Origin of the sequence: Streptomyces sp. NPDC096136 (assembly GCF_044763325.1) — a bacterium.
GTDB lineage: Bacteria > Actinomycetota > Actinomycetes > Streptomycetales > Streptomycetaceae > Streptomyces.
On the sequence record NZ_JBIWFZ010000008.1, the window covers coordinates 113,700 to 170,433 of the forward strand.

A 56,734-nucleotide genomic window follows, 5' to 3' on the forward strand; every position below is an offset into this window, starting at 1 on the left:
GGCCGGTAGCCGCGGCCGCCGCGCACGGTCGGGAAACCCTGGGGACCGTGAGGTGACATCGGTGCACTCATCCTGGAAGCGCCTCTCTCGCGGGGATTCCCGTCAAGGATGCGTCATTTGAGGCCAGAAGCCTGAATGGCCGGGCCGGGACCCCCTTCGGAGGGGTCCCGGCCCGGCCATTCATCCGATCGGCGGACCGCTCAGAGCAGTCCGTCCCACATCTGCTCCAGCAGCACCGACCACCAGCTCTCCGGTGACGCCAGCGCCGCACTGTCGAGCCCCGCCAGGTTCGCCTGGAAGTCGACGGTCCAGTGTCCCGCCTGCTCCGGCGTCAGATGCTGGCGCAGACGCCACATGTGACCCAGCATCGCCAGCGACCGCGCGAACTGCGGCAGGCTCGAATTCACGAACTGCGGCGGCACCGGCGCCCCGCCGGGACCGCCCTCCACCGGCACCGCGACGATGTGCGCCGTCCCGTACTGCACGCACAGCGCCTTGCCGAAGTCACTGCCGATGACCAGGTACGAGCCCGCGTCCGACGCCGGCTGCACCTGCCGCTGCGCGGCCAGCTCGGCCAGCGTCGGCACCGGCTGCCCGGGCACGGCCTGCGCCCAGAAGAACGGCCCGAAATCGACGGGCAGACCGGCCCACATCAGCGTCTGCGCCACGATCTCCGGCACGCCCTGTCGCGATACCGCCCGCTGGTCGAAGCGGAAGATCCCCTGCGGCCCGAAGGCCCCCGCCAGCTCCTGCGCGATCGCGTCCATCGGGATCGCCGGCTGGAGCGGGACCTGCGGCAGCGGCGCCCGGACCGGCGCCGGACGCGCCGGGCCGTCCGCCACCTGGTGCAGCTCACCCTGATGGGTGAGCAGGTGCCGCATGCCCTGCTGACGTCCCGCGTGGTCGGTCCCGTACGGGGCCACGCTCGTGATCCGCACCTGCGGCCAGGTCTCCCGGATCATCCGGGCGCAGTAACCGCCGGGCAGCTCGCAGGAGGCCAGCTCGGTGTGCAGCTCCAGCACCTGCTGCGGCGGCACGTTCATCGCGCGGAGCTCGTACAGGATCTGCCACTCGGGGTGCGGGGTACCGGGCGCCGAGCGGCGGATGAGCTGCTGCTCGGAGCCGTCGGGCGCGCGGTAGCGGAGCACGGCCTGGTAGCCGGGGCCGACCGTGGGCACGCCGGACGGGGCCGGCGGCTGCCCCGCCGGACCGCCGGGCGGCGCGGAGGGCGGACCGGGCGGACCGGGCGGCGGAACGGTGCCCGGACCGGCCAGCATCGTCGCGGCGTGCTGCATCCCGCCCCCGGGCGCACCGGGAGCCCCGGGAGCCCCGGGCGCACCAGGAGCACCGGGCGGCCCCGGAGGCGCGGGCGGCTGCACGACGGCCGGACCGGCCAACATGGTCGCGGCGTGGTCGAGCCCGCCCCCGAGGGAGCCACCGGGCGCACCGGGGGGCGCCGGCGGGGCCGGCGGCGCACCGGGAGGCCCGGGCGGCGCCGGAGGACCGGGCGGGTTGGGCGCCTGCACGACCGCGGGACCGGCCAGCATCGTGGCCGCGTGGTCGAACCCGCCCCCGAGGGAACCGGAACCAGGAGCGGCGGGCGGCGCCGGAGGCGGCGTCGGCGCACCGGGCGGCCCGGGCGGCGGAACCGTACCCGGCCCGGCCAGCATCGTCGCGGCGTACGCCCCGCCCCCAGGCGCACCGGGAGCACCGGGCGCCGAAGGCATCCCGGCAGGCGCAGGCGGAACAGGCGGCGCAGACGGCATCGACGCCCCAGGAGCCCCCGGCACACCGGGAGCCCCGGGACCACCAGGCACACCAGGAGCCGAAGGCATCCCGGCAGGCGCAGGCGGAACAGGCGGCATGGACGCCCCAGGAGCCCCGGGAGCACCAGGCATCCCAGGAGCCCCGGAAGCCTCAGGAGCACCGGGCATACCGGGAGCCGCAGGCATCCCGGGCGCACCCGGCACAGCAGTCCCAGGCATACCAGCAGCCCCAGGCGCGCCCGGCGCCCCAGGCCCCGCAGCCGGAACCCCCGGCACCGGGCCGACGCCCTGCGGCGCCCCGCCCGCCGCGCCGGCGCCGCCCGCGGCCTCCGCCTGGAGCGCCAGCGCCGGAGCGATCGCGGTCCTCGGCAGCTGGCTGCCCCCGGCCATCAGCGTGGTCTTGGCCTCCGCACCCGCCCCGGAGGGAGCCGGCGCGTCGTCCAGGTCGGAACCCGACAGCGCCGGCGCGAACACCGTCGCGGGCAGCGGCACGGAACCGTCACCCTCACCGGCCCCCGGGTTCACATCGGTACCGGCCCACGACCCGGACCCGCCCGGCACCGCGTCCGGCACGCCCGCACCCGCGGAACCGGCGGAACCAGAAGGCCCGGCAGACCCGGAACCGGAACCAGAACCGGCCGACCCCGACCCCGACCCCGAAGACCCCGACCCCGCACCCACCACCGGCGGGATCCCCGCCCGGTCCGCGGCCTCCTGGAGCCACTCCGGCGGGCTCAGCATGAACGACGTCTGCTCCGAGTCGATCCGCGGCGGCGGCACCGAAGCCTCCGAAGCCGCCGTCGCAGCAGCCCCGTACTCCTCCTCGTACCGCCGGATCACCTCACCCACCGGCAACCCGGGCCACAGCGTCACCTCGCCGCTGTCCCGCGCGATGACCAGCCGCTGACGGCCGCCACCCGACACCGGACCCCCGGCCCGGTCCTCCGCCCACACCACGAAGCCCAGCCCGAACTCCCGCACCCGCACCTCGCGGTGCTGGTACCCGGGCACGTCCCCGTTGATCCACTCCTCGGCGCGCTCCTGCGCCTGCGCGAACGTCACCACGACGCGCTCACCCCTCACCCATGCCGGTGTCAGCCACCGGAACCGAACGCGCGAAACCGCCGTCCACCATCAGACCGGCCACCGTCTCCAGCTCCGGCGGATTCCCCGCCACACGCTCCAGGAAGGCATCGAAATCGGCACCGCACGGCAGCAACAGCCGCTCCACGCGCTCCTGCACCGACCAGCCGTCCCGGTCGCGCGCGTCGTCGTACGGGGAGAACCAGACGGAACCGACCCCCTCGCCCCGCACCTTCACCGCGAGCAGCCCGCCCTGCACGAAGGCCACGCACAGGTAGTCCTTCGTCAGGTGGTCCCGCAGACACTTGTTGATGTACACGAGGTCGTTGACCGCCGCCTCCTCACGCACCGTGAAGAACGGCTGGTCCACCAGCATCCCCAGCTCCACGAACAGCCCCGCGCCCACCGGCGCGCACCCGCCCGCCGCCTTCAGGAACGACCGGTACGCCTCCGGAAGCCGGTACCCCAGGTCCTCCTCGACCCCCTGCACCTGCGACTCCGACACCGACACCAGCGACTTCGGCAGCCCCAGATGGACCGGCCGGACCTCCTGGAGCGGCCGCCCACCACGCTTCTCGTGGTCCACCGGAGCCGTCGCCAGACCCGCGTGGTGCCGCAGCAGCGCCTTCACCTCGACCGGGACCAGCTCCATCCGCCGCGAACCCGCCACGTGGTGCCAGGTCCAGCCGTGCGGCGTCGCCACCGGCCCCACCGTGTCCCACAGCGGATGACCCGCCTCGTGCATCGCCGCGTTGGCGGACACGCAGTCCGTCAGCCGCAGCTCGTCCGCGCCGAAACCCTCCGGGGGCTCGGCGATCTCCACGGCCGCACGCGCGTACCGCGAGAAGTCGGGATGACCGTCCCCGTCCATCCGCACGCCATGGGGATGCCGAGCGGCCCGGACCGGGTCCGGGAAATGCACGACCTGCCCCGAGTACGCGGCGTTGGGTGGCACGGCCTGCTGCCCGAGCCGACCTGTCGTCATGGTGGTGGCTCCCTGCTGGATCTGGACGGTTCACCACAGCCTAAGTGCTCCGGCAAGACCCTCACCCGCCCCCGTCCTCGGCAGGGGCGCACAGGGCGGGAACATCCGAATTGATACGAATATTCGACCCCGCTTCCACGTGACAGCGGACATTTGACAGGCTGTCCCCGCAGCACGGGGGCGTGCGCCACAGCGGCCACCACCGCCGCACGGGAGGGAAGAGGCACCATGCAGACAGCGACCACACACACCGCGGGCACGCACAACACGGCACCCCGCGCGGACCGCGGACAGAACACCGAACCCGGCCCCGCCGGCGACCCGCGCCTGCGCTGGAGCACCGCGGCCGGACCCAACACCCCGCCCGTACTCCGCTTCCGCCGCGACGGCATCCTGCCCACCGTCGCCGCCGCCCTCTCCGTCCGCGGCGAAACCCTCACCGGCACCGCCGGCAAGGGCGACCAGCCACCCGCCCTGCACCCCCTCGTCCAGGACTTCCTCGACACCCTCACCAGCGGCCAGCGGGAGCGCTTCACCGGCCGCTGCCCCGAAGCCATACTCCTCTCCCGCCACCTCACCACCGTCGAAGGCGCCCGCAGCAGACGCGCCTCCCGCAAACCCCTCACCGCGAGCGAAGCCCGCCGCGCCCTGAAACACGCCAAGATCACCGCCCGCCGCATCCGCGAGGACGGCGACCCGCTCCACGGCAGCTACGCACCCCCCTGCCGCTCCTGCGACGCGCTCCTCAACCACTTCGGCGTACGCCCCGTCGACCTCACCCAGCCCGAGTAGCCACCATGACCGCCTCCTCAGCCTCTTCGGCCTCCGCCACCCCTTCGGCCGCCCCGGCCTCCTACGGCCGCTCCTCCGCCAACCGCTTCCCCGTCGGCGTCGACGCCGCCCTGCGCGCAGCAGGCTGGGAACCCGGCCGCTGGGACATCAAACAGGCCGAATACTGGGCCGACGCCCTCCGCGACCACACCACCCCCGCCGGCCACCGCCACACCGTCTTCCCCGCCGCCGTCGAAGCCTGGGCCGAATTCGGCGGCCTCACCATCACCGCCCCCGGCCCCGGCCGCCAGATAGCCCCCACCCCGGTCCGCCTCGACCCGCTCACCGGACTCCACCTCGCCCGCACCTTCGCCGACCTCGGCCGGGCCCTCTCCACCCAGCTCTGCCCCCTTGGCTCCGACACCGCCGGCGGCGCCCACCTCGCCATCGACCGCGAGAACCGCACCTACCTCGTCGACCACACCGGCGACTGGTACCTCGGCACGAGCCCCGACGAAGCCCTCACCCTCCTCCTCACCGGCCTCCAGCCCGCCCGGCTCACCACCGCCACCCCCTGACACCCCGGGGGCGGGACTACCCGAACGGCAGCACCGCCGACACCCGGAACCCGCCCCCGTCCGTCGGCCCCGACACGAACACCCCGCCCAGCCCCAGCACCCGCTCCCGCATCCCCACCAGCCCGTTGCCCCCACTGGGCAGATCGGCACCCCGCGCCTCCCCCTCGCACGGCCCGTTCTCCACCTGCATCGCCACCTCCCCCTCCCGGTGCGCCAGCCGTACGACGACCCGCGCCCCCGGAGCGTGCTTGTGGCAGTTCGTCAGCGCCTCCTGCACCACCCGGTACGCCGTCTGCTCCACCTCCCCCGGATACACGCCCCGCTCCCCCTGCACCACCATCTCCACACTCATCCCCGCCGCCCGCGACTGCCCCACCAGCACCTCCAGCTCCGCCAGCGAAGGCCCCTCCTCCCCCACCTGCACCGACGCCGGCGCCGCGGCCACCGCCACCGGCGCCACCACCCTGGCCGGCTTCTCCGACGCCCGCAGAACCCCCAACATCTCCCGCAACTCCGTCAACGCCTGCCGCCCCATGTCCCCCACCAGCACCGCGTTGCGCACCGCCTTCTCCGGATCCTTCCCCGCCACCGCCTGCAACGCCGCCGCGTGCACCACCATCAGCGACACCCGGTGCGCCACCACGTCGTGCATCTCCCGCGCGATCCGCGTCCGCTCCTCCTGCCGCGCCCACTCCGCCCGCTCCTCCGCCCGGTCGGCCAGCAGCGACAGCTCCCGCTCCAGCGAGTCCGCCCGCTCCTGCAGGCTCTCCATCAGCCGCCGCCGCGCCCCCACGTACAGCCCGAGCAGCACCGGCGGCACGGTCAGCGCCACCGCCATGAACGCGGACAGCACGAAGACGAGCGCGCCCTCCCCCTCGACGTCCCCCCGGGTCCTCAAATAGGTCACCGCGAACGTCCCGGCCAGCGACATCGCGGCCAGCGTGGCGGTGACCCTCCGGGGCACCTCGCAGGCGGCCAGCGTGTACAGCCCCACCACCCCGAGCAGGAACCCCATCGCCGCCGGCGTGACGGCGATCCCCACCAGCACCACGGCGACCGGCCACCGCCGCCGCAGCACCAGCACCGCCCCCACCAGGACCCCGAACAGCACCCCGAGCCCCACCGGCAGCCCGGCCTCGTGCGCGAACGGAATCCCCTCGAAGGCGCACTCGACGGCGGACACCACCCCCAGCCCCACATCGAGCACGGCCCCCCGCCGCCGCTCCCACCACCAGGGCCCGTCCCGCCCGGCCCCTTCGCGTTCATCCCCCGTACTGGTCATGCCGACCAGCGTACGCAGCGCCCCCAGCACGGGCGCGAACGGAATTCCGGCAGACCCGGGGTCATCGCACGTACGACTGAATCATCCGGAATCCGAGACCTGAATCCCACATTCCGGACGACAGTGGCGACATGAGCGAAATCCGACGTCGCCCCGGCGACGGCACCGGCGGCCTCCGCAGCGGGGCCACGACCTTCGAAGCCCTCCGGGAACCGGCCGTCGCCCTCCGCCGCGAGGGCCTCAGCCGCCGCCAGATCCGCGACCGGCTGCACGTCCACAACAACGACATCCTCAACCGCCTCCTGGAGGGCGAGCCCGCACCGGAATGGACGAAGCGCCCCAACGCGAAGGACGACCTCCGCGACCGGGCCAGGGAACTCCGCCTCCAGGGCATGACCTACGACCAGATACAGGTCGAGCTGGGCTGCTCGAAGAGCTCGATCTCCCTCTGGGTCCGCGACCTGCCGAAGCCGGAGCGGCGGCGCACCACCGCCGAAGCCTCCGAGATCGCGCGACACGGCTGGGAGCGGACGCTCCAGGTGCGCGACGACGAACGACGCCGCACCAAGGAGTCGGCGACCGCCGAGATCGGCACGCTCTCAGACCGTGAGCTCTTCCTCTTGGGCGTCGGCCTCTACTGGTCGGAGGGGAGCAAGGACAAGTCCTACGACCGCCGCGAGAAGGTGATCTTCGTGAACAGCGACCCCGGCATGGTGCGCGTCCACCTCGCCTGGCTCCGCCTGCTCGGCGTCGACAACGAGCTGATTCGCTTCAGCGTCATGATCCACGAATCGGCCGACATCGCAGCGGCGGAGGAGTTCTGGGCAGGCCTCGTCGGTGTCGAAGTGGCACAGTTCCAGAAAACCACCCTCAAGCGGCACAACCCCAGGACCAATCGCAAGAACACCGGGGACACCTACTACGGCTGCCTCGCGGTCCGCGCTCTCCAAAGCGCCGATCTGTACCGTCGCATCGAAGGGTGGTGGTGCGGCATAGTAGGGGCTGCATCCGAATCCGATCAACGAAGTCGGACATAGGTGACGAACCATCCCGGATCGTCTAAGGGCAGGACAAATGGTTTTGGTCCATTGAATGAGGGTTCGAATCCTTCTCCGGGAGCACGACCAAAGCACGTTCAAGTTCGGGTCCTGACCTCACGGTCGGGACCCGGCCTCGTTTCCGACCTGTGACCCCCCGCTATCCTTCACGGGTCCACCCCCGAAGCCGAAGGGCACACCCGTGAGCGCAACCCGCCCGGCAGCCGTCGTCGTACTCGCAGCGGGTGAGGGCACCCGCATGAAGTCGGCCACTCCCAAGGTCCTGCACGAGATCTGCGGGCGCTCGCTCGTCGGTCACGTGGTCGCCGCCTCCCGCGAGCTCGACCCGACCCACCTCGTCGTCGTCGTGGGCCACGCCCGCGAGCAGGTGACCGCGCACCTCGCCGGCGTCGACGCCGGCGTCCGCACCGCCGTCCAGCACGAGCAGAACGGCACCGGCCACGCCGTCCGGATGGCCCTCGAAGAGCTCGGCGGCACGGTCGACGGGACCGTCATCGTCGTCTGCGGCGACACCCCGCTGCTCACCGGCGAGACCCTGCGCGCCCTCGCGGCCACCCACGAGGCCGACGGCAACGCCGTCACCGTCCTCACCGCCGAGGTCCCCGACTCCACCGGCTACGGCCGCATCGTCCGCGACCCCGCCACCGGCGCCGTCACGGCCATCGTCGAGCACAAGGACGCCACCGACGCGCAGCGCGCGATCCGGGAGATCAACTCCGGGGTCTTCGCCTTCGACGGCGCCCTGCTCGCCGACGCGCTCGGCAAGGTCCGCACCGACAACAGCCAGGGCGAGGAGTACCTCACCGACGTGCTGGGGATCCTGCGCGAGGCGGGGCACCGCGTCGGGGCTGCGGTCGGCAGCGACCACCGCCAGATCCTCGGGATCAACAACCGGGTGCAGCTGGCCGAGGCCCGCGCCCTGATGAACGCGCGCCTGCTGGAGCGGGCCATGCTCGCGGGCGTGACGGTCGTGGACCCGGGCAGCGTGTTCGTGGACGTGACGGTGACCTTCGGGCAGGACGCGCTCGTCCACCCCGGGACCCAGCTGCTGGGCGACACGCACGTCGGCGAGGGGGCCGAGGTCGGCCCGAACACCCGCCTGAAGGACACCCGCGTGGGCGCGGGGGCGCGCGTGGACAACACGGTGGCGGACGGGGCGGTCGTCGGCGACCAGGCCACGGTCGGCCCGTTCGCGTACCTGCGTCCGGGGACGGACCTCGGCGCGAAGGCGAAGGCCGGCACGTACGTCGAGATGAAGAACGCGACGATCGGCGAGGGGACGAAGGTCCCGCACCTGTCGTACGTGGGCGACGCGACGATCGGCGAGTACACGAACATCGGCGCCGCGAGCGTCTTCGTGAACTACGACGGGGAGCACAAGCACCACACCACCGTCGGCTCACATTGCAAGACGGGTTCGGACAACATGTTTGTGGCTCCCGTCACGATCGGGGACGGCGCCTACACGGCCGCCGGATCGGTGATCACGAAGGACGTTCCGGCGGGCGCGCTTGCCGTGGCACGCGGCCAGCAGCGGAATATCGAGGGTTGGGTGGCCCGCAAGCGGCCCGGCAGTGCGGCCGCGACGGCTGCGCAGTCCTCGTCCGAGAAGGACTCCGGCCACCACTGAGGTGAACTGACCGGAAACGAGTACGCCGGGGACGGCGTACCGTGATAGGTGCACGCAATTCGGCTGGCTCACCGTGTGCGGGACGGACGTACACGGGGGCGAGCAGCTTTTCACACGTCTGAGGAGACAGTGCTGTGACCGGGATCAAGACGACCGGCGAGAAGAAGCTGATGCTCTTCTCCGGCCGCGCCCACCCCGAGCTGGCCGAGGAGGTCGCGCACCAGCTGGGGGTCAGCCTGGTGCCGACCAAGGCTTTCGACTTCGCGAACGGTGAGATCTACGTCCGCTTCCAGGAGTCGGCGCGTGGCGCGGACTGCTTCCTGATCCAGAGCCACACGGCTCCGATCAACAAGTGGATCATGGAGCAGCTGATCATGATCGACGCGCTGAAGCGCGCGTCGGCTCGTTCCATCACGGTGATCATCCCGTCGTACGGGTACGCCCGTCAGGACAAGAAGCACAAGGGTCGCGAGCCGATCTCGGCGCGTCTGGTCGCGGACCTGCTGAAGACCTCGGGTGCGGACCGCATCCTGACGGTCGACCTGCACACGGACCAGATCCAGGGCTTCTTCGACGGCCCGGTGGACCACCTGTCGGCGCTGAACGTCCTCGCGGACTACGTGGGCGCCAAGGTGGACCGCACGAAGCTGACGGTGGTGTCCCCGGACGCCGGCCGTGTGCGGGTGGCCGACCGCTGGTGCGACCGTCTGGACGCGCCGCTGGCGATCGTGCACAAGCGCCGCGACAAGGACGTCGCCAACCAGGTGACGGTCCACGAGGTCGTCGGTGAGGTCAAGGGCCGCGTCTGCGTGCTGGTCGACGACATGATCGACACGGGTGGCACGATCTGCGCCGCGGCCGACGCGCTGTTCGCCCACGGTGCGGAGGACGTCATCGTGACGGCGACGCACGGCATCCTGTCGGGTCCGGCGGCGGACCGCCTGAAGAACTCGAAGGTCAGCGAGTTCGTCTTCACGAACACGCTGCCCGACCCGTCCGACCTGGAGCTCGACAAGATCACGGTCCTGTCGATCGCCCCGATGATCGCCCGTGCGGTGCGCGAGGTGTTCGAGGACGGTTCGGTGACGAGCCTGTTCGAGGAGCAGCAGTAAGGGCCTGAGGGTCCTGCGCTAGATCCTTTTGGGCGCGGCCTCCCCGCCGGGTACACTCGACGAGTTGCTCGGCGAGGGAGGCCGTACCTGTTTTCCGGTACGGGCGCTCCGTTATCGACGCGCTCTTCGTAGCAGGCCGTTTCGGCCGGGTGACTTCTGTCCGTTTTCGTCACCCCACGAGGAGTGAACATGTCCGAGATCAAGCTTTCCGCGAAGCTCCGTGAGTCCTTCGGCAAGGGCTCGGCCCGTCAGGCTCGCCGCGAGGCCCTGACCCCGGGTGTCATCTACGGTCACGGCACGACCCCGAAGCACGTCGGTGTCGAGGCCCACGCCCTGATGATGGCCCTGAAGACCCCGAACGCGCTGCTCTCCCTGGACATCGCGGGCGACGGCACCGAGCTGGTCATCCCGAAGGCCATCCAGCGCCACCCGCTGAAGCGCAACATCCTGCACGTCGACTTCCTGATCGTCCAGAAGGGCGAGAAGGTCACGGTCGAGGTTCCGGTCGTGACCGAGGGCGACCTGGCCGCCGGCGGCAACCTGCTGGAGACCCTCCTCGCCACCGTCTCCGTCGAGGCCGAGGCCACCCACATCCCGACCGAGGTCACCGTCTCCATCGCGGGCCTGGAGGCCGGTGCCACCGTGCACGCCTCCGACCTGGTCCTGCCGGCCGGCACCACGCTGGCCATCGACGGCGAGACCGCCGTCCTGCAGGTCGTCGCCCCGCAGGCCGAGGAGCCGGCCGCCGAGGCGGCCGAGGGCGACGAGGCCTGAGCCTCGCCCTTCCTCCTCAGCAGTTGCTGACCGACCGCCGTCCGGCTCCACTGGAGCGGGACGGCGGTCGTCTTTCGTTCATGGCAAGGCAGAGCAAGGCAAGGCCTTAAGGAGCTTTTGATGTCGGACGACGCGGCACCCTGGCTGATCGTCGGTCTCGGGAACCCGGGAGCGGAGTACGCCGGCAACCGCCACAACATCGGCTTCATGGTGGCCGACCTGCTGGCCGAGCGGATCGGCGGCAAGTTCAAGGCGCACAAGGCGCGGGCCCAGGTGCTGGAGGGCCGGATCGGTGCTCCGGGGCCGGCGAACCGGCGGGTGGTGATCGCGAAGCCGATGTCGTTCATGAACCTGTCGGGCGGTCCGGTGACGGCGCTGCGCGATTTCTACAAGGTGCCGCTGGAGCGGATCGTGGCGGTCCATGACGAGCTGGACATCGACTACGCGACGCTGCGGCTGAAGCTGGGCGGCGGGGACAACGGCCACAACGGGCTGAAGTCGATGACGAAGGCGATGGGTGCGGACTACCACCGGGTGCGGTGCGGGATCGGCCGTCCGCCGGGGCGGATGCAGGTGGCGGACTTCGTGCTGAAGGACTTCTCGTCGACGGAGCGCAAGGAGCTGGACTGGTTCGTGGACCGGTCGGCGGATGCGGTGGAGTGCCTGGTCCAGGAGGGTCTGGAGCGGGCGCAGTCCGTGTACAACTCGTAGGGCGGTACACGGTGGAGCCCCCCGCGCCGGATGGTGCGGGGGGCTCCGTCGTGTGCGGGCGGGGTCAGCCGGTGTTGCGCAGGCCGGCGGCGACGCCGTTGACGGTCAGGAGCAGGGCGCGGGCCAGGAGCGGGTCGGGGGTTTCGCCGCGGGAGGCGGCGGCGCGCTGGCGGGCCAGGAGGGAGACCTGGAGGTAGGAGATGGGGTCCAGGTAGGCGTCGCGGACGGCGAAGGTCTGCTGGAGGACGGGCTGGGAGTCGAGGAGCTCCTCGCCGCCGGTGATGCGCAGGACCTCGCGGACGGTGAGCTCGTGTTCGGCCTCGATGCGGGCGAAGACGTGCTTGAGGTTCTCGGGGACCAGGGTGTCGACGTAGTGGCGGGCGATGCGCAGGTCGGTCTTGGCGAGGGTCATCTCGACGTTGGAGAGGAAGTTGCGGAAGAAGTGCCACTTCTCGCCCATCTCGCCGAGGGCGTCGTCCTGGCCGGCTTCGCGCAGGGCCTTGAGGCCTGAGCCGACGCCGTACCAGCCGGGGACGATCTGGCGGGACTGGGTCCAGCCGAAGACCCAGGGGATGGCGCGCAGTCCGTCGAGGCCGGCTCCGGAGTCGGGGCGGCGGGAGGGCCGGGAGCCGAGGTGGAGGTCGGCGAGCTGGTCGACGGGGGTGGCGGCGAAGAAGTAGGCGGGCAGGTCGGGGTCCTCGACGAGCTCGCGGTAGGCGGAGTGGGCGGCGTCGGACACGATGTCCATGGCCGCGTCCCAGCGGGTGAGGGCGTCGGGGGACTGCCGGGGGGCGGTGTGCAGGGCGGAGGCCTGGAGGGTGGCCGCGACGGTCAGTTCGAGGTTCTCGCGGGCGAGGGAGGGGACGAGGTACTTGTCGGAGATGACCTCGCCCTGTTCGGTGACCTTGATCTCGCCTTCGAGGGTGCCCCAGGGCTGGGCGAGGATCGCGTCGTGGGAGGGGCCGCCGCCGCGGCCGACGGTGCCGCCGCGGCCGTGGAAGAGGCGCAGGCGCACGCCGTGGCGGTGGGCGACGTCGCGCAGGCGGCGCTGGGCGCGGTGGATCTCCCACTGGCTGGTGGTGATGCCGCCGAACTTGCTGGAGTCGGAGTAGCCGAGCATGACCTCCTGGACGTCGCCGCGCAGGGAGACGAGGCGGCGGTAGGAGGGGTCGGCGAGCATCTCGTCGAGGATGACGTCGGCGGCGCGGAGCTCGTCGGTGGTCTCCAGGAGGGGGACGATGCCGATCTTGGCCCAGCCGGCGTGGAGGTCGAGGAGGCCGGCTTCGCGGGCGAGGACGGCGGCGGCGAAGACGTCGTCGGCGCCCTGGCACATCGAGATGATGTAGGACTCGATGACTTCGGGGCCGAACTTCTCGAAGGCGTCCTTGATGGCGGAGAAGACGCCGAGGGTCTTCTGGCCGGCGGGGTCGAGGGGTGCGGGGGTGGGTGCGAGGGGGCGGCGGGAGCGGAGTTCCTTGGCGAGGAGCTTCTGCCGGTAGTCGCGGGGCATGTCGCTGTAGCGCCAGGACTCTTCGCCGAGGCGGTCGAAGAGCTGGCCGAGGGCGTGGTGGTGGGCGTCGGCGTGCTCGCGTACGTCCATGGTGGCGAGCTGGAGGCCGAAGGCGGCCAGGGTGCGGATGGTGCGGTCCATGCGGCCGTCGGCGAAGAGGGCGCCGCGGTGTTCGCGCAGGGAGGTCTGGATGAGGGTGAGGTCGGTGAGGAGCTCGGCGGTGCCGAGGTAGTCGCGGCCTTCCTCGTGGGGGGTGCCCTTGGCGAGGCGTTCGCGGGTGTTGAGGAGCTTCTGGCGGATGCAGGTGGCCTTGAGGCGGTAGGGCTCTTCGGCGTTGAGGCGCTTGTAGCGGGGGCTGATCTCGGGGAGGCGTTCGAGGTCGGCCTGGAGGGAGGTGAGGAGTTCCTCGGTGGCGCCGGTGTAGCGGATGGAGTTGGAGAGCAGTCCGCGCAGGAAGTCGATGAGTTCGAGGGCGTCGGTGATGCCGTGTTCGTGCTGGAGGATCAGCACGTCGCGGGTGACGTCGGGGGTGACGTTGGGGTTGCCGTCGCGGTCGCCGCCGATCCAGGTGCCGAAGGTGAGGGGGCGGGTGCCGGCGGGGAGTTCGACGCCGACGCGCTGGAGTTCGGCGGCGAGGTCCTCGAGGACGTCGCCGACGGCGTCGGCGTGGAGCTCGTCGAGGTAGTAGATGGCGTTGCGGGCCTCGTCGGTGGGTTCGGGGCGGACGACGCGCAGTTCGTCGGTCTGCCAGACGAGGTCGATGTTCTCGGCGAGGCGCAGGTCGTGGCGGCGGCGGTCGCCGGCTCCGGTGACGGGCTCTTCGAGGAGGGCGGCGATGCGGCGGAGCTTGTTGAGGACGCTGCGGCGGGCGGCTTCGGTGGGGTGTGCGGTGAAGACGGGGCGGACGTTGAGGTTCTTGACCGTCTCGCGCAGGTGTTCGGGGTCGGCGTCCTTGAGCATGTCGGCGGTGCGGGCGAGGAGCCCGCCCTCGGCGGCGCGGTGGGCGCGCAGCTCCTTGCCGCGGTGGACCTGCTCGGTGATGTTGGCGAGGTGGAAGTAGGTGGAGAAGGCGCGGACGAGCTTGGCGGCGGTCTCCAGGTCGGTGTCGCCCAGCAGTGCGGCGGCGGCCTCGCCGTCGGTGCGGGTCAGTGCGCGGACGCGCTCGACGAGGTCGAGGAGGTCCTGGCCCTCCTGGCGTACGAGGGTCTCCCCGAGGAGGTCGCCGAGGCGGCGGATGTCCGCGCGCAGCTCCGCGTTGGCCGTCTGTGCGGCGTCCTTGCGGTCGGACGGGGCGGCGGGCTGGGTGACGGGGGCCTGGGGGGCCTGGTCAGCACTGCTCACAGGTGCGGCTCCTTGCAGTGTTCGAGCGCTACTGGGCTGTGGGCTCCCGGGGGTGCGCGTCCGGCGGTGCCGACGGTGGTGCGCAGCCCGGGCTGCCCGTGCGGACCGCGCTGTCCGACGACACCAGGATAGGTGGAGCGCCCCTGTGCCCCGGCAGAGCGGGCCCGTGCGTGGCGGGGCGGCGTGGTGCGGGGCGGTGCGGCGGCGTGGCGCGGGGGTGGTCCGGGGGTGTGGTGGGGGGCGGCTCGGGGGTGTGGTGTGCGCGGGGGCCTTGCCGGGCGGGGCGGTTTTGCCATACTTACGTTGCCGTAGGTTACGGGTCCGTAGGTCTGTGGGGCCGTGACCGGGGCACCTGCCGGCTTCTCACCCCCCAGGGGATCCCCGATGACCCTCAGTCCCGACCTGGTGGAGGGCGCTGCGGCGCCGTCCGATATCTCGGCGCCGTCCGCGACCCGCGGCGGTGAGCAGAAGCGCTCCGTGGAGCAGGTCGCGCTGCTGCTCTTCATCACCGTGCCGTTCCTGGCGCTGCTGGCGGCGGTGCCGCTGGTGTGGGGCTGGGGGGTGAGCTGGCTGGACCTGGGCCTGATGGCGTTCATGTACTTCCTGGCGTGCCACGGCATCACGATCGGCTTCCACCGCTATTTCACGCACGGTTCCTTCAAGGCGAAGCGGCCGCTGCGGATCGCGCTGGCGGTGATGGGCTCGCTGGCGGTGGAGGGTCCGCTGGTGCGCTGGGTGGCGGACCACCGCAAGCACCACAAGTACTCGGACCACGAGGGCGACCCGCATTCGCCGTGGCGGTTCGGGGAGACGGTGCCGGCGCTGCTGAAGGGCCTGTGGTGGGCGCACATCGGCTGGCTGTTCGACGAGGAGCAGACGGACCAGCAGAAGTACGCGCCGGACCTGGTCAAGGATCCGGCGATCCGGCGGATCAGCCGTGACTTCGTCTACTGGACGGTGGTGTCGCTGGCGGTGCCGCCGCTGGTGGGCGGTCTGGTGACGATGTCGTGGTGGGGGGCGTTCACGGCGTTCTTCTGGGGGTCGCTGGTGCGGGTGGCGCTGCTGCACCATGTGACGTGGTCGATCAATTCGATCTGTCACGCGGTGGGCAAGCGGCCGTTCCGGTCGCGGGACCGCAGCGGCAACGTGTGGTGGCTGGCGGTGCTGTCGTGCGGGGAGTCCTGGCACAACCTGCACCACGCGGATCCGACGTCGGCGCGCCACGGCGTGCTGCGCGGGCAGGTCGATTCGAGTGCGCGGCTGATCCGCTGGTTCGAGCTGGCGGGCTGGGCCTGGGACGTGCGGTGGCCGTCGGGGGCGCGGATCGACGCCCGGCGCAAGGAAAGGGCCTCGAACGCGGCATGATGGGGGACGTGGCGATCGACGGCAGCAGCACCAGCAGCGACAAGCCCAGGCGAGGACGCCGGGTCCGGATGACGGGCGCCGAGCGGCGCCAGCAACTGCTGGACATCGGCCGCACCCTGTTCGCCGAGAAGGGGTTCGAGGGCACGTCGGTGGAGGAGATCGCGGCGAAGGCCGGGGTGTCCAAGCCGGTGGTGTACGAGCACTTCGGCGGCAAGGAGGGCCTGTACGCGGTGGTGGTGGACCGCGAGATGCGCCAGCTGCTGGACGGGGTGACGGGCGCGCTGACGGCCGGGCACCCGCGGGAGCTGCTGGAGCAGGCGGCCTTCGCCCTGCTGGACTACATCGAGAACTACACGGACGGCTTCCGGATCCTGGTGCGGGATTCTCCCGTGGCGCAGTCGACGGGTACGTTCGCGTCGCTGATCAGTGACATCGCCACGCAGGTGGAGGACATCCTGGGCCTGGAGTTCAAGGCGCGGGGGTTCGATCCGAAGCTGGCTCCGCTGTACGCGCAGGCGCTGGTGGGGATGGTGGCGCTGACGGGGCAGTGGTGGCTGGAGACTCGGCGGCCGAAGAAGGCGGAGGTGGCGGCGCACCTGGTGAACCTGGCCTGGCACGGGCTGGAGCACCTGGAGGCGCGGCCGCGGCTGGTGGGCCACCGCAAGAGCTGAGGGCCCGCCGTACGGACGCGGGCGGGCGGCGCCCCGTCACCGGGATCGCGGTGGCGGGGCGCCGTCGTGCGTGCGGGGCCGCCGCCGGGGGCGGCGGCCGTGTTCAGTGGCCGGCGAGGGGTTCCAGGAACTCCAGCCGGTTGCCGACGGGGTCGTGCGAGTAGAAGCGCCGGTGGCCCGGCAGGTTGTCGTCCCAGACGACGTCGGCTCCGCGCTCGCGGAGTCTGCCGGCGTACTCCTCGATGCCGCTCACGCGCAGTCCGGGGTGTGCCTTGCGGGCGGGCCGGAAGTCCTCTTCCACTCCCAGGTGCAGCTGTACCGCGCCCGCGGCGAACCAGCAGCCCCCGCGCGCGGCGAGGACGGGGGGTTTGGAGATCTCCGTCATGCCCAGGACGCCTTGGTAGTAGGAGCGGAGCCTGTCCTCCGATCCGGGCGGTGCGGCGAGCTGCACGTGGTCGACGGCGGTCAGCACGGTCATGCCTCCTTGCGGGCGATGGCGAAGATGCGGCGGAAGGGGAAGACGGTGCCCCGGGGGCCGCTGGGGTAGGCGAGGCGGAGGGCTTCGCGGTATTCGGCGAGGAAGCGTTCGGCGGAGTCGCGGTCGTCGCCGAGGACGGTGAGCACGGGGCGCAGGGCGGTTCCCTTGACCCAGTCGAGGACGGGGTCGGGGCCCTGGAGCATCTGGTAGTAGGTGGTCTCCCACACGTCGACGGCGCAGCCGAGCTCGGTGAAGCGGGCGAGGTACTCGGCGGGTTCGAGGATGTGGATGTAGCGGGCGCCGTGTCCGCCGAGGCGTTCGCGCCAGCGCGGGGTGTCGCAGAGCTCGGCGAGGAGCCGGTGGCTGGGGGCGGTGAAGTTGCCGGGGATCTGGAAGGCGAAGGTTCCGCCGGGCCGCAGGCCGTTGATCCAGGCGGCGAAGGAGCCGGGGTGGCTGGGCACCCACTGGAGGGCGGCGTTGGAGACGATCAGGTCGTAGGTCTCCTCGGGCATCCAGTCGGCGATGTCGCCGGGGCGGAAGTCGAGGCGGCCGCCGCCGGGGGTGGGTCCGGCGTGCTCGGCGTCGGCGAGGCGGAGCATCTCGGGGGAGAGGTCGAAGCCGGTGATGTGGGCCTCGGGCCAGCGGTCGGCGAGGAGGGCGGTGACGTTGCCGGGGCCGCAGCCGAGGTCGGCGATGCGCGCGGGCCGGGTGGGGAGCTCCGGTATGCGCGTCAGCAGGTCGAGGAAGGGGCGGGTCCGGTGGCCGGCGTGCCGCAGGTACTGGTGGGGATCCCAGACGGGTGCGGAGGGGGTGGAGCCGTCCATGGCGCGGGGGCGCATGGCCGACGCGGTGTCGGAATGCATGTTCGAGCCTCCCTACTGGTGGGGCGGTCGGAAGCGGAAGCTGTTCCGGCCCCCTCCATGCCCCATGCTCGTCCAGAGTATATCTCGATGTCAAGATTCTCGGTTTCAAGAGACTTCATGTCGACAGACCCCGTACACTGATCCGCATGGAGGACGAGGTCGACCGACTGGTCGCGGCATGGCGGCGAGAGCGCCCTGACCTCGACGTGGAACCGCTCGAAGTGCTCAGCCGCGTCAGCCGGCTCGCACGCCACCTCGACCGCGCCCGCAGGCTGGCCTTCTCCGAGCACGGCCTCGAACCGTGGGAGTTCGACGTCCTGACCTCGCTGCGGCGCGCGGGGGCCCCGTACCAGCTCTCCCCCGGACAGCTCCTGACCCAGACGCTCGTCACCTCCGGCACGATGACCAACCGGATCGACCGGCTCGCCAAGAAGGGCCTCGTCGAACGGCTGCCGGACCCCAACGACCGGCGCGGGGTGCTGGTACGGCTGACCCCCGAGGGCCGCGACCGCGCCGACCAGTCCCTGGCGGGGCTGCTGGCCCAGGAACGGGCGATCCTGGCCCAGCTCTCCGCGGCCCAGCGCGTCGACCTCGCGGGCCTGCTACGCCAGTTGACCGCTCCGTTCGACAACATCCCCGGCTAGCTCCGCCGGCCGCACGCCGGCCCGCCGGGCCAGGGCCACGGCCGCCAGGGTGGAGTGCACCCCGAGCTTGCCCAGCACGTTCTGCATGTGGGTGCGGACGGTGTGCGGGGAGAGGAACAGCCGCGCCGCCACGTCCTTGCGGCCCAGCCCCGCCACCATGCACCGCAGCACCTCGTGCTCGCGCGGGGTGAGGGACTCCACGAGCCGCTCGCTGTCGGTGCGGTGCTTGCGGGCGGCCGTCAGCTCCCGCAGCACGCCCGTCAGCAGGGCCGGCGCCAGATGGGTCTCCTCGCGCAGCACCCCCCGGATCACGGCGAGCAGCCGCGACAGCGAGCAGTCCTTCGCCACCCACCCGCAGGCCCCGGCCTGGAGCGCGAGGGCCGCCCGGCGGGGGTCGTCCCGCTCGGCGAGGACCACCGTGCGCACCCTGGGGTGGGCGGTGCGCACCCCGGCGACCAGGGCGATCCCGTCCGGCGGCGGCGCCTGGGCGCCCGGCGCGCGCTGGCCGGGTACGGGCAGGACCGCACCCGCACCGGCGGGCGTGCCCGGTGCGGCCTGCGCCCCCGGTGCGGCGGGCGTGCCCGGTGCGGCCTGCGTGCCCGCCGTGCCCGGCGCGGCGGCCGCGCCGAGGTCGGCGTCGACGAGCAGCACGTCGAAGCGGCGGCCCTCCGCCGCGGCGCGTTCGAGGCAGCGCTGGGCCGCGGGGCCGCTGCCGGCCGCGGACACGTCCACGTCCGGCTCGGCCGCGAGCGCGGCTGCGAGAGATTCGGCGAAGATGCGGTGGTCGTCGACCACCAGGACCCGGATACGAACCACAAAACCCCCAAGGGTCGGGGAACGGACGACTACGGGTACGACGCCCGGCCGGGTGGCCCACAGGCCGCCGCGGCCGCCGCCGCGACATCTGTGCACCTACCCGGGACCGGACGCCGTACCCGGCGTGTCTCGACCCCTGAATCAACACCGGCCCCCACCGGCGTCACGCATCAGCGTAGAGCGGGCCGCGTCCGGTGGTTGGCCGAATAGCAGAAGTTTTCCGAGCGATTTTCGGGTCGCCGGGTCCGCAACGGCCTTCCGTGTGGCCGGATTTCGACTGTCCGGAAGCCCGGGAGCGCAAGGCCCCGGCCGGCGTGTGCCCCGGGCAGTTGCGCGGGGTCGGTTTCACCCGGCGTACGCACGCCGGGCGCCCGCGCAGGGCGCCCGTCGGCCGCGCCCGCCGGACAGGCGTGCGCCCCCCGCACCGGACGGTGCGGGGGGCGCGGCGGGGCGTCGGCGGGCCGGCGCACGGGGGGCGCAGGGGGCGCGGCCGCCCTCGGGGCCGGAGCGTCAGGAGCGCTGCCCGCGGGTGAAGTTCCAGGCGTCCGTCACGATGCCGGTGAGGTCCGAGCGGGTCGGGACCCAGCCGAGGCGTTCGTGCGCCGTGCGCGCCGAGGCGACCAGCACCGCCGGGTCGCCGGCCCGGCGCGGGGCGACGACCTCCGGGATGTCGTGGCCGGTGACCTTGCGGACCGTCTCGATGACCTCGCGCACCGAGAAGCCGCTGCCGTTGCCGAGGTTGCAGACGAGGTGTTCGCCCTCGGCCGCGACGCGCAGCGCGGCGAGGTGGGCCTCGGCGAGGTCGGCGACGTGGATGTAGTCGCGCACGCAGGTGCCGTCGGGGGTCGGGTAGTCCTCCCCGAAGACGGAGATGGCCTCGCGCTCGCCCAGGGCGACCTGGAGGACCAGGGGGATCAGGTGGGTCTCGGGGTCGTGGCGCTCGCCGAACTCCTTGTAGGCGCCGGCCACGTTGAAGTAGCGCAGGGAGACCGCCGCGAGGCCGTGCGCCGCGCACTCCCCCGCGATCATGTGGTCGACGGCCAGCTTGGAGGCGCCGTAGGGGTTGGTGGGGGCGGTCACCGAGGTCTCGGTCAGCGCGCCCTCCGCGGGCTCCCCGTAGGTGGCGGCGGTGGAGGAGAAGACGAGCGTGCGGATCCCGGCCTCGCGCATCGCGGTGAGCAGGGCGAGGGTGCCGCCGACGTTGTTGTCCCAGTACTTGCCCGGGTTGACCACGGACTCGCCGACCTGCGAGGAGGCCGCGAAGTGGAGGACGGCGTCGTAGGAGGCGTCCAGGTACCGTGCGGCGTCCTGGATGCGGCCGTTGACCAGGGTGGCGCCGGCGGGGACGCCCTCTCCGAAGCCGGTGGAGAGGTCGTCGAGGACGGTGACCTCGTGTCCGGCCTCCAGGAGATGGGCGGCGACGACGCTGCCCACGTATCCCGCACCACCGGTGACCAGGTACTTGCTCACTCGTACTCCTACCTCTCGCGGAAGCACGCGGCTGCGCGTGCTGGTGTCTCGTGTCTGGCTTACCGGATTCCGCGCTTCCGGGGAAATCGCGGGCCCCGGCCGCTGCCGGCCGGGGGCCCGCCGGGAGCTCAGCCCCCGGCCTGCCGCGGCCGGTCCTGGGGCTCCTGCGGCGTCCGCCGGGCGGGCGGCGCGGCTCGGTCGAGCAGTCCGGTACGGGCGGCCAGTGCGGCCGCCTCCAGCCGGGAGCCTACGCCCAGCTTCATCAGGACCCGCTGGACGTGGGTGCGCGCGGTGCTCGGTGCGATGTCCATGCCGGCGGCGATCAGCCGGGTGTCCTCGCCCTCGGCGACCCGCACCAGCACCTCCACCTCGCGCGGGGTCAGCAGCCGCAGCAGCCGGCTCCCCTCGTCGTCGGGCTGCGCGGTGGGGTTGAGGAGCTCGGCGAAGGCGCTCTGGAGGAGCTGCGGGGAGATGGCGGCCTCCCCCGCCCGCGCCTTGGCCAGGGCCCGCTCGACGCCCTCGATGCGCTCGTCCTGGCGTACGTAGCCCGAGGCGCCGGCGGCGAAGGCGGCCGCGATCCCGCGCGGGCTCGGCACCGGGCCGAGGACCACCACGGCGATCTGCGGGCGCTCGCGCTTGATGCGCACGACGGGTTCGAAGACCCCGGGCTCCGCGGGGGTGGCGGTGCCGAGCAGGCACACCTCCGGGGCGCGGCTGATGACCAGTTCGGCGGCTCCGGCCGCCGGCGCGGCCGCCGCGAGCACGCGGTGCCCGCGCAGTTTCAGGGCCGAGGCGAGCGCCTCGGCCAGCAGACGGTGCTCGTCGACCACCATGACGCGTACGCCCATCAAGGCTCCCACCCCAGATCCTTCTGACCCGGCAAGCTACACGCTTGTTCGACGGGGCGCGGGGGTTACCGCGCGAAAGCCCCCGATCGGTGGGTGCCGTCCGGGGGCTCTCGCCGCTGTTCGCGCCGTGTGCGCGCGGGCGTCAGTTCGCCGCGAAGGAGACGAACAGGTAGTCCTTCTCCTTGTCGGAGAACGGCTTGCTCGCCAGGCTCTCGGCCAGGAACAGGCGCCCGTTGTGGTAGCGGATCTCGGAGCGGTCCGGCGAGAAGCCGGCCTCCAGGCTCCGGGTGCCGGGCGGGTTCTGCATCAGGAGGGTCTCCTTCATCGTCTTGCCGTCGATGCTGACGACCTGGCCGCCCCCGTCGTAGGGGGGCACCTTGTAGGCGATGATGTTCGACCCGTCCATGCGCAGCGGGTACATGACGTACTTCTCGCCGGCGTCGGCGCGGTCGCTGGTGGCCTTGCCGGTCTCCAGGTCGAAGGAGACGATCTCGTTGGTGCGTCCGGTCGGGGACGCGCCCTGGTGCTCGTACGAGGGCAGGTAGACCTTGCCGTTGCCGACGACCATGTTGGTGCACTGCTCGACCTCGGTGGCCGGGCACCTGGGCGCGTAGCTGCCCGCGGAGAGCCCGATGCGGGTCTTGAGCTGGCCGGCGTCGTCGAGGACGAAGAGGTCGCTGACGTTGGTGGCGTTCTTCGCGGTGTTGCCGACGTTGGCGGCGACGATGAGCGGCTTGGTGGAGAGGATGCCGGCCCACTCGATGCCCGCGGACAGCTTGTAGGAGTACTTCGGCGCGCCGCTGACGGGGTCGAGGGCCTGCGCGTAGAGGGTCTCCTCGGAGCCGCGTCCGCACTTGCGCAGCACGGCGAGGGCCTCGCCGCCGCCGTAGCCGAGGTCGTAGCAGCCCTCGGCGTCGGTCTTGGGGGTCCACAGGGGCTTGCCGTCGGCGAGGTTCCAGGCGGCGCCGCCGTAGAGGCCGCCGGCGGCGACGGTCTGGCCGCTGAGGGTGACCTCGGTGAAGGCCACCGGCTTGTCGCCGCCGGTGGCGGACTTGGCGGTGGCGGACCAGGCGAGCTTGCCGGTGTTCAGGTCGATGACGCCGACCTGGGTGCACTGGGGGTACTTCTTCTCGTTGGTGGCGGGGCCCTCCTCGAAGAGGATGGCGGTCTTGTTGTCGCTGACGTGCTTGCTGGCGCCGCAGACGTTGGCGTTGAGCGGGAGTTCCCACTTCTTGCCGCCGTCGGCGAGGTTGTAGCCGACGACCTTGCCCAGGTCGGACTTGACGTAGGTGGTGTCGGTGAGCCAGGAGCCCTTGACGGAGACCACGTCGGAGGGCGTCTGGGTGGTGACGTTGACCAGCGTCTTCGACTTGGGGTTGGCCGGGGCCTTCTCGCTGCCGGCCAGGGCGGGGGCCTTGGGGTCGGGCGAGCCGCCGGCCGAGGCGGCGGGCGGGTTGTCGCCGCCGCCGTCGTCGGAGGTGTAGAGGTAGCCGCCGCCGATGATGAGGGCCATCGCCAGTACGGCCGCGCCGACGATCATCAGCTGGTTGCGCACGTCGTTGCCGCCGCCCGCGGAGGGGGCGGGCGGCTGCGGGGCCGGGGCCTGGAGGGTGCCCGGCTGCGGCGGGTAGGCCTGGCCCGGCGGCTGCTGCGGGTAGCCGTAGCCGGGCTGGGCGCCCGGCGGGGGCACGGCCGGCTGGGCGGGCTGGGTCGCGGCCTGCGGTGCCTGGGGCGGCTGCGGGGCGGCCGGGGGCTGGCCGGGCGGCGGGCCGGGCGGCGGCGGGGGGCCGCCGAAACCGCCGGAGGGCGGCTGGCTGGGGGGCGGCGGGGTGCTCATCTGCTGCTATTGCCTCTCGGTGGGCGGCTCGGTGGACTCGTTCACTTGCCGAATGCCATCAGGAGCTTCTCGTCCGTGCTGTTGGCGGACAGCGTGGTCACGGACAGGAAGAAACGGCCGTCCTCGAAGGACCTCTTGGCGAACATGAAGGAGCCCTCGATCTTCGCGGCCGGGCCCGAGGGCAGGCGCAGCAGCGTCTTGGGCGCGCCGCCGGCCACCGGGAACGAGACGATCTCGCCGGGCTCGTCGAGGGCGCCGGTGCGGTAGGCGGTCAGCTGTCCGTTCGCGGCCTTGACGGGGGTCAGGCTCCGCTTGTCCCCGGCGGCCTGGCGCCACTTGGCCTTGCCGGTGCCGAGGTCGAAGGCGACGATCTCGTTGCCGGAGCCGGCCTTGGTGTCGGTCGCCAGGTAGAGGGTGTCGCCGTCGACGGCGGAGTCGCCGCAGCCCTGGAGGTCGTCGATGCTGCTGCCGCCGCAGTTGACCTGGAAGGAGCCCTCGGCGGCCATGCTGGAGCGCTTCTTGCCGTCGGCGGTCAGGGCGATGACGGCGCGTTCCTTGGTGTCGCGGTTGCCGATGTCGAGGACGGCCGGGGAGACGGAGTAGACGCCCTTGACCTGCCAGCCCTTGGGGAGCCGGTAGCCCCAGGTCTTCTTCCCGGTGACCGGGTCGGCGTCCTGGACCTCGACGGTGTGGTCGGCGTCCATGCACAGGGCGATGCCGAGCATCTTCCCGTTGCCGGCGGCGTACTGGGTGGGCTGGCAGCCCTCGGGGACGTTGCCGGAGAACAGCTTGTCGCCGGTGCTGATGCGGTAGGCGCTGGTGCCGCCGAGCCGGTTGACGGCGGCGGTGTCGCCGGTGAGGCTCACGGCGGCGCGGCCGCCGCCGTCGAAGATGCCCTCCTTGGCGACCTCCTTCGTCCAGCCCTCCTTGCCGGCCTTCAGGTCGATCAGCTTCAGCTGGTTGCAGGCGGCGTTGGAGGCGGTGCCGTCCTTGACGACGACGACCGTCCTGCCGTCGGCGGTGGTCTGGTCGGTGAGCCCGCAGATCTCCGCGCGGGTGTCGATCCGCCACTTCTCCTTGCCGTCGGTGACGGCGTAGCCGACGAGGGCGGTGCCGACGGTCTTGGCGACGGTGTCGCCGACCACCCACTGGCCCGCGGCGGGGATGCCCGAGCCGGGGCCCTGGAGCTTGACGGTCTTGAGCCACAGCGCCTTGTCCTCGCCGGGCTTGCGGCCCGCGTTGAGGTCGGTCTGCTCGGCGGCGCCGTTGCCGCTGCCGTCGCCCTTGTCCACGGACGGGGAGGCGGAGGGCTTGGCGTCGGCGGGGGCGGAGGCCTGCGCGGCGGGCTTGCCGGGGCCGTCGTCGCGGGCGAAGGCGAACCAGGCTCCGGCGCCCAGGACGAGGACGCCCGCGACGGCCGCGGCGATGACGACCGGGCCCTTGCCGCGGCCGCCGGAGGGCGCGCCGGGGGCCGGCGGGTAGCCGGGGCCGCCCTGCGGGAGGAGCGGCTGGGGGACGGTCGGCGGCTGCTGGGCGTACGGGTTGGCGCCCTGGGGCGGGTAGCCGTAACCCGGCGGGGGCGGCCCGGGGAGGTGGTCGTAACCGGAGGGGGGCGGCGGCTGGTTCGGCGGCTGGGGCTGCTCGGTCATCGGCGCATACCTTCGGTTTCAGGCGGTCGGTGAACCGGGAGGGACCCCCGGAGATCGAAAAGAACCGATCCTTTCTATCACTCGGGGCCGGTACACAACGGGCCGGTCGCACCCCTGTTCCCAAGGGCGGACCGGCCTGTGACGAGCCCGTTATCCGGTCGGACCGGGCCCAGGGGTCAGGCCTCCTCGGCCAGTTCCAGCCAGCGCATCTCCAATTCGTCCCGCTCGGAGATGAGTTCGCGCAGCTCCGCGTCGAGCTTGGCGACCTTGTCGTAGTCGGTGGAGTGCTCGGCGATCTGCGCGTGCAGGTTCGTCTCGCGGTCGGACATCTTGTTGAGCTGGCGCTCGATCTTCTGGAGTTCCTTCTTCGCGGCGCGCGAGTCGCCGGAGGAGGTCGACTTGGCCGCGGCGGCCGGGGCGGGCGCCGGGGCGGCGGCCTCGATCATCCGCTGGCGGCGCTCCAGGTACTCGTCCAGGCCGCGCGGCAGCATGCGCAGGCTGGCGTCGCCGAGCAGCGCCATCACCGTGTCGGTGGTGCGCTCGATGAAGAACCGGTCGTGGGAGATCACGATCATCGAGCCGGGCCAGCCGTCGAGGAGGTCCTCCAGCTGGGTGAGGGTCTCGATGTCGAGGTCGTTGGTGGGCTCGTCGAGGAACAGGACGTTGGGCTCGTCCATCAGCAGGCGCAGGATCTGCAGCCGGCGCCGCTCACCGCCGGACAGGTCGCCGACGGGCGTCCACTGCTTCTCCTTGGTGAAGCCGAACTGCTCGCACAGCTGGCCCGCCGTCATCTCGCGGCCCTTGCCGAGGTCGACGCGGTCGCGGACGCGCTGGACGGCCTCCAGGACGCGCAGCGACGGGTCGAGCTCGCCGACCTCCTGGGAGAGGTAGGCCAGGCGGACGGTCTTGCCGACGGTGATCTCGCCGGAGGCCGGCTGGGCCTCGCCCTGGGTGCGGGCGGCCTCGGCGAGGGCCCGCAGCAGGGAGGTCTTGCCCGCGCCGTTGACGCCGACGAGGCCGACGCGGTCGCCGGGGCCCAGGTGCCAGGTGAGGTGCTTGAGGAGGGTCTTGGGGCCGGCCTGGACGGTGACGTTCTCCAGGTCGAAGACCGTCTTGCCGAGGCGGGCGTTGGCGAAGCGCATCAGCTCCGACTTGTCGCGCGGCTCCGGCACGTCGGCGATCAGCTCGTTGGCGGCCTCGATGCGGTAGCGGGGCTTGGAGGTCCGGGCGGGGGCGCCGCGCCGCAGCCAGGCCAGCTCCTTGCGCATCAGGTTCTGCCGCTTGGCCTCCTCGGTGGCGGCGATCCGCTCGCGCTCGGCGCGGGCGAAGACGTAGTCGCTGTAGCCGCCCTCGTACTCGTAGACGGAGCCGCGCTGGACGTCCCACATGCGGGTGCAGACCTGGTCGAGGAACCAGCGGTCGTGGGTGACGCAGACGAGGGCGCTGCGGCGGGTCTGGAGGTGGGCGGCCAGCCAGGAGATGCCCTCGACGTCGAGGTGGTTGGTGGGCTCGTCGAGGACGAGGAGGTCCTGCTCGGCGATGAGGAGCTTGGCGAGGGCGATGCGGCGGCGCTCGCCGCCGGAGAGCGGGCCGATGACGGTGTCCAGGCCCTGGCCGAAGCCGGGGAGGTCGAGCCCGCCGAAGAGCCCGGTCAGCACGTCGCGGATCTTGGCGTTGCCGGCCCACTCGTGGTCGGCCATGTCGCCGATGATCTCGTGCCGGATGGTGGCGGCGGGGTCGAGGGAGTCGTGCTGGGTGAGGACGCCCATCCGCGTGCCGCCGCTCTGGGTGACCCGGCCGCTGTCGGGCTCCTCCAGCTTCGCGAGCATCCGGATGAGGGTGGTCTTGCCGTCGCCGTTGCGGCCGACCACGCCGATCCGGTCGCCCTCGGATACACCGAGGGAGATGCCGTCGAGCAGGGTACGGGTGCCGTACACCTTGCTGACTGCCTCGACATTGACCAGATTGACGGCCATCAGACGCGCTCCAGGTGGGGATCCCCGGCAGGACTCCGGGGAGGGTGTGGATCAGCCCCTCAGCCTAACCCTCCGCGCCGACGGCGACCGTTCCACCAGCCAGGCGCCCGCCACGGCCATGCCGATGGCGGCGGGCGCGGTGACCGGGAGGGCGACGAGGGTGGCGGTGTGCCCGTCCAGCAGCCCGCCGAGGCCGGTCATGGACAGGCCGAGGATCCCGAGGAGGCACAGGGCGGCCCCCAGGGCGGCCGCGGGCCCGCTGCCGGGGGCGGTGTCCGTCCCGGAGGGCGCCTCGAAGCGGCGGAAGGCGGCCACGAGCAGGGCCGTGAGGGCGGCCGCCGCCAGGATCCTCACCGGTGCCTGCGCCCACCAGGCGGCGGTGGCGGGCTCGGGCAGGGCGAGGCCGGCGGCGAGCTGGGCGGCGTACACGGCGAGCATGGCGGTGAGGTGCCAGAGGAACGCGGTCATGGCCACCCCGTTGGCGGCGACCACCCCGCGCCAGACGCGGGGCCGGGCGAGGAGGGCCGCGGCGGGCCGGGCGGCCAGCTGGACGGCGCCGACCAGCCACATGCCGTGGCAGAGCAGGGCGAGGGTGGGCGGGGCCATGTTGGAGACCTTCTCGCCGGGCATCCCCACCATCGACAGCGGGTACGGCCCGGCCGCGACGAGGAGCACCGCCCCGGCGAGGCCGGCCGCGCCGAGGAGGGCGGGGCGGCGGATGCGGCCGTCGGCGCGCAGGAAGCCGAGCTGGTGGACGGCGAGCCAGACGAAGGCGAAGTTCAGGAACTCGGCGTACGGGACGTGGAGCGCGAAGCGCAGGACGTCGACGAGCGCGGCGGCGCCGGCCAGGGCGGCGAAGGCGGCCCAGCCCCAGCGGGCGTGGGCCCGCAGCAGGGGCGGGGTGAAGGCCGCCATGGCCAGGTAGATCCCGATGAACCACAGCGGCTGCGTCACCATCCGCAGCGCGGGCCCGGCCAGCGGGCCGCGGTCGGCGCCGGCGAGCTGCACGGTGAGGGCCAGCGCGGCCCAGACGAGGACGAACACGAGGGTGGGCCGCAGCAGGCGGCGCAGCCGGGCCCGCACGAAGGCGGCGTAGACGGGCCTTCCGGCGGCGCGGCGCTCCAGGGACCGGTACGAGAGCGCGTGGGAGAACCCGCCGACGAAGAAGAAGACGGGCATGACCTGGAGCCCCCAGGTGAGCACCTGGAGCGGGGGCACGAGGGCGAGGAGGTTGCCTATGCCGTCGGCGCCGACCGCGGCCATCAGCCAGTGGCCGAGGACGACGGTCCCGAGGGAGGCGACGCGGAGCAGGTCCACGTACCGGTCCCGCGAGGCGGGGGTGGCGTCGGCGAGGTCGCGTGCGCTGGCTGTCATGCCCCTACGCTCGCGGCGCGGGGCCGGCGGGAACAGGGCGCGGCTACTCATCCGCGGCCTGAGTAGCGGGAGCCCCGCGCCCGGTGCGCTCGATCGCCTTGCGGGCTGGAAGACCGGGCGCTGCGCGCCGGTGCGCTCAAACGCCGCACGGGCTGGAATGTCGCTGCGCGAAATCCAGCCCCGGGCGATGCCCCGGGCGACGCCCCGGGCGACGGACGAGCCGCGCCGGATCCGGCCCCGCCGGCGTTCGAGGCCCGGGGCTCCGGGGCGGAGCCCCGGGAGACGGTGGGAGGGCGGGGAGAGGCTCCGCGCAGCGGGGCGGCGGTGCCGGCTACGCCAGGACCGTGGCCCCCCGAGCGGGCGACCCCGTCACCCGCGTGGCACGGCACGTGCCCGAGGCCTCCAGGGCGGCGGCCACCTTCGCCGCGGCCTCCTCGTCCCGTACGAGGAACGCCGTCGTCGGCCCGGACCCCGACACCAGCCCGGCCAGGGCCCCGGCCCCGACGCCCGCCTCCAGCGTCCGCGCCAGCTCCGGCCGCAGCGACAGCGCCGCCGGCTGGAGCCCGTTGGACCGGGGCAGGACCGCCGCCAGCGCGTCCGGATCGCCCGAGGCGAGCGCGGCGAGCAGCTCCGGGGAGGCCTGCGGGACGGGTACGTCCGTGCCTTCCGTCAGCCGGTCGAACTCGCGGAACACCGCCGGGGTCGACAGCCCGCCGTGCGCGACGGCGAACACCCAGTGGAAGGCGCCCGCCCCGACCGGGGTGAGCAGCTCCCCCCGCCCGGTGCCGAGCGCCGCTCCGCCCACCAGGCTGAAGGGGACGTCGCTGCCCAGCTCCGCGCAGATCTCCAGGAGCTCCTCGCGGGGGGTGCCGAGCCCCCACAGCGCGTCGCACGCCAGCAGGGCCGCCGCGCCGTCCGCGCTGCCGCCGGCCATGCCGCCGGCGACGGGGATGTTCTTCGCGATGTGCAGGTGGACGGAGGGGGTGAGCCCGGCCCGGGCGGCGAGGAGCTCGGCGGCCCGCGCCGCGAGGTTCGTGCGGTCCAGCGGCACCTGGTCGCTGTCGGGGCCCTCGCAGCCGACGGTGGGCCCGTCGCCGTCGGTCGCGGTCGCGGTCACCTCGTCGTAGAGGGAGACGGCCAGGAAGACGTTGGCCAGGTCGTGGAAGCCGTCGGGGCGGGCCGCGCCCACCGCCAGCTGCACGTTGACCTTCGCGGGGACCCGTACGGTCACCGCCCGGCGCGGCGCGGCGCTCACAGGGCGGGCTTCTGCGCGTCGGCGGGCTTGTGCTCGGCGATCGCCGCGAACTCCTCGACCGTCAGCGACTCGCCGCGGGCCAGCGGGTTGATCCCGGCGGCGGTCAGCGCGGCCTCGGCGGCTGCGGCCGAGCCGGCCCAGCCGGCCAGGGCGGAGCGCAGGCCCTTGCGCCGCTGCGCGAACGCGGCGTCGACGACCGCGAAGACCTCGGCCTTGGAGGCGGTGGTCGCGATCGGCTCGGAGCGGCGGACGAGCGAGACGAGTCCGGAGTCGACGTTCGGGGCGGGCCAGAAGACGTTGCGGCCGATGGAGCCGGCGCGCTTGACGTCCGCGTACCAGTTGGCCTTGACGGAGGGGACCCCGTACACCTTGTTGCCGGGGCGGGCGGCGAGCCGGTCGGCGACCTCCGCCTGGACCATGACGAGGGTCCGCTCGATGCTCGGGAAGCGGTCGAGCATGGTCAGCAGCACCGGCACGGCCACGTTGTACGGCAGGTTCGCGACGAGCGCGGTCGGCGCGGGGCCGGGCAGCTCGGTCACCAGCATCGCGTCGGAGTGGACGAGCGCGAAACGGTCCTTCTTCCGCGGCATCCGCACCTCGATGGTGGCGGGCAGCGCGGCGGCCAGGATGTCGTCGATCTCGACGGCGACGACCCGGTCGGCGGCCTCCAGCAGGGCGAGCGTCAGCGAGCCGAGGCCCGGGCCGACCTCGACGACGACGTCGTCGGGGCGGACCTCGGCGGTGCGCACGATCCGGCGGACCGTGTTGGCGTCGATGACGAAGTTCTGGCCCTTCTGCTTCGTCGGGCGCACGCCGAGGGCGGCGGCCAGCTCTCGGATGTCGGCCGGCCCCAGGAGGGCGTCGGAAGGGGTCTCGGGGGTCCCGTGGGGCTGCTGCTGCTCTGCGGTGCTCACCGGTAAAGCCTACGGCCGCAGTGGGGCCACGGACTCGCCCCCCGCTGCACGTAGAGCTTCTTCGCGCGGAACGTCTGCTCCGCGGCCGGGGCGTCCTGGGGGCGGCCGCTCCCGCCGAGGGCCTGCCAGGTGGTCACGTCGAACTGGTAGAGGCCGCCGTAGGTGCCCGAGGCGTCGGTGGCGGTGGGCCGGCCGCCGGACTCGCACTGGGCGAGCGCGCCCCAGTCGAGGCCGTCGGCCCCGGCGACGGAGGTGGGCAGCGGCTTCGTGCCGACTTTGACGAGCTGGCTGACGGGCTCGCGGACGACCTCCTCGGCGATCTTGCGGGCGGGCTGGCGGACCCCGTTGACGGTGCGCAGCCCGTAGGTGACGCGGCGCGCGCCGGCGTGCCCGGAGCGCTCGACCACCTCGGTCCCGGCGAACAGGGTGTCGTCGTCGACGCGTTCGGTCTCGTACGGGATGCGCTCCTCGCGGACCTCGCGGGTGCCGGTGATGCGCAGGACGGTGACGGTCTGGCCGTCGCGCGGGAAGGAGTCCGGGGGGACGGATGTGGTGTCCTCGCCGCGCAGGGTGATGCCGGCCTGGTCGAGGGCCTCGCGGACGGTGGCGGCGTTGGTGCGGATGGTGCGTTCGCGGCCGTCGGCCATGAAGGTGACGCCGCGTTCGGTGCGCACGCTGAGGGTGAGTCCGGTGCGGGGGACGGGGGCGGTGCGGGGGGCGGAGAGGAAGGCGCCCTCGACGCGGACGCCGAGCTGGCGCAGGGCCGCGTCGACGGTGGGGGCGGTGGTCCACATCTGGCGGCTGGTGCCGTCGAGGGTGAGGCGCAGGGGGCGGCCGTAGCGGACGACGACCTCTTCGCCGTCCTCCAGGGCGGAGTCGCGGGCGGGGGCGACGAGGTCGTGGGGGCCGACGCCGAGGCCTTCGGCGTCGAGGAGGTCCTCGACGCTGCCGGCGAAGGTGTGGAGGGTGCGGGGTTCGCCGTCGACGGTGAGGTGGACGGACTTGTCGGCGGCGACGAAGGCGGTGGTGCCGCCGGCGAGGACGGCCACGACGAGGGCCTGGGGGACGAGGCGCCGCCAGCCGTCGCGGACGACGGCGCCCTGTACGGCGGCGGTGCGGGTGCGGCGGCGCCGGCCGGGGGCGGGGTGGGGGGCGCCCGGGCCGTCGTCGGCGGCGGGGGCGGGGCGGGGGGCGGGTGCAGTGTCGTTTCTGGTTCCGGTCGCCGTGGTGGTTGCGGTGTCGGCCGGGGGGCGGGGGGCGGCCCGGCGGCGGCCGGTGGGGGCGGCGGGGCCGGGGACGGCGGGGGCCGTCTCGGGGCGGGGGGCCGCGCGGCGCCTGCCGGTGGGGCGGCGACCGTCCCCGGGAGCGGCCGGGTCGTCGGCGGCGGTGGGGGCGGTGGCGGGTGGGGGTGGGGTGGCAGCGGCTGGGGGTGGTGGCGGCTCGGCCGGGGCCGCGGCCCGGCGGCGGCCGCCTCCGCCTCCGCCGGGCCGCCGGGCGGGGGCCTGGGCCGGTGCGGGGGTGGGGGCGGGGGTGGAGCCGGCGGCGGGGTCCGTGCCGGGCCGGGGGGCGGGGCCCGCGCCGGCGCGCCGCCTGCCGGTGCCCTGGCCGGCGCCGCCCGGGCCGGCGGCGGCCGGGGCCGGGTCGGTCCGCGCCGCTCCGGCCGCGCGGCGGCGTGCGGCCCGCCGGCCCTCGGCGCGGGGGGCGGGGACTCCGGGGTCGGGGGCCGTGCCCGTGCCGGGGTCTCGACCCGGCTCCGGGCCCGGGTCCGGGCCCGCGTCCGGCTCGGCCTCCGGCCAGGAGACACGGCGGTGACTGCCCTGCGTATCGCTCACGTCGCTCGCTCCACTGGTCCGGCCCGGCTGCTTCGGGCACGGCACCCTAACGGGAGCGGCCGTCACGCACCAAAGCCGTTCGACTACCCAGTGTGTCGAACGAACGGATGTGCCGAAGGTGTCGCCACGGCCGTACCGAAATGTCGGCACATCGCCATGACGGCATGTCTCCGTATCCCCATGTCGGCAATGTCGCGTGTACGGCGGTCGGCCGGCGCGGCAGGGCGCGGCACGCCGGCCGGCGCGGCAACCGGTGCGGCGCGGCGACCGGTCGCCGCGCCCGGCCGGGCGCGGCGACCGGTGCGGCGCCCCCCTGGGCGCGGGGACCGCCCGCGCCCGGCCGGTCAGTAGTCGAAGGCGCGGGCCGTGTTCGCGGCGAGGGCCGCGGCCATGGCGTCCTCGTCGATGCCGCGGACCGCCGCCATCGCCCGCACCGTCAGCGGGATCAGGTACGGCGCGTTGGGCCGCCCGCGGTAGGGCGCCGGGGTGAGGTAGGGGGCGTCCGTCTCCACCAGCACCAGCTCCAGCGGGGCCACCGCCAGGGCCTCGCGCAGCGGCGCCGCGTTCTTGAAGGTGACGGTGCCGGCGAAGGACATGTAGTACCCGGCGGCCGCGCACTCCCGGGCCATCTCCGCGTCCCCGGAGTAGCAGTGGAAGACCGTCCGCTCGGGCGCGCCCTCCTCGCGCAGCACGCGCAGCACGTCCGCGTGGGCGTCCCGGTCGTGGATGACCAGGGCCTTGCCCTGCCGCTTGGCGATCTCGATGTGGGCGCGGAAGGAACGCTCCTGCGCGGCCATGCCCTCGGGTCCGGTGCGGAAGTGGTCCAGCCCGGTCTCCCCGACGGCCTTGACGTGGTCGAGGGCGGCCAGCGCCTCGATCTCGGCGAGGGCCTCGTCCAGGGCTCCCTCGCCGCCGCCCGCGCGGGCGCCCTGGCGCGACCAGCCGTCCGGGTCGCCGAGGACGATGCGGGGCGCCTCGTTCGGGTGCAGGGCCACCGCCGCGTGGACGTTGGCGTGGGCCGCCGCGGTCTCGGCGGCCCAGCGCGAGCCCTTCACGTCGCAGCCCACCTGCACGACGGTGGTCACGCCCACCGAGGCGGCCTTCGCGAGGCCCTCCTCGACGGTGCCGGACTGCATGTCGAGGTGGGTGTGCGAGTCCGCCACCGCCACCCGGAGGGGTTCGGGCAGCGGGGGCGGGGCGTCCTTGGCGGCTGAGGAAGGGCTGGGGCTCATGGGCCGATCTTATGACCGGCGCAGCCGCCCCAGGAGGCGGGAGAGCAGGCCGCGGCGCCGGCCGGGCTCGTTGACCGCGACGGGTCCCGGGGAGTCGTGCGAGGGCCTGCGCGGCTTCGGCGGGCGCGGCGGGTTCTCGCCGGCCGGCACGGGTCCGGCGATCCCGGGGGCTATGCGGTGGTGGTAGAGCCGGTCGATGGTCGCGTTCACCTGGGAGACCTGGCCGGCCCGCATGATCCGTACGACGTGTCCGTCGCAGTTGAGGCAGGTCGGGTTCGACAGCGGGGAGGGCACCCGCTCGCCGTTCACCTTGTACATGATGAACGGCTGGCCCTGGCCGTCGGTGTGGTGCTCGATCGCGTAGGACTGCTCCCAGCCGTACCCGCATTTCATGCACGCGAAGGAGTAGGCCTCGTGCACGGTCTGCACGTCGGGGGCGGAAAAGGCGGCAGGACCTGCGGCGGGGACGGGTACCGGGGTGTCTGCGATCTCACTCATGCCAGCTCCTCTTGTTCCACTGGTGCCATTGCCAGTGGACGCCTCTTCGGGCGGGAGCGCATCAGGCCCTGTCCAGTGTTGGACGGTCTTTGGGCCAGTCATGTCTCAAAGCGGCCGGTGCGCGGTCTGAGCTTTGCTTTTCAGGTTATCCCTTTACCGACTTACGGCATCTTCTGTGCCGCATTCTTTGCCGCGACGACCGCGTCGAAGACCTCCCGCTTGGGTAGGCCGGCCTCGGCCGCGACCGCCGCGATGGCCTCCTTGCGCCGCTCGCCCGCCTCCTCGCGCACCCGCACCCTGCGCACCAGCTCCTCGTCGTCCAGGTCGGCGGGCCCGGCGGCCGGGGCGCCCTCGACCACGATCGTGATCTCGCCGCGCACGCCCTCGGCGGCCCACTCGGCCAGCGCGCCCAGCCCGCCGCGCTTGACCTCCTCGTACGTCTTGGTGAGCTCGCGGCACACGGCGGCCCGCCGGTCGGCGCCGAACACCTCGGCCATCGCCGCGAGGGTGTCGTCGAGCCGGTGCGGGGCCTCGAAGTAGACGAGCGTGCGCCGCTCGCCCTCGACCTCGCGGAGCCGGCCGAGGCGCTCGCCCGCCTTGCGCGGCAGGAACCCCTCGAAGCAGAAGCGGTCCACGGGGAGCCCCGAGAGCGCGAGCGCGGTGAGGACGGCGGAGGGCCCGGGCACGGCCGTGACCTTGATGTCCTTCTCGACGGCGGCGGCGACCAGCCGGTAGCCGGGGTCGGAGACCGAGGGCATCCCGGCGTCGGTGACCAGCAGCACCCGCCGGCCCGACTCCAGGGCCTCCACCAGCTCGGGGGTGCGGGCGGACTCGTTGCCCTCGAAGTACGACAGGACCCGCCCGGTGGTGTGCACGCCGAGCCCCTGGGTGAGCCGGCGCAGCCGCCGGGTGTCCTCGGCGGCGATCACATCGGCCCGCTCCAGCTCGGCGGCGAGCCGGGGCGGGGCGTCGGCGAGGTCGCCGATCGGGGTCCCGGCGAGGACGAGTACGCCGTGGGAGGAGGGGGATTGCGCGCCGTGGGGCTGGTCTGCTGTCACCGGCTCATCCTCTCATTGGGGCTCGTGGGGACTGGGGCTCGCACAGGGGCGTTCCCTACGATGACCCGGTGACCAGTACCGCGACGCCGCCGCCCAGCCCCGCGGGGGCCCCGCCCGTCCCGCCGGGCGGACGCGGCTCCGAGCACGAGCCGCCCGTGTGGCTGCGCCGCCTGCGGGGGTTCGGCTACGTGCCGGCCGCGCCGGCGGCCGACCTCCGTACCCGCCTCGTGCCCCCGTACGCCCGGCCGTCCGCCCCGCTCTGGGCGGCGCTCGGGATCCCGGAGGCGAGCCGCCGGACCTGGGAGCGGGTCATGGCGTGGGCGGGGCCGCTGCTGGTGGCGCTCGTCGCGGGGGTGCTGCGGTTCGCGCACCTGGGCAGCCCGAAGGCGGTGATATTCGACGAGACGTACTACGCCAAGGACGCCTGGGCCACCATCCGGCAGGGCTACGAGGCCAGCTGGCCCAAGGATGTCGACAAGTCGATCCTCGCGAACCCCGACGCGGTGCCGCTGCCGACCGACCCCGGCTACGTCGTGCACCCGCCGGTCGGCAAATGGGTGATCGGGCTCGGCGAGTGGATGTTCGGCTTCGACCCGTTCGGCTGGCGCTTCATGACGGCGCTGCTCGGCACGCTGTCCGTGCTGATGCTCTGCCGCATCGGCCGGCGCCTCTTGCGCTCCACCTTCCTCGGCTGCCTGGCGGGCGCGCTGCTCGCGGTCGACGGCCTGCACCTGGTGATGAGCCGCACCGCGCTGCTCGACCTGGTGCTGATGTTCTTCGTGCTGGCGGCCTTCGGGGCGCTGCTCGTCGACCGCGACCGGGCGCGGGCCCGGCTCGCGGCGGCGCTCCCGGTCGACGAGGAGGGGCGCACCCGCCCGGACGCGGCCGTCGCGGAGACCCTGCGGCTGGGCTGGCGCCCGTACCGGCTGCTGGCCGGCGTCTGTCTGGGCCTGGCCTTCGGCACCAAGTGGAACGGCCTGGTCGTGCTGGCCTTCTTCGGGGTCCTCACCGTGCTGTGGGACGCGGCCGCGCGCCGCACCGCCGGGGCGGGCGCCCCGTACGCGGCGATGCTGCGGCGGGACGCGCTGCCCGGCTTCCTGTCGACGGTGCCGGTGGCGATCGCCGTGTACCTGGGCTCCTGGCTCGGCTGGATCCTGAGCCCGGACGACGGCAGGGGCGGCTACTTCCGCGACTGGGCCGCCAAGAACGACCAGCACAGCGCGCTCTCCTTCCTGCCGGAGTGGCTGCGCAGCCTGTGGCACTACGAGACGGAGGTCTACAAGTTCCACGTGGGCCTGACCTCGGGCCACACCTACCAGTCCAACCCGTGGAGCTGGCTGGTCCTGGGCCGGCCCGTCTCCTACTTCTACGAGTCCCCCGCGCCCGGCACCGACGGCTGCCCGGCGACCGAGGCCGGCAAGTGCGCCCGCGAGGTGCTGGCGCTGGGCACGCCGCTGCTGTGGTGGACGGGCTGCTTCGCCCTGCTGTACGTGCTGTGGCGCTGGTTCTTCCGGCGCGACTGGCGGGCGGGCGCGATCGCGTGCGCGCTGGCCGCGGGCCTGCTGCCCTGGTTCAACTACCAGGAGCGGACCATCTTCTACTTCTACGCGGTGGTCTTCGTCCCCTACCTGTGCCTGGCGGTGGCGATGATGATCGGCGCCCTGCTGGGGCCGTCGGGCTCCTCGGAGCGGCGGCGGGCCCTGGGGGCGATCGGGGCGGGGGTGCTGGTGCTCCTGATCGTCTGGAACTTCATCTATTTCTGGCCGATCTACACCGGTGAGACCCTGCCCATGGACTCGTGGCGTGGCCGGATGTGGCTGGATACGTGGATCTGACCCCTTACCCGCGCGTAAAGTGGGCCGCTCAGACTCTTTGAACGCGTTCAGAGGGCTGTGGCTCCTGGGGAGGGGACGTAATGAACGGGGCGGCGAAGGGTGCCATCGTCGGCGGGGTGTTCCTGGCGATGGCCGGCGGTGCGGCGTACGGGGTGGTCACCCTGGTGGGTGACAGTGGCGACGGCCACTCCGGCGCGGGCAAGAACGGGGCCGCGGGCACCGGCGCGGTGACCGCGCAGCGTGCGACCGGGCCGGTCACCGACCAGGAGACGGCCCAGGTCGCGAACGCCTTCCTGGCCGCGTGGGCCGCCGGCGACGCCCGCGCGGCGGCCGACCTGACGAACAACGCGCAGGCCGCGCAGCCCGTGCTGGCCGATTTCCGGTCCAAGGGCCTCGTCTCCAAGGCGGTCATCACGCCCGGCACCCCGGACGGCACCGGCGTGCCGTTCAAGGTCGAGGCCGAGATCACCCACGCGGGGACGGCCAAGTCCTTCGCCTACGACTCGCGGCTGACCGTCGTACGCGGCGCCAGCAGCGGCAAGCCGCTCGTCGACTGGCAGCCCTCGGTGGTCCACCCGCAGCTCCAGAAGGACGAGCGGCTGCGCGCGGGCACCCCGGCCAGCCCGCCGCTCAAGGCCGTCGACCGGCACGGCAAGGAGCTGGCGCCCGAGCAGTACCCCTCGCTGAGGCCGGTGCTGGACGCGCTGCGCAAGACGTACGGGGAGAAGGCGGGCGGCACCCCCGGCGTCGAGGTGTGGATCGAACCGGCCACCGCCGACGCCCCCAAGCGGACCCTGGCGACCCTGGTCGAGGGCACGCCGGGGCAGCTGCGGACCGTGCTCGACGCCGATGTGCAGGCGGCGGCGGAGAAGGCGGTGGCGCAGTACGCCGAGGCCTCGGTCGTCGCGGTCCAGCCGAGCACCGGTGACGTCTTGGCGGTGGCCAACCACCGGCAGGACGGCTTCAACGCGGCGATGCTGGGCCGGCGGGCGCCCGGCTCGACGATGAAGATCGTGACGGCAGCGATGCTGCTGGAGAAGGGCCTCGTGGCGGCCGACCGGCCGGCGGCGTGCCCGCCGAGCGCCACGTGGGACGGCAAGTCCTTCCGCAACCAGGGCGGCTTCTCCCTCCAGGGCCAGCCCTTCTCGACCAGCTTCGCCAGGTCCTGCAACACGGCCTTCATCAGCCTGATCGACGACGTGAAGGACAACGGCGCGCTGCCGCGGGTGGCCAAGGAGGCCTTCGGCATCGGGCTGGACTGGAAGACGGGCATCCCCTCGCAGGACGGCGCCGTCCCGGTGACCTCGGGTTCGGCCGCCGCCGCCGAGTACATCGGCCAGGGCCCGATCCTGATGAACCCGCTGAACATGGCCTCGATCACGGCGACCGCCCGCACCGGGACCTTCCGCCAGCCGGTCCTCGTCAAGGCCTCGCTGGACGGCCGCGCGCTGGCGACGGCCCCCCGGTCGCTGGCACCGGGGGTGTCGGCGCAGCTCGTGCGGATGATGCGGCAGACGGCGGCGAGCGGCACGGCGGCGAAGGCGATGGCGTCGGTCCACGGCTCCGACAAGGGCGCGAAGACCGGTTCGGCGGAGGTCGACGGCGCGGCGGCCCCGGACAGCTGGTTCACGGGCTTCAGCGGCGACGTGGCGGCGGCGGCCATGGTCGAGGGCGGCGGCCACGGCGCCGACGCGGCGGGCCCCGTCGTCGCCGCGGTCCTCAACGCCTCCTGACGGGGACGACCGGGGCGGGAGCCCGGGCCGGTCCGGGAGCGGGAGCCGGGCGGGCCGCGGGCCGGGAGCAGGTCGGGCCGGCAGCAGGGAGCAGGGCGGGCCGGGGGCCGGGGACAAAACGCCTCGCCCCCGGCCGCGCACGGCGCTAGCGTCCCGGCATGACGACGAGCACCCCGCACCCCCTCTTCGCCCAGGCCCTCGCCGATCTGGGCCTCGACCTCGCCATCCGCACCTTCCCCGAAGGCACCCGGACGGCCGCCGACGCCGCCGCCGCGATCGGCTGCGAGCTCAGCCAGATCGTGAAGTCACTGATCTTCGCGGCGGACGGCGTCCCGGTCCTGGTCCTCATGGACGGGGCCTCGCGGGTCGACGTCGAGGCGGTGCGGCGTCAACTCGACGCCGCGGAAGTCACCCGCGCGGACGCGGCAGTCGTCCGCGAGACCACCGGCTACGCCATCGGCGGCGTCCCGCCATTCGGCCACCGCACCCGCACCCGCGTCCTCGCGGACCGGTCCCTCCTCCGGCACGACGTCGTCTGGGCGGCCGCCGGCACCCCGCACACCGTGTTCCCGATGCCCCCGCGCGAACTCGTCACGCACGCCGCCGCCGAACTGGCCGACGTACGCGAGCGGAGCTGACGTCGACGACCGGCGACAGGCGATCGGCGAGTGACGACCGACGACCGACAACCGACAACCGACAACCGACAAGTGATGAAAAGCGCCAAAGCGACAAAGCGCTAAAGGCAGGAGCGCAGCGCCCGCACCAGCGCCTGCGCACGCGGGTCGGCGGTGACCGACTTGGCGTGCGCGTTGGTGACGTAGCCGAAGCCGATGCCCGCCTCCGGGTCCGCGAAGGCCAGCGAGCCGCCGCGGCCCGGGTGGCCGAAGGAGGCCGGGGACAGCAGCGGGGACGACGGCCCGTGCAGCATGTAGCCCGGGCCGAAGCGGGTGCCCACGACCAGCACCCGGTCGGGCCCCGCCGCGAACTCGGTGCCGGCCAGCGCGGTGGTCGCCGGGGTGAAGATCCGGGCCCCGTCCTCCACCACCCCGATGGTCGCGGCGTAGAAGCGCGCCAGGGAGCGCGCGGTGCCGATGCCGGCCGAGCCCGGGAGCTCCGCCGCCTGGTAGACGGGGTCGTTCTCGTCCGGCTGGGGGTCGATGGCGGCGAAGGCGCGGCGGGTGAGGGAGTCGGGGTCGGCGTACGCCTCCGAAACGTTTCTCCTCGGCCGCGTCTTCAGCAGTCCCGCACTCGGCGGCGGCTCGACGGGCGCCACCCGGCCCACCCGGTGCGCCTCGCCCTCCGGCAGACCGATCCAGAAGTCCAGCCCCAGCGGCTCGGCCATCTCCTCGGCCAGGATCCCGCCGACGGTGCGCCCGGTGGCCCGCAGCACCAGCTCGGACACCAGCCAGCTGAAGGTCTGCGCGTGGTAGCCGTGCGCACTGCCCGGCTCCCAGAACGCCTGCTGCGCGGCGACCGCCCGCGCCCCGGACACCCCGTCCGCCGCTTCCGCCGTCGTCAGGCCGCGGTCCAGCGCGGGAACGCCGGCCTGGTGCGCGAGCAGGTGGCGCACCAGGGCGCGCTCCTTGCCGCCCGCCTTGAACTCCGGCCAGTACGCGCTCACGGGCGCGTCCAGGTCCAGCAGCCCGCGCTGGTGCAGCAGCAGCGGCACGGCCGCCGCCACGCCCTTGGTCGCGGAGCGCACGATCGTCGCGGTGTCCTCGGCCCAGGGCTCCGTGCCGTTGGCGTCCTTCGTGCCACCCCACAGGTCGACGACCTTGCGGCCGTCGCGGTACACGGCCACGGCCGCGCCCCGGTCCCCGAGCACCTCGAAGTTCCGCGCGAAGGCCTCTCGTACGGGCTCGAAGCCCTCGGTCACCACACCCTGGATGTTCACGAGCACACCAACAACCGAAGACCTGCGCTTATGCCGCGGCCACCGAGCGCGGGTCGAAGCCGAACGGCAGCTCCAGGCGGTGCGCGCCCATCAGCTCCTCGTCGCACAGCAGGTCCCGGGTGCGTCCGTCGGCGGCGATGACCCCCTCGCTGAGGATCACCGAGCGCGGGCAGAGCTCCAGGGCGTAGGGCAGGTCGTGCGTGACCATCAGCACGGTGACGTCCAGTGCGCGCAGGATGTCGGCCAGCTCGCGCCGCGAGGCGGGGTCGAGGTTGGAGGAGGGTTCGTCCAGGACGAGGATCTCCGGCCGCATCGCCAGTACGGTCGCCACGGCCACCCGGCGCCGCTGCCCGAAGGACAGGTGGTGCGGCGGACGGTCGGCGAAGCCGGCCATGCCGACCTGTTCGAGGGCCTCGCCGACCCGCGCCTCCAGCTCGGCGCCGCGCAGCCCGGCGGCCGCCGGGCCGAAGGCGACGTCCTCGCGCACGGTCGGCATGAACAGCTGGTCGTCGGGGTCCTGGAAGACGATGCCGACCCGCCGCCGGATCTCGGCGAGGTTGCGCTTCTCCACGGGCAGCCCGGCCACGGTGACGGTGCCGACTCCGCCGCCCAGGATGCCATTGAGGTGCAGGACGAGGGTGGTCTTGCCGGCGCCGTTGGGTCCGAGGAGGGCGACGCGTTCGCCGCGCCCGACGGTGAGGTCGACGCCGAAGAGGGCCTGGTGCCCGTCCGGGTAGGCGTAGGCGACGCCGGACACCTCCAGCGAAGGCGCGGGGCCGCCGACGGCGGAGGCGGCGGGGGCGTTGGCAGCGGAGGGAGCGGAGGGAGCAGTCACAGCGTCCATCCCATCAGACAGACGGCGAGCGCCGTCACCGGGAGCACGGCCGAGTACGCCCACTGGGCGCGGGTGGCCGTCACGTCGTCGATCACCGGCATGGAGCCGGCATAGCCGCGGCTGACCATCGCGAGGTAGACCCGCTCGCCGCGCTCGTAGGAGCGGATGAAGAGGGCGCCGGCGGTCTTGGCGAGCACCCCCCAGTGCTGGATCCCGCGCGCTTCGAAGCCGCGCGAGCGCCGGGCGATGGACATCCGGCGCAGCTCGTCGGTGATGACGTCGCCGTACCGGATCATGAAGGAGGCGATCTGCACGAGCAGCGGCGGCAGCTTGAGCCGCTGGAGGCCCAGCAGCAGCGCCCGCAGCTCGGTGGTCGAGGCGAGGAGCACGGAGGCGGCCACCCCGAGGGTGCCCTTGGCGAGCACGTTCCAGGCGCCCCAGAGTCCGGAGACGCTCAGCGACATGCCGAGGACGTCCACCCGTTCGCCCTGCGAAACGAAGGGCATGAGCACGGCGAACAGGACGAACGGCACCTCGATCAGCAGCCGCCGCAGCAGGAACCCGGCGGGGATCCGGGCCGCCGCGGCGACGGCGGCCACGAGGACGGCGTACAGGCCGAAGGCCCACATCGCCTCGCGCGGTGTCGACACGACGACGATCACGAAGCCGGCGGTCGCGGCGATCTTGCAGTGCGGCGGCAGCTCGTGCACGGGGGAGTGCCCGTGCCGGTAGAGCTTGTGCGCGTGGCCCGCTCCCATGTCAGCCCGCCGACGGGGCGGCCGTGGAGGACGCGGCCGGGTCCTGGGCGCGGCGGCGGCGCACGGCCCAGAAGACGCCGCTGCCGACGGCGATGGTCGCGCCGACGCCGATGACGCCGGCGAGGCCGCCCGACAGGCGGGCGTCGTCGACGTCCTTGACGCCGTAGTCGGCGAGCGGGGAGTCGGCGGCGGCGTGCTCCTGCACCTTGCTGTCGATGCCCTTGTCGGCGGCGACCTTCTCCAGGCCGTCGGGGCTGGCGGAGGCGTAGAAGGAGACGAAGCCGGCGAGGACGAGGGCGGTGGCCAGGCCGGTCAGCCACAGCTTGCGGGTGGAGCGGGCGGCGGCCGGGACGGGGGCCGCGGCGGGGGCGTCGACGAGCTCGCCGCCGACGCGCAGCTTCAGCGGGGTGGCCAGTCCGCGCGCGCCGTGGACCAGGTCGGGCCGGACGGCGATCACGGCGGCGACGGTGGCGGTGGTGATCAGGGCTTCGCCGATGCCGATGAGCACGTGGACGCCGACCATGGCGGTGAACACCTTGCCGATCGGGACGTCGGTGGTGCCGCCGAGGGCGTAGAGGAGGGTGAACATGACGGCCGCGCCGGGCACGGAGAGCAGGGCTCCGGCGAAGGCGGCGACGGTGACCGAGCGCCGGCCGGAGGGCAGGAGCTTCAGCAGGGCGCGGAAGACGGCGTAGGAGACGAGGACGGTCACCACGGCCATGTTCAGGATGTTGACGCCGAGCGCGGTGAGGCCTCCGTCGGCGAAGAGGATGCCCTGCATCAGCAGGACGACGGAGACGCAGAGCACGCCGGTGTAGGGGCCGACGAGTATCGCGGCGAGCGCGCCGCCCAGGAGGTGGCCGCTGGTGCCGGCGGCCACGGGGAAGTTCAGCATCTGCACGGCGAAGATGAAGGCGGCGACGAGGCCGGCCAGGGGGGCGGTGCGTTCGTCGAGCTCGCGGCGGGCGCCGCGCAGGCTGACCGCGACAGCGGCGGTGGCCGCCACTCCTGCGGCCACCGAGACGGGTGCGTCGATGAATCCGTCGGGCACGTGCATGGAGCGGCTCCGCTTCCTCTTCCTCACATGAGTGTTTAACCGTTCAAGAGTAGTGCCCACTTGCAAACGATTGGCAAGAGCTGTCGCCGCACAAATACGTACGTGCGGTTTCGTGGGAATGTGCGAGGCTGGACAGGCAAACGGACGCGCATGTTCCGATTCAAGGAGTCCGGTCGATGTCAGCCACCGCCGAGAATCCACCAGCCACCTCAGCGGCCGTCGAGGAGCGGGTCAGCGCCCGCGTGATCAGCGACGACCCCCTCTTCCGTGCGATCCCGGTGGCCCTGCGGTTCACCACCGCCGAGCCCCTGGCCATCCGCATCGTCTTCCCCGCCGAGCTGTCCCCCGACGGCACCGACAACGAGTGGGTCTTCCCGCGCACCCTGCTGGAGGCCGGCCTGCTCGCGCCGACCGGGACGGGCGACGTACGGGTCTGGCCCTGCGGCCGGGTCCAGGCCGTGGTCGAGTTCCACTCCCCCGACGGTGTCGCCGTGCTCCAGTTCGACAGCGCCGTACTGCGCCGGTTCCTGCGCCGCACGTACGCCACCGCGGCCGCCGCCGACGCGGGACCCGCCGCCGGCGCGCGTCCCGCGGCCACCCGTACGGCGTAGCGGACGCGGCCGGCCCCGCACCTGGGGTTCCAGATGCGGGGCCGGGACGCACGTGCTGCGAACGGACCGCCGGACGGGGGCCGCCCGGGGGCTCAGGCGTTGACCAGCTCGCGCCGCTTGTCGGGGTCCTCCGGGGACCCGGACTCCTGCGCCGACTCCCCGAGGTGCTTGCGCAGGCTCTCGCCCTCCACGTCCACGTTGGGCAGGATGCGGTCCAGCCACGCCGGCAGCCACCAGGCCTTGTGGCCGAGCAGCGCCAGCACCGCCGGCACGATCGCCATGCGCACCACGAAGGCGTCGAACAGGACGGCGACGGCCAGACCGAAGCCGATCATCTTGACCATCGCGTCGCTGGCGCCCAGGAAGCCGGAGAAGACGGCGATCATGATGACGGCCGCGGCCACGACCACGCGGGCGCTGAACTGGAAGCCCGTCACCACGGCCTGGCCGGGCCGCTCGCCGTGGACGTACGCCTCCCTCATCCGGGTGACGAGGAAGACCTCGTAGTCCATCGCCAGGCCGAAGACGACGCCCACCATGAAGATCGGCATCATCGACATGATCGGACCGGTCTGCTCCACCCCGAAGACGGAGCCGAGCCAGCCCCACTGGAAGACCGCGACGACCGCGCCGAGGGCCGCGACGACCGACAGCAGGAAGCCGAGGGCCGCCTTCAGCGGGACCAGGATCGAGCGGAACACCAGCATCAGCAGCAGGAACGCCAGGCCGACCACGAGCGCCAGGTAGGGCAGCAGCGCGTCGTTCATCTTCTGCGAGAAGTCGATGTTCATCGCGGTCGCGCCGGTGACGAACACGTCGTCCCCGTTGCCCGCGCGGATCGTGTGGACCAGGTCCTCGGTCTCCGTGGAGGACGGGCGCTCCTTGGGGATCACGCTGATGATCGCGGCGTCCTTGGCCGCGTTCTGGTGCGGCGGGGTCACCGCGACCACGCCCTCCAGGCCCTTGATCCGGTCGACGGTCTTGTCGGCGAGCGCCTTGTCGCCGTCCACGACCACCATCAGCGGACCGTTGAAGCCCGGGCCGAAGCCCTCGGACAGCATGTCGTACGCCTTGCGCTGGCTGGTGGAGACCGGCTTGGAGCCGTCGTCCGGCAGGCCCATCTCCAGCTTGCTCGCCGGCACCGCGATCGCGCCGAGGCCGATCACGCCGATCAGCAGCACCATGACCGGGCGGCGCAGCACGAAGCGGGCCCAGCGGGTGCCGCCGTTGGGCTTGGCCTCGGCGTCGGCCGGGCGGCCCTTGCCGAAGAGCTTGCTCTTCTTGCCGGCGGGCAGGACCTTCTTGCCCGCGAAGCCGAGGATGGCCGGGACCAGCGTCAGGGCGACGAACACCGCGATGACCACCGTTCCGGCGGCCGCGACACCCATCTTCGTCAGCATCGGGATGTTGACGACGGCCAGGCCCACCAGGGCGATGACCACGGTCAGACCGGCGAAGACGACGGCGGAGCCGGCGGTTCCGGCGGCGCGGCCGGCGGCCTCGTCGCGCTCGCGGCCCTCGGCGAGTTCCACGCGGTAGCGGGAGACGATGAACAGCGCGTAGTCGATGCCGACCGCGAGGCCGATCATCATCGCGAGGGTCGAGGTGGTGGAGCCGAGGTCCAGCACGTTGGCGAGCGCGGTGATCGAGGAGACGCCGATGCCCACGCCGATCAGCGCGGTCAGCAGCGGCAGCCCGGCCGCGACCAGCGAGCCGAAGGTGATGACCAGGACGATGCCGGCGATCAGGATGCCGATGGCCTCGCCGGAGCCGGTCTCGGGGGCCTCCATCAGCGCGTCGCCGCCGATCTCCACCTGGAGGCCGGCCTTCTGCGCGTCGTGCCCGGAGTCCTTGAGGGCGTCACGCGTGACGTCCTTCAGCTCCATGCCGCTGACCTTGTACTTCACCGTGATGTAGGTGGTGGAGCCGTCCTGGCTCACCGCCTGCATCTGGTACGGGTCGTCGACGGTGGCGACCTGTGCGGCGCCCTCGCCCTGCTTCAGGCCGGAGATGAGCTTCTCCACCTCGCCCTTGGGGCCCTGGTCGGTGACCTTGGCGCCCGCCGGGGCCTTGACGACGATGCGGGCGGTCGCGCCGTCGGCGGACATGCCCGGGAACTTCTTGTCCAGCAGGTCGAAGGCCTTCTGGGCCTCGGTGCCGGGGATCGAGAACGAGCCGGAGGTGGGCGCGGCGGCCGTCGCCGCACCGAAGCCGGCGGCGACCAGCAGCGCCACCCATATGAGGGCGACGAGGCCGCGGCGCCTGAAGGCGCCGCGCCCGAGCCGGTAGAGGAAGGTGGCCACGTCGTGGTTCTCCCGTTTCAGGTCGTGGGATGGATCCTGCGCCCGTACGGCCGGAGGGCCGTGGGCGGATCAGGGCGTGAAAAGCCGGCCCGACGACGAGAGCGGCGTGTCAGGAGCAGCAGGCGGTACGTGGGGAGCTACGGGGAGTACGGGCGGCCGCCCCGGGAGGTACTGCCCCCGGGAGGTACTGCCCCCCGGGAGGTACTGCCCCCCGGGAGGTGCTGGACGGCGCCGGCGGAACCGGACGCTACCCGGCGGCGCTCGGGAAGGACTGGGGAGTCGCTCGGGATTCAGACGCCGAGGGCGGGGAAGACCACGGCGTCGATGAACTGGGTGAGGAACGCCCGGTCGACGGACCGGTCCTCGATCAGCGGCAGTGCGATGAACGCCCCGATGAGCATGTGCGGCACGAAGTCCAGCGCCGGACAGTCCGGACGGACCTCGCCCCGCTCCACCGCGCGGCGGAGCATGGCCTGGAGACCGTTGATCTCCGGGTCGACCAGCAGGTCGCGCAGGGCCCGGTGCAGCTCCGGGCTCTCGTGGACGGCATGGGCCAGACCCCGCATGAGGGCGGTGTCCTTGGCCATCTGCGCGTCGTCGGAGTGCGCGACCATCCGTGCGAAGTCCCCGCGGAGGGTGCCCGTGTCGATCTCCCGCAGGGAGACCGGCTGGGTGCACCGGAGGGCCTTCGCGACCAGCTCCGGCTTGCTCCCCCACTGGCGGTAGAGGGTGGCCTTGCTGGACTTCGTACGGGCGGCGACCGCGTCCATGGTCAGCGCCTCGTACCCGACCTCGCGGAGGAGGTCGAGGACCGCCTCGTGGAGCTCGGCCTCCCGCTCGGGGGTGATCCGGCTGCGCCGCGCCGACATCGCGTCGGTGACCCGGCAGCTTCCCTTCATCACGACCACCCATCCGAACGAAACGGTTTCGTACACCAGCAAGCGTACCCCCGCGCTTAACGAAACGAAACCGTTCCGTTTCGCTGGAGGCGGTGGCATGGGTCACACCTGGAGCACCTGTACGAGTTGCCGGGCCCCCCCGGCGCGGAAAGCATTGTGGGGTGAGTCACGACGTCGCGTACCTCCGCTTCCCGCACCTGCACGACGAACTGCTGTGCTTCGCCACCGAGGACGACCTGTGGGTCGCCCCGCTGGTCCCCGAGGGCCACACCCCGGGCCGGGCCTGGCGGATCACCGTCGACCGCACCCGGGTCGGCCACCCCCGCTTCTCCCCGGACGGACGGCAGATCGCCTTCACCACCTGGCGCAGCCTCGACCCCGAGATCCACCTCGCCCCGGTGGACGGCGGCCCCGCGCGCCGGCTCAGCCACTGGGGCTCCACCGACACCCGCGTCTGCGGCTGGGACCCCGACGGCAACGTCCTGGCCGTCTCCTCGCACGGGCAGCCGTTCTCGTACTACTCCTGGGCCTACAAGCTGCCCACGGACGGCAGCCCCGGCGGCCGCCTGCCCTGGGGCCCGGTCTCCGACATCCAGGTCGCCGACGTCGACGGCGAACACCGCAGCCTGCTGCTGACCGGCAAGCCCCCGCACGAGCCCGCCTCCTGGAAGCGCTACCGGGGCGGCGCCACCGGCCGGCTGTGGCTGCACGGCGTGCGTCTGCTGGAGGACCTCGAGGGCCACCTCGACGCGCCCATGTTCGTCGGCGGCCGCATCGCCTTCCTCTCCGACCACGAGGGAGTCGGCAACCTCTACTCCTGCCTGCCCGACGGCACCGGCCTGCGCCGCCACACCGACCACGAGGAGTTCTACGCCCGCCACGCCTCCAGTGACGGCTCCCGCGTCGTCTACCAGTGCGCCGGCGAGCTCTGGCTCGTGGACTCCCTCGCCGCCGACGCCTCCCCGCGCCGGCTCGACGTCCGCCTCGGCGGGCCGCGCGCGGGACGGCGCACGTACCAGGTGCCCGCCGCCAGCAACGTCGACTCGCTGTCCGTGGACACCACCGGCCGGGCCAGCGCCGTCGTCGTCCGCGGCAGCCTGTACTGGCTCACCCACCGCGACGGCCCGGCCCGCACCATCGCCGACACCCCGGGCGTACGCGTCCGCCTCCCCGAGATGCTCGGCAGCGGCGGCCAGGTCGCCTACGTCACCGACGCCGAGGGCGAGGACGCCGTCGAGATCGCCTACCTCCCCCGCGCCTCCGGGGAGCGTGAGCCGCGCCGGCTCGCCTCGGGCGAGCTGGGCCGCGTCACCGAGCTGCTGGCCGACCCGGCCGGCGAGCGGCTCGCCGTCGCCTCCCACGACGGGCGGCTGCTGCTCCTCGACGCGACCGAGGAGTCCGACGGGCAGGCCACCGAGCTGATCCGGTCGATCAACGGACCCGTCACCGACCTCGCCTTCTCCCCCGACGGCTGCTGGCTGACCTGGTCGCACCCCGGCATCGGGCGCTCCCTGCGGCAGATCAAGATGGCGAGGATCTCCGGGCCCGGAGCACGCGTCGTCGTCGACGTCACCAACGGCCGCTTCGCGGACGAGAACCCGGTCTTCACCCGCGACGGCCGCTACCTCGCGTTCCTGTCCTGGCGCGGGTTCGACCCGGTGTACGACGTCCACACCGGCGACCTGTCGTTCCCGCTGGGCTGCCGCCCGTACCTGGTGCCGCTGTCCTCCGCGACCCCCTCGCCCTTCGCCTTCTCCCCCGACGGCCGCCCGGCGGCGGGCGGCCTCGACCCCGTCGAGGGGGAGCCCGGGGAGGGCGACGGGACGGTGACCGTGGAGGTGGAGGGCCTGGAGAGCCGGGTCACCCCCTTCCCCGTGACCGCGTCGAAGTACTCGGCCCTGCACCCCGTGCACGGCGGCGGGCTGGTGTGGCTGCGCTGGCCCATCTCGGGCGCGCTCGGCGAGACCTTCGCCAACCCGGCCGACACCAGCGGCAAGCCGACGCTGGAGCACTTCGACATGACCAAGGCCCGCAAGACTGAACTGGCCTCCGGGCTGGACTGGTTCGCGGTCAGCGGCGACGGCACCCGCACCGTCGTCAACGACGACGGTGACCTGCGCGCCGTGCCGGCCACCGAATCGGGTGACGGCGACTCCACCGTCTACCTCGACCTGCGCCGCATCCTGCACGAGGTGGACCCGGCGGCCGAGTGGAGGCAGGCCTTCGAGGAGGCCGGCCGGCTCATCCGCGCGTACTTCTGGGAGCCGAACATGTGCGGCATCGACTGGGACGCGGTGCTGAGCCAGTACCGCCCCCTGGTCGAACGGGTCGCCACCCCCGACGAGTTCGCGGACCTGCTGCGCGAGGTGCTCGGCGAACTCGGCACCTCGCACGCGTACGTCTCCCCCGCCCGCCGCAACGAGGGCCCGCCCCACTACCAGCGGGCGATCGGCCTGCTCGGTGCCAACCTCGTGCGCCGCGACGGGGGATGGGCGGTCGCGCGGATCCTGCCCGGCGAGTCCTCCGACTCCAAGGCCCGCTCCCCGCTCGCCGGCACCGGCATCCGCGAGGGCGCGGTCCTCACCCACGTCGACGGCCGGCCCGTCGACCCGGTCGCCGGCCCCTACCCGCTGCTCGCGGCGGCCGGGGGCACCACCGTCGAGCTGACGTTCACCCCGGCCGAGGGCGAGGGCCCCTCCCGCCGCGTCGCGGTCGTCCCGCTGGTCGACGAACGGCCGCTGCGCTACCAGGACTGGGTCTCCAAGCGCCGCGCCGTCGTCCGGAAGATCAGCGGCGGACGCTGCGGCTACCTGCACATCCCCGACATGGGCGGCTCGGGCTGGGCCCAGTTCAACCGCGACCTGCGCATGGAGATGTCCCGGCCCGCGCTGATCGTCGACGTACGGGGCAACGCAGGCGGCCACATCAGTGAACTCGTCGTCGAAAAACTCACCCGATCGATCCTGGGCTGGGACCTGACGCGCGGCGCCCAGCCGGTCAGTTACGCCTCCGACGCGCCGCGCGGCCCGATCGTGGCCCTGGCGGACGAGGCGACCTCCTCCGACGGGGACATGATCACCGCCGCGTTCAAACTGCTCGGCCTCGGGCCGGTGGTCGGCCAGCGCACCTGGGGCGGGGTGGTCGGCATGACCGGCCGGCACACCCTGGGCGACGGCACCGTGATCACCGTTCCGATGAACGCCGCCTGGTTCCCGGAGTACGGGTGGTCGGTGGAGAACCACGGCGTGGAACCGGACCTGGAGATCATGCGCACCCCGCTCGACTGGGCGGAGGGCCGCCACGCGCAGCTGGACGACGCCGTGTACCTGGCACTGGAGCTGCTGGAGCAGGACCCGGCCGCGATCCCGCCCGGCTACACGGACGTCCCCGACGGACGCCGGCCGAAGCTGCCGCCGCGGCCGTAGCGCACGGCGGGAGCTTCGGCCGCGGCCGGCCGGAAGGCACGGCGCGAGGGCGCACGGCACGAGGTGTGCACGCTCCGAGGGGCGCGATCCGCGGAACGTGCGGATCGCGCCCCTCGGAGCCGTCTGCGGGCGGTCAGTCCCAGCTGTCGTCGAGCTCGGTGCGGACGTCGTCGATGGGCTGCTGCGCCTGCGGCTTCTTCGCCTTGGCCTGCCGGGAACGCGAGGACGCCTCGTCCTTCGCGCCCTGCTGGGGCTGCTGCGCCTTCGCCTTGAGCTGCTCGGCCTTGTCCTGGAACTGGTCCTTGATACCCATGCGTGCACTCCCTGAGGGGTGTTGGTGGTCGGGCTCGACCAGACTGACACGGGGGGGCAAAGGCCGCATTTTGATCAGCGGCCCTGGGCGCGCTCCTGTTCGTCGGCGGCCCCGCCCGCGCCCACCAGCCCCTTGGGCACGCTCGCCAGCCGGGGCTCGAACCGCTTCATCTCGCGCTGTCCGCCCGCCGCGATGACCGCCGGCAGGTAGCCGCGGACGCCCTGCATCCCGCGCAGCCACCACTGCGCGTACACGTGCGCCGAACGCCGCTCGATGCCCGCGACGATCCGGTCCACGGCCGGGCCGAGCGGATAGGTCCGGTTCGCCGGCCAGGGCAGGCGCCCGCGCAGTTCGCGCATCACGTCGTGCTGGTCGGCGCCGCGCACCATGTCGGTGTCGGTCCAGGAGAGGTAGCCGACCCCGACCTTGACGCCCTTGTAGCCGACCTCGGCGCGCAGGCAGTGCGCGAAGGCCTCGACGCCGGACTTGGAGGCGCAGTACGCCGTCATCATCGGCGCGGGGGTGATCGCGGCGAGCGAGGCGATCTGGAGGAAGTAGCCGCGGCTCTCCATGAGGACGGGCAGGAAGGCGCGGGCGGTGACGGCTCCGCCGATCAGGTTGACCTCGATCACCCGCCGCCACGCCTGCGGGTCGGAGTCGGCGAACGGGCCGCCGGAGGCGACGCCGGCGTTGGCGACGACGATGTCCACCTTGCCGAAGCGCTGCTTGACCTCCTGCGCGACCCGGGACATCGCCTCGTGGTCGGTGACGTCGGCGTACCAGTGGTCGCTGTCGGTGTGCAGCCGCGCGGAGACCTCCTTGAGCGCCTCCGGCTCCAGGCCGACCAGGGCGACCTTCGCGCCGCGCGCGGACAGCTTGCGGGCGAGCAGCTCGCCGACCCCGCGGGCGGCGCCGGTGACGACGGCGACCTGGCCTTCCAGACTCCTGCGAGCGCTCACGGCGTCGTCTCCTTCTCGGTCGAGGTCGAGGTGTTCGTGTTCGTGTTCGTGTTCGTGTTCGTGTTCGCGGTCATGGCCGCCGCGGGCGTGGCGGCCAGGTACCGGGACGTCAACTCACGCACGGCGGAAGTCACCGCTTCGGGTGCCTCGACGGGGGTCATGTGCCCCATCCCGGTGAGTTCGGTCAGCCCCACGCAGTTCGGCAGCGCGGCAGCGAGCCCGCGGGCGTGCACAACGGGGGTCAGCCGGTCGTCGCGGCCCACGATGACGGCGGTGGGCACGGTCAGGCGCGCGAGCCCGTCGTCCAGGTCGAGGCCGGCCAGGACGTGCGACCAGGCGCGGCGCACCCCGGCGGGGCAGGCGTGCACGATCCGGGCGCAGGCCTCCACCCGGTCGGGCGCGGATCCCGCGCCCATGGTCGCGTACTTGAGCACCGCCCGCGTGGCGGGGGTGACGGGCCCGAGCGGGGCGGGCGAGCCCAGCAGGCCCCGGGTCAGACGGGTCCGGGCGCGCCCGGGGCGCAGCGGCAGCACGGTCGCCTCGGCGACCAGCCGCGAGCTGCCGGTGCTGCACAGCAGGGCGGCCGCGGCGTGCTCGGCGAACCGGGGGCGGCCGGCGGCGGCCATCACGGTCATGCCGCCCATGGAGTGCCCGGCGACGACGGCCCGCTCGCCGGGGGCGAGGGCGGCCTCCAGTACGGCGACCAGGTCGTCGGCGAGGGCGGTGGTGCTGTACGCGGCGGCGGCCGGGCTTCGCCCGTGGCCGCGCTGGTCGTAGGCGACGACCCGGTGGTCGCGCGCCAGTTCCCGGATCTGGGCGGCCCAGAAGGCGGTGGAGCAGGTCCATCCGTGGGAGAGGACGACGGCGGGCGCCCCCTCGGGTCCGTGGACCTCGACGTGCAGCCGGGAGCCGTCGGCGGAGACGGCGACCAGTTCGCGGCCGGCGGCCGGCGGGGCGTAGCGCCCGGCGGTGGCGTGCGGCGGGCGGCTCACGCCGCGCCCTCGCCGGCCGGGGCCGCGTCGGCGGCAGCGGCGGACGCGGCACCGGCGGACGCGCCCGCGGGGGCCGGGAGCCGCCCGGCACCGCTCTCGCGGACCCGTACGACCTCGTACTCGGCCAGGTCGACCGTCAACGTGGCGCGCCGGAACTCACCCGTCGTGCCCGGCCAGACCGTGGTGTTGCGGCCCTGTGCGTCCAGGTACCAGCTGGTGCAGCCGCCGGTGTTCCACACCGTCCGCTCCATGCGCGCCTGCACGCGCCGATTCCACTGGTTGACGGCGGAGGGGCGGGCGGCGAGCGCGGTGCGCCCGCCGCGGCTGCCGTCGCCGAGCAGGGAGAGCTGGCGCAGGTAGTCCGCCATGTAGTTCAGCTGGGACTCGATCATCAGGATCATCGAGCTGTTGCCGAGGCCCGTGTTCGGCCCGATGATCGTCATCCAGTTGGGGAAGCCGGCGGCCGTCGCCCCGCGCAGCGCCTGCATCCCGTCCTTCCAGGAGTCCGCGAGGGTCTGCCCGTCCGCGCCGACCACACGGTCGGCGATCGGCATGTCGGTGACGTGGAACCCGGTGCCGAAGACGATCGCGTCCACCTCGGTCTCGGTCCCGTCGGCGGCGACGAGGACCGAGCCCCTGACCTCCTTCAGCCCGGAGGCGACGACGTCCACGTCGGGCCGGGCGAGCGCCGGGTAGTACTCGCTGGAGAGCAGGATCCGCTTGCAGCCGATCCGGTACGAGGGCGTCAGCTTGGCCCGCAGCGCCGGGTCCTTGATGGAGCGCGCCATATTGGCCTTGGCCAGCGATTCGATGAGTCCGAGCTGGTTGGGCCGTTTGGTGAAGGCGCTGACCTGGAGCTCCCGGATCCCCCACAGCAGCCCGCGCCGGGCGGCCTGGGTGAAGGGCAGCTGTCGGTGCAGCCGGCGTTCGAGGGAACTGATGGCCCGGTCGGTGCGCGGCATGACCCACGGCGGGGTGCGCTGGAAGAGGGTCAGGCGCGCCGTCTTCGGGGCGATGGCGGGCACGATCTGGATCGCGGAGGCGCCCGTACCGATCACCGCGACGCGCTTGCCGCTCAGGTCGTAGTCGTGGTCCCAGCGCGCGGAGTGGAACACCTTGCCGGGGAACTCGGCCAGCCCCGGGATCTCCGGCATCTTCGGGTCGGACAGCGGGCCGGTCGCCGACACCACGACGTCGGCGGTGAAGGCGCCCGCCGAGGTGTCGATGTCCCAGCGCAGCTCCTCGGTGTCCCAGCGCATCATCAGGACCTCGTGGCCGAAGCGGATGTGCGGGCGCAGGCCGAAGGTGTCGGTGACGTGTTCCAGGTAGGCGCGGATGGCCGGCTGCCCGGAGAAGGTGCGGGGCCAGTCGGGGTTGGGCGCGAAGGAGAAGGAGTACAGGTGCGAGGGGACGTCGCACGCGCATCCGGGGTAGCTGTTGTCGCGCCAGGTGCCGCCGACGGAGTCGGCCCGTTCGAGGACGACGAAGTCGGTGATCCCCTCGCGCCTCAGCCGTACGGCCGCGCCGAGCCCGCCGAACCCGGACCCGATCACCGCCACCCGTACGTGCTCGCGCCCGTGCCCGCCCATGCCGCTCATGCCCGCCGCCTCCCGCTTCCGCAGTCCGTCCCGGCCCCGCCGGGACACGCCGTCACGCCCATCACAACACTGCCAGCAATCACTGGCACAATCGGGAGGGTAGAGCAGCTCCGTACCCATGGGTAGGGGTCGCGCCCGGAAAGTTACTGCGGGTACGCCCTAGGCTGCGCATGTGGAGACGCGGGGGACGTGGGAGGCGGAGGCGGCCGTGAAGCGCGAGTACCGGACCCAGGAGCTGGCGGAGGCCGCCGGAATCCCGGTGCGCACCCTGCGCTTCTACCGCGAGCGCAGGCTGCTCCCGCCGCCCCGCCGCGAGGGGCGGATCGCCTGGTACGACGACCAGCACCTGGCGCGGCTGCGCACCATCGCCGCCCTGCTGGAGCGCGGCCACACCCTCGGCGGCATCGCGGAACTGACCGCCGCCTTCGAGAAGGGCCGCGACGTCGGCCAGCTCGGCGAGCTGCTGGGCATCGGCTGGTCGGAGGAGACCCCGGTCCGGCTCTCGCCCGAGGCCCTGGCCGACTACTTCGAGGGCGAGGTCACCCCGGAGAACCTGGCGGCCTCCCTCGACCTCGGCTACCTCGCCACCGACGGCGAGGAGATCGTGCACGTCAGCCGGCGCCTGCTGGACGTCTCCTCGGCCCTGGTCCGCGAGGGCGTACCGCTCGCGGCGGTGCTGGAGACGGGCCGCAGGGTGCGCGCGCACGCGGACGCGCTGGCGGAGCTGTTCACCGAGCTGATCTCCGCCCATCTCGGGGAGGAGGACGTCGCCCGGCTGCGCCCGCTGGCCAAGAGCGTGGTCGAGGCCGAGCTCACGATGGCGATGGACCGCCTGCACCAGCGCCGCGGCCCCGCACCGGCCCGGACCCCCGAGCCCGCCGAGGCCTGCGCGGCGCCCGGGGCGCCCTCGGTACCCGAGGCCGCCCGGACGGCAGGGGCGCCCGAGCCCGCCCGTGCGCCCCGGGAGCCTCAGGCCCCGAGCTCGTAGACCACGGTCACGGGCGCGTGGTCGGACCACCGCTCCGGATGCGTCTCGGCCCGCTCCACGAACGCCTTGACGGCCCTGGCGGCCAGCCCCGGAGTCGCGACCTGGAGGTCGATGCGCCAGCCGGCGTCGTTGTCGAAGGCCCGCCCGCGGTAGGACCACCAGGAGTACGGGCCCTCCGCGTCGGGGTGCAGCACGCGCACGACGTCCACGTACCCGGCCTCCGAGTACACCTTCCCGAGCCACTCCCGCTCCTCGGGCAGGAAGCCGGCGCTCTTCCGGTTGGTCTTCCAGTTCTTGAGGTCGGCCTCCTGGTGGCAGATGTTCCAGTCCCCGCACACCACGACCTCGCGGCCGTCGGCGGCGGCCCGCGCCTTCAGCCCCTGGAGGTAGGTGCGGAACTCCGCCATGAAGCGGTACTTCTCCTCCTGCTTCTCCGTGCCGGCCTCGCCGGAGGGCAGGTACAGGCTCGCCACGGTGACCCCGGGCAGGTCGATCTCGACGTACCGCCCGCTCGTGTCGAACTCGTCGCTTCCGAAGCCCACCTGTACCCGTTCAGGTGACTTGCGCGTGTACAGGGCGACGCCGGCCCGGCCCTTCGCGGCGGCCGGCGCGAACACCGTGTGCCAGCCCTCGGGCTCCCGCGCCTCCACCGGAATCTGCCCCTCCTCGGCCCGTACCTCCTGCAGGCACACGACGTCGGCGTCGGATCCGGCGAGCCACTCCACGAAGCCCTTCTTGGCGGCGGCGCGGATCCCATTCACATTCACGGAGGTCACGGTGAGCATCCCAGCACCATAACCGCAGCCTTCCGTACGATGTTCTGATGTCTCACGGGATACACCTGCGCGCCGTACCGTACGACCACCCGGACGCGCTGAAACTCGACGCCCAGGTCCAGCTCGAATACCAGGCGCGCTACGACGGCGAGGGCGACGCCACCTTCCTCGACCCGGCGATGTTCGTCCCGCCGGCCGGGCTCTACCTGCTCGCCTACGACGCCGCGGACGCCCCGGTGGCGAGCGGCGGCTGGCGCGCCCAGGACCGCAACGACGAGGGCTACGCGGACGGCGACGCCGAGATCAAGCGCATGTACGTGATCCCGGACGCCCGCGGCAAGGGCCTGGCCCGCCGCATCCTGGCCGAGCTGGAG

The 56,734-nt window shown here is 73.3% G+C and carries 48 protein-coding genes and 1 tRNA gene (2 of these 49 only partly in view); 18 read left to right on the top strand and 31 right to left on the bottom strand.

The window, feature by feature from the left end; translation table 11 throughout:
- The 3 genes from ACIRBY_RS18860 to ACIRBY_RS18870 form a co-directional block, all read right to left on the bottom strand.
- On the bottom strand, window positions 1-59 hold the beginning of the coding sequence (locus ACIRBY_RS18860) for a cellulose-binding protein (RefSeq protein WP_403901761.1). It extends 829 nt beyond the left edge of the window; only the first 59 of its 888 coding nucleotides appear in the window; its start codon is at window positions 57-59; the stop codon falls past the left edge of the window.
- 141 nt (window positions 60-200) lie between these two features.
- Window positions 201-2,831, bottom strand: coding sequence for an SUKH-4 family immunity protein (locus ACIRBY_RS18865; RefSeq protein ID WP_403902038.1), 2,631 nt, complete (start codon window positions 2,829-2,831; stop codon window positions 201-203).
- Window positions 2,832-2,838: 7 nt separating this feature from the next.
- On the bottom strand, window positions 2,839-3,834 hold the full coding sequence (locus ACIRBY_RS18870) for an SMI1/KNR4 family protein (RefSeq protein WP_390688523.1): 996 nt from the start codon (window positions 3,832-3,834) through the stop codon (window positions 2,839-2,841).
- Window positions 3,835-4,062: 228 nt separating this feature from the next.
- Between ACIRBY_RS18870 and ACIRBY_RS18875 the strand changes: the two genes are divergently transcribed.
- Together ACIRBY_RS18875 and ACIRBY_RS18880 are read left to right on the top strand one after the other, a co-directional pair.
- The gene (locus ACIRBY_RS18875; protein WP_403901763.1) at window positions 4,063-4,626 is read left to right on the top strand and encodes a YwqJ-related putative deaminase; all 564 of its coding nucleotides are present in this window, start codon (window positions 4,063-4,065) and stop codon (window positions 4,624-4,626) included.
- 5 nt (window positions 4,627-4,631) lie between these two features.
- Window positions 4,632-5,183, top strand: a complete 552-nt coding sequence (locus ACIRBY_RS18880; RefSeq protein ID WP_403901765.1) for an SUKH-3 domain-containing protein — start codon at window positions 4,632-4,634, stop codon at window positions 5,181-5,183.
- Window positions 5,184-5,199: 16 nt separating this feature from the next.
- Here the strand turns inward: ACIRBY_RS18880 and ACIRBY_RS18885 are convergent, their stop codons facing one another.
- A complete protein-coding gene (locus ACIRBY_RS18885; protein ID WP_403901767.1) occupies window positions 5,200-6,465 on the bottom strand; it encodes a histidine kinase in 1,266 nt (421 codons plus the stop codon).
- Window positions 6,466-6,596: 131 nt separating this feature from the next.
- On the opposite strand from ACIRBY_RS18885, the gene ACIRBY_RS18890 reads away from it, so the two are divergent.
- The 6 genes from ACIRBY_RS18890 to pth all read left to right on the top strand — a co-directional run bounded on the left by ACIRBY_RS18890 (window position 6,597) and on the right by pth (window position 11,750).
- Window positions 6,597-7,502 (top strand): hypothetical protein, encoded by a 906-nt coding sequence (locus ACIRBY_RS18890; RefSeq protein WP_403901769.1) that lies wholly within the window; start codon window positions 6,597-6,599, stop codon window positions 7,500-7,502.
- 11 nt (window positions 7,503-7,513) lie between these two features.
- A tRNA-Gln gene (locus ACIRBY_RS18895) sits at window positions 7,514-7,584 on the top strand.
- A 120-nt stretch (window positions 7,585-7,704) separates the two neighbouring features.
- Window positions 7,705-9,153, top strand: coding sequence for a bifunctional UDP-N-acetylglucosamine diphosphorylase/glucosamine-1-phosphate N-acetyltransferase GlmU (glmU, locus tag ACIRBY_RS18900; protein WP_403901770.1), 1,449 nt, complete (start codon window positions 7,705-7,707; stop codon window positions 9,151-9,153).
- A 134-nt stretch (window positions 9,154-9,287) separates the two neighbouring features.
- Window positions 9,288-10,265, top strand: coding sequence for a ribose-phosphate diphosphokinase (locus ACIRBY_RS18905; RefSeq protein WP_042815924.1), 978 nt, complete (start codon window positions 9,288-9,290; stop codon window positions 10,263-10,265).
- Window positions 10,266-10,454: 189 nt separating this feature from the next.
- Window positions 10,455-11,039, top strand: a complete 585-nt coding sequence (locus ACIRBY_RS18910) for a 50S ribosomal protein L25/general stress protein Ctc (protein ID WP_403901772.1) — start codon at window positions 10,455-10,457, stop codon at window positions 11,037-11,039.
- Window positions 11,040-11,159: 120 nt separating this feature from the next.
- Window positions 11,160-11,750 (top strand): aminoacyl-tRNA hydrolase, encoded by a 591-nt coding sequence (gene pth, locus ACIRBY_RS18915; RefSeq protein ID WP_403901773.1) that lies wholly within the window; start codon window positions 11,160-11,162, stop codon window positions 11,748-11,750.
- Window positions 11,751-11,814: 64 nt separating this feature from the next.
- Here pth and ppc read toward each other — a convergent pair whose 3' ends face one another.
- Complete coding sequence (gene ppc, locus ACIRBY_RS18920; RefSeq protein WP_403902040.1) at window positions 11,815-14,508, bottom strand: phosphoenolpyruvate carboxylase; 2,694 nt, start codon at window positions 14,506-14,508, stop codon at window positions 11,815-11,817.
- A 477-nt stretch (window positions 14,509-14,985) separates the two neighbouring features.
- On the opposite strand from ppc, the gene ACIRBY_RS18925 reads away from it, so the two are divergent.
- Window positions 14,986-15,966 (top strand): acyl-CoA desaturase, encoded by a 981-nt coding sequence (locus ACIRBY_RS18925; protein ID WP_403901774.1) that lies wholly within the window; start codon window positions 14,986-14,988, stop codon window positions 15,964-15,966.
- Window positions 15,963-16,637 (top strand): TetR/AcrR family transcriptional regulator, encoded by a 675-nt coding sequence (locus ACIRBY_RS18930; protein WP_366450839.1) that lies wholly within the window; start codon window positions 15,963-15,965, stop codon window positions 16,635-16,637. Before ACIRBY_RS18925 ends, ACIRBY_RS18930 begins: the two co-directional genes overlap by 4 nt.
- 103 nt (window positions 16,638-16,740) lie before the next feature.
- Here ACIRBY_RS18930 and ACIRBY_RS18935 read toward each other — a convergent pair whose 3' ends face one another.
- Window positions 16,741-17,109: a VOC family protein gene (locus tag ACIRBY_RS18935; protein WP_403902041.1), complete on the bottom strand. Its 369-nt coding sequence runs from the start codon at window positions 17,107-17,109 to the stop codon at window positions 16,741-16,743.
- A gap of 2 nt (window positions 17,110-17,111) precedes the next feature.
- Window positions 17,112-17,978 (bottom strand): trans-aconitate 2-methyltransferase, encoded by an 867-nt coding sequence (locus ACIRBY_RS18940; RefSeq protein ID WP_403901777.1) that lies wholly within the window; start codon window positions 17,976-17,978, stop codon window positions 17,112-17,114.
- A gap of 146 nt (window positions 17,979-18,124) precedes the next feature.
- Here ACIRBY_RS18940 and ACIRBY_RS18945 point away from each other — a divergent pair, with 146 nt between their 5' ends.
- Window positions 18,125-18,622: a MarR family winged helix-turn-helix transcriptional regulator gene (locus tag ACIRBY_RS18945; protein WP_395512796.1), complete on the top strand. Its 498-nt coding sequence runs from the start codon at window positions 18,125-18,127 to the stop codon at window positions 18,620-18,622.
- Here the strand turns inward: ACIRBY_RS18945 and ACIRBY_RS18950 are convergent.
- From ACIRBY_RS18950 to rsmI, 13 genes are all read right to left on the bottom strand, one after another.
- Complete coding sequence (locus ACIRBY_RS18950) at window positions 18,581-19,438, bottom strand: LuxR C-terminal-related transcriptional regulator (protein ID WP_403901779.1); 858 nt, start codon at window positions 19,436-19,438, stop codon at window positions 18,581-18,583. The genes ACIRBY_RS18945 and ACIRBY_RS18950 overlap by 42 nt on opposite strands.
- Before the next feature lie 510 nt (window positions 19,439-19,948).
- Window positions 19,949-20,908, bottom strand: coding sequence for a UDP-glucose 4-epimerase GalE (gene galE, locus ACIRBY_RS18955; protein ID WP_403901781.1), 960 nt, complete (start codon window positions 20,906-20,908; stop codon window positions 19,949-19,951).
- A 128-nt stretch (window positions 20,909-21,036) separates the two neighbouring features.
- A complete protein-coding gene (locus ACIRBY_RS18960; RefSeq protein WP_403902043.1) occupies window positions 21,037-21,756 on the bottom strand; it encodes a response regulator transcription factor in 720 nt (239 codons plus the stop codon).
- Window positions 21,757-21,898: 142 nt separating this feature from the next.
- Window positions 21,899-23,593, bottom strand: coding sequence for a PQQ-binding-like beta-propeller repeat protein (locus ACIRBY_RS18965; RefSeq protein WP_403901782.1), 1,695 nt, complete (start codon window positions 23,591-23,593; stop codon window positions 21,899-21,901).
- 41 nt (window positions 23,594-23,634) lie between these two features.
- Window positions 23,635-25,242 (bottom strand): PQQ-binding-like beta-propeller repeat protein, encoded by a 1,608-nt coding sequence (locus ACIRBY_RS18970; protein WP_403901784.1) that lies wholly within the window; start codon window positions 25,240-25,242, stop codon window positions 23,635-23,637.
- Window positions 25,243-25,418: 176 nt separating this feature from the next.
- Window positions 25,419-27,218, bottom strand: coding sequence for an ABC-F family ATP-binding cassette domain-containing protein (locus ACIRBY_RS18975; protein WP_403901785.1), 1,800 nt, complete (start codon window positions 27,216-27,218; stop codon window positions 25,419-25,421).
- Between the two features lie 51 nt (window positions 27,219-27,269).
- The gene (locus ACIRBY_RS18980) at window positions 27,270-28,592 is read right to left on the bottom strand and encodes an acyltransferase family protein (protein WP_403901786.1); all 1,323 of its coding nucleotides are present in this window, start codon (window positions 28,590-28,592) and stop codon (window positions 27,270-27,272) included.
- A gap of 331 nt (window positions 28,593-28,923) precedes the next feature.
- Window positions 28,924-29,847, bottom strand: coding sequence for a 4-(cytidine 5'-diphospho)-2-C-methyl-D-erythritol kinase (locus ACIRBY_RS18985; RefSeq protein ID WP_403901787.1), 924 nt, complete (start codon window positions 29,845-29,847; stop codon window positions 28,924-28,926).
- The gene (rsmA, locus tag ACIRBY_RS18990; RefSeq protein ID WP_403901788.1) at window positions 29,844-30,761 is read right to left on the bottom strand and encodes a 16S rRNA (adenine(1518)-N(6)/adenine(1519)-N(6))-dimethyltransferase RsmA; all 918 of its coding nucleotides are present in this window, start codon (window positions 30,759-30,761) and stop codon (window positions 29,844-29,846) included. The genes ACIRBY_RS18985 and rsmA overlap by 4 nt, the downstream gene beginning before the upstream one ends.
- Complete coding sequence (locus ACIRBY_RS18995) at window positions 30,758-32,593, bottom strand: ubiquitin-like domain-containing protein (protein WP_403901789.1); 1,836 nt, start codon at window positions 32,591-32,593, stop codon at window positions 30,758-30,760. The genes rsmA and ACIRBY_RS18995 overlap by 4 nt, the downstream gene beginning before the upstream one ends.
- Before the next feature lie 344 nt (window positions 32,594-32,937).
- Window positions 32,938-33,825 (bottom strand): TatD family hydrolase, encoded by an 888-nt coding sequence (locus ACIRBY_RS19000; protein WP_403901791.1) that lies wholly within the window; start codon window positions 33,823-33,825, stop codon window positions 32,938-32,940.
- A 9-nt stretch (window positions 33,826-33,834) separates the two neighbouring features.
- The gene (locus tag ACIRBY_RS19005; RefSeq protein ID WP_403901793.1) at window positions 33,835-34,323 is read right to left on the bottom strand and encodes a hypothetical protein; all 489 of its coding nucleotides are present in this window, start codon (window positions 34,321-34,323) and stop codon (window positions 33,835-33,837) included.
- Window positions 34,324-34,484: 161 nt separating this feature from the next.
- Window positions 34,485-35,381, bottom strand: coding sequence for a 16S rRNA (cytidine(1402)-2'-O)-methyltransferase (rsmI, locus tag ACIRBY_RS19010; protein ID WP_403901795.1), 897 nt, complete (start codon window positions 35,379-35,381; stop codon window positions 34,485-34,487).
- A gap of 68 nt (window positions 35,382-35,449) precedes the next feature.
- Here rsmI and ACIRBY_RS19015 point away from each other — a divergent pair, with 68 nt between their 5' ends.
- From ACIRBY_RS19015 to ACIRBY_RS19025, 3 genes are all read left to right on the top strand, one after another.
- Window positions 35,450-37,216: a dolichyl-phosphate-mannose--protein mannosyltransferase gene (locus tag ACIRBY_RS19015; RefSeq protein WP_403901796.1), complete on the top strand. Its 1,767-nt coding sequence runs from the start codon at window positions 35,450-35,452 to the stop codon at window positions 37,214-37,216.
- A gap of 80 nt (window positions 37,217-37,296) precedes the next feature.
- Window positions 37,297-38,949: a penicillin-binding transpeptidase domain-containing protein gene (locus ACIRBY_RS19020; RefSeq protein ID WP_403901798.1), complete on the top strand. Its 1,653-nt coding sequence runs from the start codon at window positions 37,297-37,299 to the stop codon at window positions 38,947-38,949.
- Between the two features lie 158 nt (window positions 38,950-39,107).
- On the top strand, window positions 39,108-39,587 hold the full coding sequence (locus ACIRBY_RS19025) for a YbaK/EbsC family protein (protein WP_403901799.1): 480 nt from the start codon (window positions 39,108-39,110) through the stop codon (window positions 39,585-39,587).
- A 101-nt stretch (window positions 39,588-39,688) separates the two neighbouring features.
- Here the strand turns inward: ACIRBY_RS19025 and ACIRBY_RS19030 are convergent, their stop codons facing one another.
- From ACIRBY_RS19030 to ACIRBY_RS19045, 4 genes are read right to left on the bottom strand one after another with little or no spacing between them, the layout of a single operon-like run.
- Window positions 39,689-40,846 carry a serine hydrolase domain-containing protein gene (locus ACIRBY_RS19030; RefSeq protein ID WP_403901800.1) on the bottom strand — a complete coding sequence of 386 codons (1,158 nt, stop codon included), beginning with the start codon at window positions 40,844-40,846 and terminating at the stop codon, window positions 39,689-39,691.
- Between the two features lie 28 nt (window positions 40,847-40,874).
- Window positions 40,875-41,690: an energy-coupling factor ABC transporter ATP-binding protein gene (locus ACIRBY_RS19035; protein WP_403901802.1), complete on the bottom strand. Its 816-nt coding sequence runs from the start codon at window positions 41,688-41,690 to the stop codon at window positions 40,875-40,877.
- Window positions 41,678-42,439, bottom strand: a complete 762-nt coding sequence (gene cbiQ, locus ACIRBY_RS19040) for a cobalt ECF transporter T component CbiQ (RefSeq protein WP_042818057.1) — start codon at window positions 42,437-42,439, stop codon at window positions 41,678-41,680. The genes ACIRBY_RS19035 and cbiQ overlap by 13 nt, the downstream gene beginning before the upstream one ends.
- Window position 42,440: 1 nt before the next feature.
- Window positions 42,441-43,496 (bottom strand): energy-coupling factor ABC transporter permease, encoded by a 1,056-nt coding sequence (locus ACIRBY_RS19045; protein WP_403901803.1) that lies wholly within the window; start codon window positions 43,494-43,496, stop codon window positions 42,441-42,443.
- Between the two features lie 176 nt (window positions 43,497-43,672).
- Between ACIRBY_RS19045 and ACIRBY_RS19050 the strand changes: the two genes are divergently transcribed.
- The gene (locus tag ACIRBY_RS19050; RefSeq protein ID WP_403901804.1) at window positions 43,673-44,107 is read left to right on the top strand and encodes an SsgA family sporulation/cell division regulator; all 435 of its coding nucleotides are present in this window, start codon (window positions 43,673-43,675) and stop codon (window positions 44,105-44,107) included.
- Between the two features lie 92 nt (window positions 44,108-44,199).
- Here ACIRBY_RS19050 and ACIRBY_RS19055 read toward each other — a convergent pair whose 3' ends face one another.
- Complete coding sequence (locus ACIRBY_RS19055; protein WP_403901806.1) at window positions 44,200-46,410, bottom strand: MMPL family transporter; 2,211 nt, start codon at window positions 46,408-46,410, stop codon at window positions 44,200-44,202.
- A gap of 290 nt (window positions 46,411-46,700) precedes the next feature.
- On the bottom strand, window positions 46,701-47,279 hold the full coding sequence (locus ACIRBY_RS19060) for a TetR/AcrR family transcriptional regulator (RefSeq protein ID WP_366450999.1): 579 nt from the start codon (window positions 47,277-47,279) through the stop codon (window positions 46,701-46,703).
- Window positions 47,280-47,470: 191 nt separating this feature from the next.
- On the opposite strand from ACIRBY_RS19060, the gene ACIRBY_RS19065 reads away from it, so the two are divergent.
- Window positions 47,471-50,734, top strand: coding sequence for a S41 family peptidase (locus ACIRBY_RS19065; RefSeq protein ID WP_403901807.1), 3,264 nt, complete (start codon window positions 47,471-47,473; stop codon window positions 50,732-50,734).
- A 133-nt stretch (window positions 50,735-50,867) separates the two neighbouring features.
- On the opposite strand, the gene ACIRBY_RS19070 is transcribed toward ACIRBY_RS19065, so the two are convergent.
- From ACIRBY_RS19070 to ACIRBY_RS19085, 4 genes are all read right to left on the bottom strand, one after another.
- Window positions 50,868-51,047, bottom strand: coding sequence for a hypothetical protein (locus ACIRBY_RS19070; RefSeq protein ID WP_390688491.1), 180 nt, complete (start codon window positions 51,045-51,047; stop codon window positions 50,868-50,870).
- Between the two features lie 74 nt (window positions 51,048-51,121).
- The gene (locus ACIRBY_RS19075) at window positions 51,122-52,006 is read right to left on the bottom strand and encodes an SDR family oxidoreductase (RefSeq protein WP_403901808.1); all 885 of its coding nucleotides are present in this window, start codon (window positions 52,004-52,006) and stop codon (window positions 51,122-51,124) included.
- Window positions 52,003-52,998 (bottom strand): alpha/beta fold hydrolase, encoded by a 996-nt coding sequence (locus ACIRBY_RS19080; protein WP_403901810.1) that lies wholly within the window; start codon window positions 52,996-52,998, stop codon window positions 52,003-52,005. The genes ACIRBY_RS19075 and ACIRBY_RS19080 overlap by 4 nt, the downstream gene beginning before the upstream one ends.
- Window positions 52,995-54,596, bottom strand: coding sequence for a flavin-containing monooxygenase (locus ACIRBY_RS19085; protein ID WP_403901811.1), 1,602 nt, complete (start codon window positions 54,594-54,596; stop codon window positions 52,995-52,997). Before ACIRBY_RS19085 ends, ACIRBY_RS19080 begins: the two co-directional genes overlap by 4 nt.
- A 172-nt stretch (window positions 54,597-54,768) precedes the next feature.
- On the opposite strand from ACIRBY_RS19085, the gene ACIRBY_RS19090 reads away from it, so the two are divergent.
- On the top strand, window positions 54,769-55,584 hold the full coding sequence (locus ACIRBY_RS19090) for a MerR family transcriptional regulator (RefSeq protein ID WP_403901812.1): 816 nt from the start codon (window positions 54,769-54,771) through the stop codon (window positions 55,582-55,584).
- Here ACIRBY_RS19090 and ACIRBY_RS19095 read toward each other — a convergent pair.
- A complete protein-coding gene (locus tag ACIRBY_RS19095; RefSeq protein ID WP_403901813.1) occupies window positions 55,566-56,369 on the bottom strand; it encodes an exodeoxyribonuclease III in 804 nt (267 codons plus the stop codon). The two genes, ACIRBY_RS19090 and ACIRBY_RS19095, sit on opposite strands and share 19 nt — an antisense overlap.
- A gap of 38 nt (window positions 56,370-56,407) precedes the next feature.
- On the opposite strand from ACIRBY_RS19095, the gene ACIRBY_RS19100 reads away from it, so the two are divergent.
- Window positions 56,408-56,734, top strand: the 5' portion of a protein-coding gene (locus tag ACIRBY_RS19100) for a GNAT family N-acetyltransferase (RefSeq protein WP_403901815.1). The gene runs 183 nt beyond the window's last position; 327 of the gene's 510 nt are visible here — the first part of the coding sequence; its start codon is at window positions 56,408-56,410; the stop codon falls past the right edge of the window.

Excerpts from the sequence above, each read along its gene's own strand:
- ACIRBY_RS18870 (WP_390688523.1), bottom strand. The coding sequence starts at position 3,834 with ATGACGACAGGTCGGCTCGGGCAGCAGGCCGTGCCACCCAACGCCGCG.
- ACIRBY_RS18875 (WP_403901763.1), top strand. The coding sequence starts at position 4,063 with ATGCAGACAGCGACCACACACACCGCGGGCACGCACAACACGGCACCC.
- ACIRBY_RS18880 (WP_403901765.1), top strand. The coding sequence starts at position 4,632 with ATGACCGCCTCCTCAGCCTCTTCGGCCTCCGCCACCCCTTCGGCCGCC.
- ACIRBY_RS18885 (WP_403901767.1), bottom strand. The coding sequence starts at position 6,465 with ATGACCAGTACGGGGGATGAACGCGAAGGGGCCGGGCGGGACGGGCCC.
- ACIRBY_RS18890 (WP_403901769.1), top strand. The coding sequence starts at position 6,597 with ATGAGCGAAATCCGACGTCGCCCCGGCGACGGCACCGGCGGCCTCCGC.
- ACIRBY_RS18910 (WP_403901772.1), top strand. The coding sequence starts at position 10,455 with ATGTCCGAGATCAAGCTTTCCGCGAAGCTCCGTGAGTCCTTCGGCAAG.
- pth (WP_403901773.1), top strand. The coding sequence starts at position 11,160 with ATGTCGGACGACGCGGCACCCTGGCTGATCGTCGGTCTCGGGAACCCG.
- ACIRBY_RS18925 (WP_403901774.1), top strand. The coding sequence starts at position 14,986 with ATGACCCTCAGTCCCGACCTGGTGGAGGGCGCTGCGGCGCCGTCCGAT.
- ACIRBY_RS18930 (WP_366450839.1), top strand. The coding sequence starts at position 15,963 with ATGATGGGGGACGTGGCGATCGACGGCAGCAGCACCAGCAGCGACAAG.
- ACIRBY_RS18940 (WP_403901777.1), bottom strand. The coding sequence starts at position 17,978 with ATGCATTCCGACACCGCGTCGGCCATGCGCCCCCGCGCCATGGACGGC.
- ACIRBY_RS18945 (WP_395512796.1), top strand. The coding sequence starts at position 18,125 with ATGGAGGACGAGGTCGACCGACTGGTCGCGGCATGGCGGCGAGAGCGC.
- ACIRBY_RS18960 (WP_403902043.1), bottom strand. The coding sequence starts at position 21,756 with ATGGGCGTACGCGTCATGGTGGTCGACGAGCACCGTCTGCTGGCCGAG.
- ACIRBY_RS18965 (WP_403901782.1), bottom strand. The coding sequence starts at position 23,593 with ATGAGCACCCCGCCGCCCCCCAGCCAGCCGCCCTCCGGCGGTTTCGGC.
- ACIRBY_RS18970 (WP_403901784.1), bottom strand. The coding sequence starts at position 25,242 with ATGACCGAGCAGCCCCAGCCGCCGAACCAGCCGCCGCCCCCCTCCGGT.
- ACIRBY_RS18975 (WP_403901785.1), bottom strand. The coding sequence starts at position 27,218 with ATGGCCGTCAATCTGGTCAATGTCGAGGCAGTCAGCAAGGTGTACGGC.
- ACIRBY_RS18980 (WP_403901786.1), bottom strand. The coding sequence starts at position 28,592 with ATGACAGCCAGCGCACGCGACCTCGCCGACGCCACCCCCGCCTCGCGG.
- ACIRBY_RS19000 (WP_403901791.1), bottom strand. The coding sequence starts at position 33,825 with ATGAGCCCCAGCCCTTCCTCAGCCGCCAAGGACGCCCCGCCCCCGCTG.
- ACIRBY_RS19005 (WP_403901793.1), bottom strand. The coding sequence starts at position 34,323 with ATGAGTGAGATCGCAGACACCCCGGTACCCGTCCCCGCCGCAGGTCCT.
- ACIRBY_RS19020 (WP_403901798.1), top strand. The coding sequence starts at position 37,297 with ATGAACGGGGCGGCGAAGGGTGCCATCGTCGGCGGGGTGTTCCTGGCG.
- ACIRBY_RS19025 (WP_403901799.1), top strand. The coding sequence starts at position 39,108 with ATGACGACGAGCACCCCGCACCCCCTCTTCGCCCAGGCCCTCGCCGAT.
- ACIRBY_RS19035 (WP_403901802.1), bottom strand. The coding sequence starts at position 41,690 with ATGGACGCTGTGACTGCTCCCTCCGCTCCCTCCGCTGCCAACGCCCCC.
- cbiQ (WP_042818057.1), bottom strand. The coding sequence starts at position 42,439 with ATGGGAGCGGGCCACGCGCACAAGCTCTACCGGCACGGGCACTCCCCC.
- ACIRBY_RS19045 (WP_403901803.1), bottom strand. The coding sequence starts at position 43,496 with ATGCACGTGCCCGACGGATTCATCGACGCACCCGTCTCGGTGGCCGCA.
- ACIRBY_RS19050 (WP_403901804.1), top strand. The coding sequence starts at position 43,673 with ATGTCAGCCACCGCCGAGAATCCACCAGCCACCTCAGCGGCCGTCGAG.
- ACIRBY_RS19060 (WP_366450999.1), bottom strand. The coding sequence starts at position 47,279 with ATGTCGGCGCGGCGCAGCCGGATCACCCCCGAGCGGGAGGCCGAGCTC.
- ACIRBY_RS19070 (WP_390688491.1), bottom strand. The coding sequence starts at position 51,047 with ATGGGTATCAAGGACCAGTTCCAGGACAAGGCCGAGCAGCTCAAGGCG.
- ACIRBY_RS19085 (WP_403901811.1), bottom strand. The coding sequence starts at position 54,596 with ATGAGCGGCATGGGCGGGCACGGGCGCGAGCACGTACGGGTGGCGGTG.
- ACIRBY_RS19095 (WP_403901813.1), bottom strand. The coding sequence starts at position 56,369 with ATGCTCACCGTGACCTCCGTGAATGTGAATGGGATCCGCGCCGCCGCC.